This is a genomic window from Pseudomonas sp. AL03 (assembly GCF_029960815.1).
In the GTDB taxonomy this organism is placed as follows: Bacteria; Pseudomonadota; Gammaproteobacteria; order Pseudomonadales; family Pseudomonadaceae; genus Aquipseudomonas.
Genome location: NZ_JASBRE010000034.1, coordinates 1 through 49112, shown reverse-complemented (window position 1 = coordinate 49112; position 49112 = coordinate 1). Strand labels below are relative to the sequence as shown.

The 49112-nt window shown below is 58.9% G+C and carries 46 protein-coding genes and 1 pseudogene; 20 read left to right on the top strand and 27 right to left on the bottom strand.

All coding sequences use genetic code 11. The annotated features are described in order from the left end of the window. Positions 1–261: 261 nt before the first annotated feature. Both QK293_RS24075 and QK293_RS24070 read left to right on the top strand, forming a co-directional pair. Positions 262–951 carry an energy-coupling factor ABC transporter permease gene (locus QK293_RS24075; protein WP_282381869.1) on the top strand — a complete coding sequence of 230 codons (690 nt, stop codon included), beginning with the start codon at positions 262–264 and terminating at the stop codon, positions 949–951. A gap of 63 nt (positions 952–1014) precedes the next feature. Beyond that, the gene (locus QK293_RS24070; protein WP_033054332.1) at positions 1015–1230 is read left to right on the top strand and encodes a hypothetical protein; all 216 of its coding nucleotides are present in this window, start codon (positions 1015–1017) and stop codon (positions 1228–1230) included. Positions 1231–1233: 3 nt separating this feature from the next. Here the strand turns inward: QK293_RS24070 and yacG are convergent, their stop codons facing one another. From yacG to pilB, 5 genes are read right to left on the bottom strand one after another with little or no spacing between them, the layout of a single operon-like run. Next, entirely contained in the window at positions 1234–1434 is a 201-nt protein-coding gene (yacG, locus tag QK293_RS24065) for a DNA gyrase inhibitor YacG (RefSeq protein ID WP_223485972.1), read from the bottom strand. After that, positions 1431–2054 (bottom strand): dephospho-CoA kinase, encoded by a 624-nt coding sequence (coaE, locus tag QK293_RS24060; protein WP_282381856.1) that lies wholly within the window; start codon positions 2052–2054, stop codon positions 1431–1433. Before coaE ends, yacG begins: the two co-directional genes overlap by 4 nt. Then, a complete protein-coding gene (locus tag QK293_RS24055) occupies positions 2051–2923 on the bottom strand; it encodes an A24 family peptidase (protein WP_282381854.1) in 873 nt (290 codons plus the stop codon). The genes coaE and QK293_RS24055 overlap by 4 nt, the downstream gene beginning before the upstream one ends. A 1-nt stretch (position 2924) precedes the next feature. Then, positions 2925–4142 carry a type II secretion system F family protein gene (locus tag QK293_RS24050; protein ID WP_282381852.1) on the bottom strand — a complete coding sequence of 406 codons (1218 nt, stop codon included), beginning with the start codon at positions 4140–4142 and terminating at the stop codon, positions 2925–2927. 2 nt (positions 4143–4144) lie between these two features. Continuing rightward, positions 4145–5845, bottom strand: coding sequence for a type IV-A pilus assembly ATPase PilB (gene pilB, locus QK293_RS24045; protein ID WP_282381850.1), 1701 nt, complete (start codon positions 5843–5845; stop codon positions 4145–4147). 224 nt (positions 5846–6069) lie between these two features. Between pilB and QK293_RS24040 the strand changes: the two genes are divergently transcribed. From QK293_RS24040 to QK293_RS24030, 3 genes and pseudogenes are all read left to right on the top strand, one after another. Next, on the top strand, positions 6070–6486 hold the full coding sequence (locus QK293_RS24040) for a pilin (RefSeq protein WP_282381847.1): 417 nt from the start codon (positions 6070–6072) through the stop codon (positions 6484–6486). Between the two features lie 366 nt (positions 6487–6852). Continuing rightward, positions 6853–7156: pseudogene (locus QK293_RS24035) on the top strand (group II intron maturase-specific domain-containing protein); the annotation flags it as partial. 332 nt (positions 7157–7488) lie between these two features. Next, positions 7489–7842: a BON domain-containing protein gene (locus QK293_RS24030; RefSeq protein WP_282381845.1), complete on the top strand. Its 354-nt coding sequence runs from the start codon at positions 7489–7491 to the stop codon at positions 7840–7842. 219 nt (positions 7843–8061) lie between these two features. On the opposite strand, the gene QK293_RS24025 is transcribed toward QK293_RS24030, so the two are convergent. From QK293_RS24025 to dksA, 16 genes are all read right to left on the bottom strand, one after another. Continuing rightward, on the bottom strand, positions 8062–8358 hold the full coding sequence (locus QK293_RS24025; RefSeq protein WP_282381843.1) for a DUF2845 domain-containing protein: 297 nt from the start codon (positions 8356–8358) through the stop codon (positions 8062–8064). After that, positions 8358–11309, bottom strand: coding sequence for a DUF748 domain-containing protein (locus tag QK293_RS24020; protein ID WP_282381841.1), 2952 nt, complete (start codon positions 11307–11309; stop codon positions 8358–8360). The genes QK293_RS24025 and QK293_RS24020 overlap by 1 nt, the downstream gene beginning before the upstream one ends. Positions 11310–11402: 93 nt before the next feature. After that, positions 11403–12419, bottom strand: a complete 1017-nt coding sequence (locus tag QK293_RS24015; RefSeq protein WP_282381838.1) for a class I SAM-dependent methyltransferase — start codon at positions 12417–12419, stop codon at positions 11403–11405. Between the two features lie 174 nt (positions 12420–12593). Then, a complete protein-coding gene (locus QK293_RS24010; RefSeq protein WP_282381835.1) occupies positions 12594–13463 on the bottom strand; it encodes an oxygenase MpaB family protein in 870 nt (289 codons plus the stop codon). 66 nt (positions 13464–13529) lie between these two features. After that, entirely contained in the window at positions 13530–15467 is a 1938-nt protein-coding gene (gene acs, locus QK293_RS24005; protein WP_282381833.1) for an acetate--CoA ligase, read from the bottom strand. 215 nt (positions 15468–15682) lie between these two features. Next, positions 15683–17347 carry a glucose-6-phosphate isomerase gene (gene pgi / locus QK293_RS24000; RefSeq protein ID WP_282381830.1) on the bottom strand — a complete coding sequence of 555 codons (1665 nt, stop codon included), beginning with the start codon at positions 17345–17347 and terminating at the stop codon, positions 15683–15685. A 229-nt stretch (positions 17348–17576) separates the two neighbouring features. Then, on the bottom strand, positions 17577–17957 hold the full coding sequence (gene panD, locus QK293_RS23995) for an aspartate 1-decarboxylase (RefSeq protein ID WP_003228271.1): 381 nt from the start codon (positions 17955–17957) through the stop codon (positions 17577–17579). A gap of 197 nt (positions 17958–18154) precedes the next feature. Beyond that, positions 18155–19015: a pantoate--beta-alanine ligase gene (gene panC / locus QK293_RS23990; protein WP_282381826.1), complete on the bottom strand. Its 861-nt coding sequence runs from the start codon at positions 19013–19015 to the stop codon at positions 18155–18157. After that, a complete protein-coding gene (gene panB, locus QK293_RS23985) occupies positions 19012–19812 on the bottom strand; it encodes a 3-methyl-2-oxobutanoate hydroxymethyltransferase (RefSeq protein WP_282381823.1) in 801 nt (266 codons plus the stop codon). The genes panC and panB overlap by 4 nt, the downstream gene beginning before the upstream one ends. A gap of 271 nt (positions 19813–20083) precedes the next feature. After that, the gene (gene folK, locus QK293_RS23980) at positions 20084–20569 is read right to left on the bottom strand and encodes a 2-amino-4-hydroxy-6-hydroxymethyldihydropteridine diphosphokinase (protein ID WP_282381821.1); all 486 of its coding nucleotides are present in this window, start codon (positions 20567–20569) and stop codon (positions 20084–20086) included. 3 nt (positions 20570–20572) lie between these two features. Next, positions 20573–21973, bottom strand: a complete 1401-nt coding sequence (locus QK293_RS23975; RefSeq protein WP_282381818.1) for a polynucleotide adenylyltransferase PcnB — start codon at positions 21971–21973, stop codon at positions 20573–20575. An 881-nt stretch (positions 21974–22854) separates the two neighbouring features. After that, positions 22855–24291, bottom strand: a complete 1437-nt coding sequence (locus QK293_RS23970) for a sigma-54 dependent transcriptional regulator (protein WP_282381816.1) — start codon at positions 24289–24291, stop codon at positions 22855–22857. A 22-nt stretch (positions 24292–24313) separates the two neighbouring features. Continuing rightward, complete coding sequence (locus tag QK293_RS23965; protein ID WP_282381814.1) at positions 24314–27268, bottom strand: sensor histidine kinase; 2955 nt, start codon at positions 27266–27268, stop codon at positions 24314–24316. Then, positions 27252–27428 carry a hypothetical protein gene (locus QK293_RS23960; protein ID WP_003176118.1) on the bottom strand — a complete coding sequence of 59 codons (177 nt, stop codon included), beginning with the start codon at positions 27426–27428 and terminating at the stop codon, positions 27252–27254. Before QK293_RS23960 ends, QK293_RS23965 begins: the two co-directional genes overlap by 17 nt. A gap of 77 nt (positions 27429–27505) precedes the next feature. After that, the gene (gene gluQRS, locus QK293_RS23955; protein WP_282381811.1) at positions 27506–28402 is read right to left on the bottom strand and encodes a tRNA glutamyl-Q(34) synthetase GluQRS; all 897 of its coding nucleotides are present in this window, start codon (positions 28400–28402) and stop codon (positions 27506–27508) included. 78 nt (positions 28403–28480) lie between these two features. Beyond that, positions 28481–28921, bottom strand: coding sequence for an RNA polymerase-binding protein DksA (gene dksA, locus QK293_RS23950; RefSeq protein ID WP_045059401.1), 441 nt, complete (start codon positions 28919–28921; stop codon positions 28481–28483). Positions 28922–29253: 332 nt separating this feature from the next. Between dksA and QK293_RS23945 the strand changes: the two genes are divergently transcribed. Together QK293_RS23945 and sfsA are read left to right on the top strand one after the other, a co-directional pair. Then, on the top strand, positions 29254–30426 hold the full coding sequence (locus QK293_RS23945; RefSeq protein ID WP_282381803.1) for a pyridoxal phosphate-dependent aminotransferase: 1173 nt from the start codon (positions 29254–29256) through the stop codon (positions 30424–30426). Next, a complete protein-coding gene (gene sfsA, locus QK293_RS23940) occupies positions 30426–31139 on the top strand; it encodes a DNA/RNA nuclease SfsA (protein ID WP_282381801.1) in 714 nt (237 codons plus the stop codon). Before QK293_RS23945 ends, sfsA begins: the two co-directional genes overlap by 1 nt. Here the strand turns inward: sfsA and QK293_RS23935 are convergent. Next, a complete protein-coding gene (locus tag QK293_RS23935) occupies positions 31136–31453 on the bottom strand; it encodes a Rieske 2Fe-2S domain-containing protein (RefSeq protein ID WP_282381798.1) in 318 nt (105 codons plus the stop codon). The genes sfsA and QK293_RS23935 overlap by 4 nt on opposite strands. Before the next feature lie 166 nt (positions 31454–31619). Between QK293_RS23935 and QK293_RS23930 the strand changes: the two genes are divergently transcribed. From QK293_RS23930 to QK293_RS23915, 4 genes are read left to right on the top strand one after another with little or no spacing between them, the layout of a single operon-like run. Further along, positions 31620–32492 (top strand): ABC transporter substrate-binding protein, encoded by an 873-nt coding sequence (locus tag QK293_RS23930; RefSeq protein WP_282381795.1) that lies wholly within the window; start codon positions 31620–31622, stop codon positions 32490–32492. Between the two features lie 50 nt (positions 32493–32542). Further along, entirely contained in the window at positions 32543–33526 is a 984-nt protein-coding gene (locus tag QK293_RS23925; protein ID WP_282381871.1) for an iron ABC transporter permease, read from the top strand. After that, the gene (locus QK293_RS23920) at positions 33526–34293 is read left to right on the top strand and encodes a heme ABC transporter ATP-binding protein (RefSeq protein WP_282381794.1); all 768 of its coding nucleotides are present in this window, start codon (positions 33526–33528) and stop codon (positions 34291–34293) included. Before QK293_RS23925 ends, QK293_RS23920 begins: the two co-directional genes overlap by 1 nt. 21 nt (positions 34294–34314) lie before the next feature. After that, the gene (locus QK293_RS23915) at positions 34315–35166 is read left to right on the top strand and encodes a ChaN family lipoprotein (RefSeq protein WP_282381792.1); all 852 of its coding nucleotides are present in this window, start codon (positions 34315–34317) and stop codon (positions 35164–35166) included. Positions 35167–35399: 233 nt separating this feature from the next. Here QK293_RS23915 and QK293_RS23910 read toward each other — a convergent pair whose 3' ends face one another. From QK293_RS23910 to QK293_RS23895, 4 genes are all read right to left on the bottom strand, one after another. Further along, positions 35400–36200, bottom strand: coding sequence for a cyclic nucleotide-binding domain-containing protein (locus QK293_RS23910; protein WP_282381790.1), 801 nt, complete (start codon positions 36198–36200; stop codon positions 35400–35402). 15 nt (positions 36201–36215) lie between these two features. Then, on the bottom strand, positions 36216–36488 hold the full coding sequence (locus QK293_RS23905) for a TfoX/Sxy family protein (RefSeq protein WP_007971093.1): 273 nt from the start codon (positions 36486–36488) through the stop codon (positions 36216–36218). A gap of 245 nt (positions 36489–36733) precedes the next feature. After that, a complete protein-coding gene (locus QK293_RS23900; protein ID WP_008015079.1) occupies positions 36734–37078 on the bottom strand; it encodes a pentapeptide repeat-containing protein in 345 nt (114 codons plus the stop codon). Between the two features lie 91 nt (positions 37079–37169). Then, positions 37170–38726 (bottom strand): bifunctional aminoglycoside phosphotransferase/ATP-binding protein, encoded by a 1557-nt coding sequence (locus tag QK293_RS23895; RefSeq protein ID WP_282381777.1) that lies wholly within the window; start codon positions 38724–38726, stop codon positions 37170–37172. Between the two features lie 119 nt (positions 38727–38845). On the opposite strand from QK293_RS23895, the gene mrcB reads away from it, so the two are divergent. Genes mrcB through QK293_RS23880 form a run of 3 tightly spaced genes read left to right on the top strand, consistent with a single transcriptional unit; the run spans position 38846 to position 42256 of the window. Then, positions 38846–41170: a penicillin-binding protein 1B gene (gene mrcB, locus QK293_RS23890; RefSeq protein WP_282381776.1), complete on the top strand. Its 2325-nt coding sequence runs from the start codon at positions 38846–38848 to the stop codon at positions 41168–41170. A gap of 16 nt (positions 41171–41186) precedes the next feature. Then, positions 41187–41921, top strand: coding sequence for a tetratricopeptide repeat protein (locus QK293_RS23885; protein ID WP_282381774.1), 735 nt, complete (start codon positions 41187–41189; stop codon positions 41919–41921). After that, the gene (locus tag QK293_RS23880; protein ID WP_282381772.1) at positions 41921–42256 is read left to right on the top strand and encodes a YqcC family protein; all 336 of its coding nucleotides are present in this window, start codon (positions 41921–41923) and stop codon (positions 42254–42256) included. Before QK293_RS23885 ends, QK293_RS23880 begins: the two co-directional genes overlap by 1 nt. A 13-nt stretch (positions 42257–42269) precedes the next feature. Here the strand turns inward: QK293_RS23880 and QK293_RS23875 are convergent, their stop codons facing one another. After that, complete coding sequence (locus tag QK293_RS23875) at positions 42270–42686, bottom strand: DUF4124 domain-containing protein (RefSeq protein WP_282381771.1); 417 nt, start codon at positions 42684–42686, stop codon at positions 42270–42272. Between the two features lie 400 nt (positions 42687–43086). Between QK293_RS23875 and QK293_RS23870 the strand changes: the two genes are divergently transcribed. From QK293_RS23870 to msrQ, 6 genes are all read left to right on the top strand, one after another. Next, positions 43087–44811 carry an acetolactate synthase 3 large subunit gene (locus tag QK293_RS23870; protein WP_282381770.1) on the top strand — a complete coding sequence of 575 codons (1725 nt, stop codon included), beginning with the start codon at positions 43087–43089 and terminating at the stop codon, positions 44809–44811. 2 nt (positions 44812–44813) lie between these two features. Then, positions 44814–45305, top strand: a complete 492-nt coding sequence (gene ilvN, locus QK293_RS23865) for an acetolactate synthase small subunit (RefSeq protein WP_003176102.1) — start codon at positions 44814–44816, stop codon at positions 45303–45305. Positions 45306–45353: 48 nt separating this feature from the next. Continuing rightward, entirely contained in the window at positions 45354–46370 is a 1017-nt protein-coding gene (gene ilvC, locus QK293_RS23860; RefSeq protein WP_007948647.1) for a ketol-acid reductoisomerase, read from the top strand. Between the two features lie 144 nt (positions 46371–46514). Next, complete coding sequence (gene pssA, locus QK293_RS23855) at positions 46515–47372, top strand: CDP-diacylglycerol--serine O-phosphatidyltransferase (RefSeq protein ID WP_282381766.1); 858 nt, start codon at positions 46515–46517, stop codon at positions 47370–47372. Between the two features lie 63 nt (positions 47373–47435). Then, on the top strand, positions 47436–48449 hold the full coding sequence (gene msrP / locus QK293_RS23850; RefSeq protein ID WP_282381763.1) for a protein-methionine-sulfoxide reductase catalytic subunit MsrP: 1014 nt from the start codon (positions 47436–47438) through the stop codon (positions 48447–48449). Then, a complete protein-coding gene (gene msrQ, locus QK293_RS23845; RefSeq protein WP_282381760.1) occupies positions 48449–49069 on the top strand; it encodes a protein-methionine-sulfoxide reductase heme-binding subunit MsrQ in 621 nt (206 codons plus the stop codon). Before msrP ends, msrQ begins: the two co-directional genes overlap by 1 nt. The last annotated feature ends 43 nt before the right edge of the window (positions 49070–49112 follow it).

The following is a 49112-nucleotide window of genomic DNA, read 5'->3' as shown; positions in this document are numbered from 1 at the left end:
GGCCGATGGCGGCGGGCCCCCGGAGCAATGCCGGAGTGAGGGCATGCCGAGCCTAGGCGAGGCACCGAATGGCGGGGCAAAAGCCCTTGGTTACTTGGGGCTTTTCCAAGTGACTCGCTGTAAAAGCGAAACCGCCAGCCGCCGCTACCGCAGAAACGGATATGCCCCCCATCGTAAACGCCCGAAATCGAAGGCACTCAAAGCCCGGTGTAGACTGAGAACCTGTCCTCTTTCGACCAAGACAAAGGAGTGCGCCTTACCATGATCGGTGCCGAATTACTGTCTCCTGAAACCCTCACGGCGGGGTGGTTGATCTATGTTCCGGTGCTGATCTGGGCCGTTGCGCGAGCACCTTGGGTCGAACTGTTCAGCGACAGCCGCCGCCAACATCTGTTGTTCGGTACGGTGTTCGCGTTGTTCATGCTTTGGCTGGTGCGACAAGACTTCGACACCGGCGTGTCCTACCACTTTATCGGCATGACCGCCGTCACCCTGTTGCTAGACTGGCCGCTGGCAATGGTCGGCGGGTTGGTCGCGCAAGCGGGATTAGTGCTGCTCGGGCGACAAGATCTGGCGGCGATGGGGGTCAACGGCGCGCTGCTGATTCTGCTGCCGGTGCTGGTCACCGAGTGCTGCGCGATCCTGGTGGAGCGAGCGCAGCCGCGTAATCCCTTCGTATATATCTTCGTGTCCGGTTTTTTTGCAGCGGCGCTATCGGCGTTGCTGTGCCTGCTGTTGGCGCTGTGGTTGCTGTGGTTCAACGAACGTTTCGCCATGCCCTATTGGCTGGAAGATTTTGTCGGTTATCTGTGGCTGCTGATTTTCCCGGAAGCATTTATCAACGGCATGGTGGTCAGCGCGCTGGTGGTGTTTTGCCCCGAGTGGCTGGAAACGTTCAATCGCACGCGCTACCTTTCGGCGCCCTGGAAAGACGACGATCCCAAATCTTGATCCACATCAAATGCAAAAAACGCTCACGAATCCATGCTGGTGAAAACCTTCAGGAGCATCGAAATGAGTGTCTACGAATGGGCAAGGCAGGAGTTGCGCCAGAGTCTGGATGGGGCGCAGGAAGTGGGGTTTGATCCGGGGTTGAGCCTGCGCGCCTTGCTCAGTGCAGTGGTGCAACAAAGCAAGGCAGTGCGCAGCGCCGAAGACCTGGCCGATGAGTTGCGTTTTCTTGCGGAAAACCTCGATGACAGCCAGGACTACGGTTTTATGCGGCCTTGAAGATCAGTGGCGCGGGTCAAAGTCTTCGCTGAACAGTTCATCTTCGGCATCCGGGCTGACTGGAATCTTGTGTTCTTCCGACGCCCAGGCGCCCAGGTCGATCAGTTTGCAACGGTCCGAACAGAAAGGCCGGAATTTGCTCTCGGGGCTCCATTCAACAGGGGCGCCGCAGGTTGGGCATTCGACGGTTGGGGTTTGGCTCATGACTGGCCTCCACGCAAAGTAAGGTAAAAGTGATGCAGGCGTTCGACCTCGCTGTGCAGCCAGGCGAGGTCGCGGTCGTTGACCACCACCTCGTCGGCGTGGCTCACGCGGTCCTGTCGGCTGGACTGGGCCTTGAGGATCGCCTGGACCTGTTGCTCGCTGGTCTGGTCACGCTGCAGGGTGCGCTCGATCTGTAGCTGTTCCGGGGCATCGATCACCAGGACCCGTTGGGTCATGGCGTACTGCCCGGACTCGATCAGCAGCGGCGAAACCAGAATCGCGTAAGGTGATTGTGCCTTGGCCAGGTGATCGGCGATTTCCTTGGCGATCAGCGGATGCAGCAGCGCTTCAAGCCAGCGGCGCTCCTCTGGCACTTCGAAGATCAGTTTGCGCAACGCAGCGCGATCCAGTTGCCCGTCGGCTTGCAAGACGCCGGGGCCGAAGTGTTCGGCGATCTTTGCCAGCGCCGGGCGCCCCGGTTCCACCACCCAACGCGCCGCATGATCAGCGTCCACTACGTGCACGCCCAGGTCGATGAAGTGCTGGGCCGCCGCGCTTTTGCCGCTGCCGATGCCGCCGGTCATGCCGAGAATCCAGGGTTTATCCACAGGGGTATTCATTTCAAACCGACAGATTGCCAATAGAAGTCGGTTATTTGACCACCCCAGAGCAAGGCAATCCAGCCGGCAATCGCCAGAAAGGGTCCGAAGGGGATCGGTGTCGACGTTTTCTCGTTGCGCAGGCGCAGTAAAATCACCCCGATGATCGCCCCTACGAGCGATGACAGCAGGATAGTCAGGGGCAAAATCTGCCAGCCACCCCAGGCGCCGAGCATTGCCAATAACTTGAAATCACCGTGGCCGATGCCGTCCTTGCCGGTGATCAGCTTGAACAGCCAGAACACCGACCACAACGCCATATAGCCGGCCACCGCGCCCCACAATGCGTCAGGCAGGGGCACGAAGAGCTCGAAGCTGTTGACGATCAGTCCCAACCACATCAGCGGCAGCACCAGCACATCCGGCAGCAGTTGGTGCTCGGCATCGATCAGGCTCATCGTCAGCAACCCCCAGCTCAGGGCCAGCGCCATGCAGGCCTGCCAGCCGAAACCGAAATGCCACGCGATGAACGCCGAGAGCAGACCGCACGCCAGTTCGGTCAGCGGATAGCGTTTGCTGATCGCTGCCGCGCAGTTCGAGCACCGTCCCCGTAAAAACAGGTAACTGAGCAGCGGAATGTTTTCCCACGCGCGGATTCGATGGCCGCAATGAGGGCACTGGGAATGGGGCAGCAGGAGGTTGAAAGTCGGTAGCGGTGTCTCGCTTGGCAAGCCCAACACGTCATGGGCCTCCAGGCGCCATTCGCGGTCAAGCATTTTTGGCAGGCGCCAAACCACCACGTTGAGAAAGCTGCCAATCAGCAGGCCGACCACCATGGCTGCGATCACGAAAGCCGGCGGGTAGAGGGTCAGAATGTCGTTCAAGGGCATGTCAGATCGCTGAGCCGAGTTGGAAGATGGGCAGGTACATTGCAACCACCAGGCCACCGACGATAACACCCAGCACTACCATGATGAACGGCTCCATCAGGCTGGTGAGGTTATCAACCATGTTGTCCACTTCGTCCTCGTAGAAGCTCGCGACTTTGTCGAGCATGTCGTCCAGTGCGCCGGACTCTTCGCCAATGGCGGTCATCTGAATCGCCATGTTGGGAAAGATGCCGGAGGTGCGCATGGAAAAATTCAGCTGCATGCCGGTGGATACGTCCTGCTTGATACGCAGCACCGCACGCTTGAATACGATGTTGCCCGTCGCGCCGGCCACCGAATCCAGGGCTTCCACCAGCGGCACCCCGGCGGCAAAGGTGGTCGACAGTGTGCGGGCGTAACGGGCCACGGCAGACTTGTACATCAGCGTGCCAATCAACGGCAGTTTCAGTAACCAGGTGTCCATCCGGTCCCGAAAGCCCTGCGACGTTTTAAAGGCGTGGCGCACGCCGAAGATCACCGCGATCAGCACGCCAAGCATCATCCACCACCACGCCTGCATGAACTCCGACAAGCCAATGACCATCACCGTGAAAGCCGGCAATTCGGCGCCAAACCCTTTGAATACCGATTCGAACTGCGGCACCACTTTGACCAGCAATATCCCGGTCACAATGACCGCAACGAACACCACCGCCAGCGGGTAGGTCATGGCTTTCTTGATCTTGGCCTTGAGGCTTTCGCTCTTTTCCTTATAGGTCGCCACTCTCTCCAACAGGGTATCGAGAGCCCCGGCCTGCTCGCCGGCATCGACCAAGTTGCAGTAGAGCTCATCGAAGTATTGGGGCTTTTTGCGCAGGGAAGCGGCGAAGCTGTTACCCGCTGCGACTTCCTGTTTTACCTCGTCTACCAGTGTGCGCATCGCCGGGTTATCAAAGCCTTCACCGATGATGTCGAAGGACTGCAACAGCGGTACACCGGCTTTCATCATGGTCGCCATCTGCCGGGTGAACAGGGCAATGTCCTGGGCCTTGATGCGCTTGCCCATGTTGAAAATCGAAGTGGATTTCTTGCGTACCTTGCCGGGGTTGATGCCCTGCTTGCGCAACTGGGCCTTGATCAACGCCGGGGTCTGACCGCTCAACTCACCGGTCATTTTGGTACCTTTGCGATCTGTACCTTCCCAGGCGTAGACGCTGATTTTTGCTGCTTTGACCGCCATATTCAGTCCTTGGTGACCCGGTTGATTTCTTCAAGGCTGGTGATGCCTTGCATGGCCTTGAGCAGGCCCGACGTACGCAGGTCGTTGAAACCGTCCTTACGCATCTGAATGTCGATTTCCAGTGAATTGCCTTCGGCCATGATCAGCCGTTGCAGGTCCGGTGTGTTCTTCACCACCTCATAAATCCCGACTCGGCCTTTGTAACCGTTGTTGCAGTGATCGCAACCGACTGGCTCATAGATCGTGAATGAGCCGATGCGTTCCTCGGGGAAGCCTTCCTTGAGTAGCGCCTCACGGGGAATCTCGATGGATTTCTTGCAATGGCTGCACAGCTTGCGTGCCAGGCGCTGGGCAATGATCAGGCTGATCGAGGTAGCAATGTTGAACCCCTGAATGCCCATGTTGTGCAAGCGAGTCAGGGTTTCGGCGGCGCTGTTGGTGTGCAGAGTCGACAGCACCAGGTGACCGGTCTGGGCGGCTTTGATGGCGATTTCGGCGGTTTCGAGGTCGCGTATCTCGCCCACCATGATCACGTCCGGGTCCTGTCGCAGAAATGAGCGCAGCGCCTGGGCGAAGTCCATTCCCTGTTTGGGATTGACGTTGACCTGATTGATGCCTTCCATGTTGATCTCCACCGGGTCTTCGGCGGTGGAGATGTTGATGTCCACGGTATTGAGAATGTTCAGCCCGGTGTACAGCGACACGGTTTTGCCCGAGCCGGTGGGCCCGGTCACCAGAATCATCCCCTGTGGCTGCTTGAGGGCGGCCATGTACAGGTCTTTCTGATCGGGCTCATAGCCGAGGGCATCGATGCCCATTTGAGCGCTGGACGGGTCGAGGATCCGGATCACCACTTTCTCGCCCCATAGGGTCGGCAGGGTGTTGACCCGGAAGTCTATGGATTTGCTCCTGGACAGGCGCATCTTGATCCGCCCGTCCTGGGGCCGGCGCCGTTCCGAGATGTCGAGGCTGGCCATGACTTTCAGCCGCGCGGCGATGCGATTGGCCAGTTGAATCGGTGGTTTGGCGACTTCACGCAAAATACCGTCGGTACGCATCCGAACGCGGTAGGTTTTTTCATAGGGTTCGAAATGCAGGTCGGAAGAACCGCTTTTGATCGCGTCCAGCAACATTTTGTGGACGAAGCGCACCACCGGCGCGTCATCGGCATCCTGGCCGGCGATGGCGTCCTGTTTGTTGTCATCGATCGACTCGATGTCCACACCATCAAGGTCGACATCGGCCATGTCTTCCAAGCCGGTGCCTGGGGTATCGAAGAACTTTTCGATGGCGTCGCTGAGTTTATCCTCCTCCACCAGGATGGTTTCAGTGTTCAGCCCGGTGCTGAACTGGATGTCATTGATGGCTTGATGATTGGTCGGGTCGGAAACGCCCACGAACAACCTGTTGCCGCGCCGCCAGAGGGGCAGGGCGCGGTGCTGGCGGATCAGTTTCTCGCTGACCAGACCCTTTGGTTGGGTGTCATTGTCCAGGCAGTTGAGGTCGAGCAAGGTCATGCCGAAGTGTTCCGACGCGATCTCGGCGACCTGGCGGCTTTTCACCAGCTTGTTCTGCACCAGGTAGCTGACCAGGGAGGTGTGATTGCGTTGGGCTTGCTGATACGCCTGTTGCGCGCTTTTGTCAGTGAGCAGCTCGGCCAGGACCAATTGCTTGGCCAGACCGCTAAGGGCGATGTCATTCATTGGGATACCGGACGCAGACAGTTCATGACTTATAGCCTAGTCAAGCGGAGGAACCAAACCAGCGACGTTCAGGTGACAAAAAGTGTCAGATAGTGCGGATTCTGGGGGTAGGAAAGGAGTGTGTGACGCTCGCACGCCCCCCAACACGGGGCGAAGGGCTTGGCATGGGCTGTGCTGCGACTAGTTCAGATCATGAGATTTCGACTCATGCACGGAGCTTGTCTATGAATACTCAAAAAGGTTTTACTCTGATCGAGCTGTTGATCGTGGTGGCGATCATCGGGATTCTGGCGACGTTTGCGCTGCCGCAATATTCCAAGTACCAGGCGCGGGCCAAAGTCACGGCGGGTATTGCCGAAATTTCGGCGCTGAAAGTGCCTTATGAAGATGTCATTAACGCAGGGGCCGCCGATCCGACCATTGCCAACGTCAATGCGACTGTTGCTGCTACTCAGAACTGCAACCTTACGGTGACGGGGACTGTTGCCGCGGGGACCGGAACCATTGTATGTACGCTGATCAATGCCCCGGCACCTGTACTGGGCAAGACCGTTACCCTTTCTCGTAGCGCGACTGCCGGTTGGACTTGCGTAACCAATGCCGCCAAGGATTATTCGACTACTGGCTGCCCAGGCGTTTGATTTAGCGCCGGCTGCCCCCTACCTCGCCTTAATGGCGGGGTATTTTTTTGGTGCGCCAGGCATGGCGCGTTGCGCGCAAGCGCAACCAGCTGGGCTGTGGTGGCCACGCTGGTGACCTGGAGGTGAAAGTCCTCTACACACCCGGCAAGGGGAAGTGTTAGCCAGAGGCAAGGGTGTCGCGGGTGACTGCGAATCTGAAGGAAGCCCGAGGCAAAATGCTGGCCTGACGAACAGGAAGCGGATAGAGGCGGCGCAGCGGGGTAAGACGGCCAAAATCTTCAAAGTCCAGTACTTGCACGGAACGCTACGTCGTAGATCCGACAGGCATAAGCAGGTAGGTCGCGCGAATTACCCTGGGAGATGGGTGGTTGGGCGGGCTACTTCAAGCTGAGCCAAAGCAAACGGCCTTGAGGAACTGGACGGCTGGGTGCGTCACAAGCTTCGTTGTGTCGTCTGGCGTCAATGGAAGCGGCCCTCTACGAGGGCGCGCAACTTGATACGCTTGGGACTTAATGAGGCGCGGGCGTGTAAATCGGCAGTCAATGGCCGAGGCCCATGGTGGAACTCGGGAGCGCCTCATATGAATCAGGCGCTGCCGAAGAAGCTGTGGGACCGACTCGGGCTGGTCTCGATACTGGATACGATAAATCGGCTTAGCTGTGTAACCTGAACCGCCGTATACGGAACCGTACGTACGGTGGTGTGAGAGGACGGCGGATGTAAATCCGCCTCCTACTCGATTCTGGAATTTGATGGTCATCACGCCGGCAAGAAAATCCCGACAATTCATGGCTTTAGGCCTGCGTTAAAACCCGCAACTTGCATGTCGATAACAGCGAGGTCATGCAATTTGCATGATTCCGAAAATTGGTCATTCTACTAAGCTAATGATTTATAAGGATTTATTTCATGTCTCAAAGTTGGCACAGCGTTCGCAATATCTCCAGTAACCCTGCTGACAAGACACGCAGCAGACTTTATAGAAAAACAGGAGTTACTCGTATGAAGAAGTTCGCTATCGCTGCCGCTACTGCTACCGCGCTGACCCTGACCATGGCCAACGCTGCATTTGCTCAGACCCAGGCTACCCAGTCACCCATGGTTCTGGCCGCCGGTGAAGTGACCGAAGCTAAAGAAGCTACTTCCGATACCTGGATCACTACCAAAGTCAAAGCAGACCTTGTGACTGAAAAAGGCATTCCTGGTACTGACATCAAGGTTGAAACCAACAAAGGCGTTGTGTCCCTGTCGTCCACCGTTGCGGTGACAGACGCTCAGAAAGCCACCGCGGTGGCCATCACCAAGAAAATCAAAGGCGTCAAAGCGGTCTCCGCTGACGGCCTGAAAGCCGAGTAAGGCAAGACTTCTCGCCTGGACTGGGAGAAGGCGCGGCAGGCGGGCCGAGCAATACGCCTGCCTCCTCTGGAGAGTTCATGCGAAGGCCATAAGGATGTGGCCATTACAGGCCCCGGCATTCGTGTCGGGGCCTGTTCTATTGTGGATTGGTAAAAATCTGTGTAGCAGCTGGCGAAGCCTGCGGCTACAAAGAGCATGCGGGCAGGTGAAGGTTAATTCTCAGTTGCCACGCTTGCTGGTGATCTGCTTCAAACGATTACCTTCAAAACGCAGATACTGGTACATCCCGCCGCTGGGCCCGTAGGTCCATTCCTCGACTTGAAACTCTTCCCGTCGGTTAGCGCTGCGCTTGTAGCCCAACAGATCACGGCTGACCGGTTCACCGCATTTCTGCAGCACTTCACTGGACCGGTCCCCGACACTGACCAATTGACTGCCACAGCGCAGGGTATCGGCGGCCGAGGCCTGACTGGCGGCCATTGCCAGTGCCAGGCTCATCAGCCATTTCGCGCCCATCACTCGGCATCCAGATGCAGCGGTGTAACCACCCGGCCGTCACTTTCCGCTTCGCCAAGGTTAGCGTCGATGAAGTACACGCGGTCATCGGCCAACTGACCCTTGTCGACCAGATAGTCCTTGATGCTGCTGGCGCGTTCCTGACCCAGCTGGCGTAAGAGAACGTCGCTGGAACTCCAGAACTTGATCACGCCCTCGCGCATTTTTGCGGTGCGTTCTTCCTTGCCCAGGTCCTTCCATTCGGCAGGCGGCTGCGTCTTCAGGCGCGTGCGGTAGATCCCTTCCAGCAGCGAACCTTTCTCGCTGTCCGGCACTTGCAGCAGCGAGGCCTGCGCCGGCACTTTGTCACCGCGGCGCTGGAGCATTTTGTAGTAGTTATACTGGTATTCCCGTTCCAGACGTTGCTCGGCGATCAGCGGGCCATCGCTGCTTGCGGCAGCCGTGCCTTCGATTTCCAGGCGCAAGGCCGGACGTTCCTTGAGGGCCTGCGACAGTTTGACCAACGAACCCTCGGCATCCTTGCTCAGGTCGCTTGAACCTGGCGCAAACGAGACGGTGCCCAAATCCTCCGAACCCCCGCCACTGACCAGCCCGCCAATCATTTTGAACGGCGCGGCGGCGGCTTTGACGATCAGGTTGCGCAGGGTCTGCCAGACAATCGGCATGATGCTGAACTGCGGGTTGTTCAGGTCGCCGGTCACCGGCAGCTCGATGGAGATTTTGCCGTCGATGTCCTTGAGCAATGCGATCGCCAGTTTCAGCGGCAGGCTCACGGCGTCCGGACTGTCGACTTTCTCCCCCAGTTGCAACTGCTCGACCACCACTTTGTTTTCGGCCTTGAGCTGGCCCTTGGTGATCAGGTAATGCAGGTCGAGATTGAGTCGGCCCTTGCGGATGCGGTAGCCGGCGAACTTGCCGGAGTAGGGCGTCAGCGTGGTCAGTTCCACCCGTTTGAAGCTGGTGGTGATGTCGAGGCTGGCCATCGGGTCGAACGGGTTGACCGAGCCCTTGATGGTCACCGGCGCATAGCGGTCGACCTTGCCTTTGATGTCGACACTGGCCGGTTTCGCCTGACGGCTGTCGATGGTGCCGATCTGCCCGTTGAGCTGCTGCACGGCGGTGGCGAAGTTCGGGGTCAGGCTGAAGTCGGCGAAGTTGGCCGAGCCGTCATTGATGGCAATGCCGCCAATGTGGATGCCCAGCGGTTTTTCCTTGCCGGCAGGTTTGGCTGCAGCCGTTTTGGCGCCTGAGTCGGGCGGTTGCGGAATCAGCAGATCGTCGACGTTAGTGGTGCGGTCATCATTGATCATGAAGCGCGCATAAGGCTGGAACAGGGTGACCTTGTTGATCGACAGGCTGTCGCCGTGTTGATAATTCAGGCCTTCGAGCACCAACTGCTGCCACTTGAGGAAGTCGCGGGTTTTGAGGGTGTCGAGGGTATGCAGTTGATCGACCTGGGCTTTGCCTGTGACGCTGAACGCCAGCGGCTCGGTGCTTTTCAGGTCGACCGCCAGATCACTGCCAAGCATGCCGCTGCGCAGTTCCAGGCGAATGAACGGGTTGATGTAGGACTGGGCGACGCGCAGGTCGATGTCCTTGGTCTGCACGTTTAACTTGGCGCTGACGGGGGCGAGATTGACGACGCCGTCTGCCGTGATCTTGCCTTGCTTGCCCAGACCGGTGTCGAGCTTGAGGTTAAAAGGCGAGCCATTGAGGCTGTCGAAATTCTGCAGGTCCAGGTTCAGCGGGCCGACGTCCAGCGCTACGGCGGGTTGCGCCTTGCGGTCGGCCAGATGCACCTGGTAATCACGCAGTTGCACGTCTTTGAGCAGCACCTGCCAAGGTTTGCTCGGCGGCGCCGGCTCAGGCTTTGGTGAGTCGGCGGCTGCCGGGGTGCTGGCCGGCTCGGCGTTGGCTTTGACGGCCGGTTTGGACGGTTGGCTGGCGAACAGTTTCTGCCAATCGAGTTGCCCGTCGGCTTCGAGGGCGGCCCAGGTTTCCAGTTTTTGGCTGCGGATCTTGCCGACGACCACTTGCTGCTTGGCCAGGTCTACGGTCGTTTCACTGATGTCCAGCCGCTTAAGCTTCGCCAGCGGCCGACCATCTGGAGCCTTGATGTTGAAGGGGGCGATGCTGACGGCGACATTGCTCAGCAGCAGTTCGGTTTTTTTGGACAGGTTCAGCTTGTAATCGGTGCTCAGGTTCAGGGTGCCGTTTTCCAGATCCAGCGGCACCGAGTCGCGAACGTAAGGCCACCAGACTTTCATGTTGGCATCGGTGACTTTCAATTTACCTTCGGAGGCGATCGGGATCAGGCTGAAATTACCGGTCCAGTCGATCTGCCCACCGGAAGGGCCGACGGCCACCAAGGTCATGTCGGCGTTATCTTCTGGCAGGGTGCTGAGGTTCTTCAGCTCGAAATCGAGCTTGTCGTAGAGGAACTCGATGGGCTCGCGAGGGCGCGCGTCCTGGAAGTGCACATAGCCGTCGGCCAGTTTGATGCGCTCCACGCGTAGCGGGAACGGTTTGGCGTTCGGGTCGACCGGGGTCGGCTCGCTGGCGGGTATTTTGAACAGGCCGAGCAGATTGAGTTTGCCGTCCTTGCCGAAGAGGATTTCGGTCTTGGGTTTGTCTATTTCGATATCGGACAGGTGCAGTGCCTTGGTCCAGAGGCTGTCGATCTGGAGATTGGCATACAGCCGCTCGAAGCCGACCTGCTCCTTGCCCGGATCGCCGATGATCAAGCCCCACAGGGTTACTTCAAGGCTGAACGGGTTGAGTTCGATCCGCGAAATCGTGGCGGGCGTCGTCGCGTAGCTGGCCAATTGTTGGTTGGCCACCCGCAAAGCGATGCCCGGTAAAATCAGAAACCCCAGCAGGCTGTAGAGGGCTAGAGCGGTCAACAGAGCGCCAATAGCGCGAATCAATCCTTTGGGCATGTGCGGTTTCATCTGTCTGAATCGGAGTGCGTTGGAGTATGACACGCGTTTCCGGTTCCGAAGTGATCATGCTTTATAGGATTTATCTGATTTTCCGGACGTATCTCAGAGCTGCAGAATCAGCGTTTTCAGTGGCGGTTGTTGGTCCAACGACGGGAAATCACCGCCCGGTTTCATTACGGTCCATTCACGCACCGGCCGCCCGGCTTTCTCGGCACAGCGCAAAACGTGTTCGCGCCAGTCGTCCATGCTGACTTTTGCCAGGTTGTTGCAGCAGATCAGCACGCCATTGTCGGCGGTGGTCAGCAGTGCCGGCTTCAACAGGCTCTGATAGTCACGCAGCAAGTCGACGGTGCCGAAAGCGCTCTTGGCCCAGGCTGGCGGATCCAGCAGCACCAGGTCGTACTGACGCTGCTCCAGACGTTGATAGCTTGGCAGTTTCTGCCCGCGGCGCTGGCTGATCGGCAGACCGGCCAATTGGCGGATGGCCGGGAAATAGTCGGACTGGATGAAGTCCATGGTCGGCAACTGGGGATTGAGCAGACCGTTCTCACGCCCGACGGCCAGGTTGCCCTCAGCGAAATCGAGGTTGCAGACCTCGCTCGCGCCACCGGCCGCCGCACTCAAGCCGACGCCACAGGTGTAGGCGAACAGGTTCAGCACACTTTTGTTTTTACTGTGCTGCTTGACCCAGCCGCGCGTATTGCGCAGGTCGAGGAACAGCAGCGGATCCTGGCCGGCATGGCGACCGCGAACCCGGTAATTGAGCCCCCATTCGTGGCCGATCAGGTCTTGCAAGGCGGGCTCGTCGGCGCGGTAGACGGTGTCTTCACGGTCGATGCGCGAGTTGCCTCGGGAGCGATCGTTGTAGACCAGCAGCGTTTCGAGGCCCAGGTGCTGATTGATGGCTTCGTGCAAATGCAGCAACGCATCACGTTCCAGCGACTGGTGAAAGCTTTGCACCAGCAATTGCGGGCCGTAGCGGTCGATCGTCAGACCGCCGGCGCCTTCCTGGCTGCCATGGAACAGGCGATAGCAATCGGTGCCTTGCTGATGCAGTTCGGCCAGCAGGTCCTGACGACGATCGAGGGCGGCGCGCAGCGCCTGATTCAAGGAAGACATGCTGGGCGCCTTGCAGGAGGGAATTTGGCGCGGGAGTTTAACAGCTTGAGCAGAGAACCACTGATCGTTCCCACGCTCTGCGTGGGAATACCTCAACGGACGCTCCGCGTTCGGCTTTTGGGACGCAGAGCGTCCCGGGCTGCATTCCCACGCAGAGCGTGGGAACGATCAAACTTACAATAATCCCATCCGACGCCTGGCCCGGTGCATCGAGCCGTTACGCACCGCCCAACGCAGCATCGGCGTGGTGCGGTTGACGCCGGCGCGGATCAGCTTGCGTTGCAGCGGGCTCTGTTGGACACCCAGCATGTCACTGGCCCAGTCCGGCAGCAGGTCAATCCCGGCCTGCATCATCAAACCGCCGAAAGGTCTGGCTAAACGACTGGGGGAGGGGGCGTTCAGCAACAGCCGCACCACTTCGCGACTGCGTTCGTCGCACAGCAGTTGTGGGCGAATTCGTTCAAGGTAATCGGCCATTTCCTGCCGTGAACGCGGCACGTCACGGGCGCCGAGCCGTTTGGCGACCAGCGCGATTTCCGTGTAATAACGGTCCTGGTCGGCCAGGGACAGGTTCGGATTGCGGTAACGCAGGTGCGCGGCGAGGAAGTTGCTGACCTCGGCCACGTGCACCCAGGTCAGTAGATCAGGGTCACTGGCGGTATAAGGCCGGCCATCCGGTGCAGTGCCGGCCACTTGCAGGTGGATGGTGCGGACTTTCTCGATCAGCCAGTCGGCGTCCTTTCGCGAACCGAACGTGGTACCGGAAATGAACTGCCCGGTGCGGCGCAGTCGGCCAATCATGTCCTCGCGAAAATTCGAATGGTCCCAGACCCCGGCCAGGGCCAGTGGATGCAGAGCTTGCAGCATCAGGGCGCTGATGCCGCCGATCAGCATGCTGCTGAAGTCGCCGTGAACTTGCCAGCTCACTGAATCCGGCCCGAACAGGCCGGGATCGCCCTTGGGGTTTTCCAGGTCGAGCTTGCCCAGAGACAGACCGCTCAGGCTCATGATCTGGGTCTCGATGCGGGTTCGAATGAATTCCATGGCGACTCAGTGGCGAAAAAAAGGCGCGGCCATTACGGGCCGCGCTGGGAAGTTTAAAGCATGAGCTTATTGGTTCAGGCGTTTATCGACCAACTCCTGGACCACGCTCGGGTCGGCCAGGGTCGAGGTGTCGCCCAGGCTGTCCAGTTCATTGCAGGCGATCTTGCGCAGAATCCGTCGCATGATCTTGCCCGAACGGGTTTTCGGCAAGGCCGGCGCCCACTGGATCAGGTCCGGTTTGGCGAAGCTGCCGATTTCCTCGCTGACGTGAGCCAGCAGTTCTTTCTTCAGTTCGTCATTGGGCTCGGTGCCGTTCATGGGGGTGACGAAGGCGTAGATGCCCTGGCCTTTGACATCGTGGGGGTAACCGACCACGGCGGCTTCGGCGATGCTGTCGTGCAGCACCAGGGCGCTTTCCACTTCGGCGGTGCCGATGCGGTGCCCGGAGACGTTGATTACGTCGTCGATGCGTCCGGTGATCCAGTAGTCGCCGTCCTCATCGCGCCGGGCGCCGTCGCCGGTGAAATAGTAGCCGGGGTAGGGCTTGAAGTAGGTGTCGACCATTCGTTGCGGGTCGCCGTAGACGCTGCGGATCTGCGCCGGCCAGCTGGATTTGATCGCCAGCACGCCGCTGCCGGCGCCTTTTATCTCCTTGCCCGTTTCATCCAGCAACACCGGTTGCACGCCGAACATCGGTTGTGTGGCACAGCCGGGTTTGATCCGTTGCGCGCTGACCAGTGGGCTGAGCATGATGCCGCCGGTTTCGGTCTGCCACCAGGTGTCGACAATCGGGCAACGCTGCTCGCCGACGACGTTGAAGTACCAATCCCACGCTTCCGGGTTGATCGGCTCACCGACGCTGCCAAGTAGTCTGAGGCTCTCGCGAGAAGTTTCCTTCAACGGTTCGGGGCCTTCACGCATCAGCGAACGCAAGGCAGTCGGGGCGGTATAGAAAATGTTCACTTGGTGCTTATCGATCACCTGCCAGAAGCGCGAGCTGCTCGGGTAGCTCGGCACGCCTTCGAATATCAGCGTGGTCGCGCCGTTGGCCAGCGGGCCGTAGACGATGTAGCTGTGGCCGGTGACCCAACCGACATCGGCGGTGCACCAAAAGACTTCGTTGTCGCGGTAGTCGAGCACGTACTTGAAGGTCATCGCCGCTTGCAGCAGGTAGCCGCCGGTGGTGTGCAACACACCTTTGGGTTTGCCGGTGCTGCCGGAGGTGTAGAGGATAAACAGCGGGTCTTCGGCGTCCATCGGCTCAGGCGGGCAATCGTCGCTGACGTCGCGCAGCGCCTGGTGATACCAGATGTCCCGGCCCTCGACCCAGTCCACTTCACCCTGAGTGCGCTCGACCACGATGACAGTGCTGACGTTCGGACAACTTTGCAGCGCCTGGTCGACTTTCTGCTTGAGCGGCACGAATTTACCACCGCGCACGCCTTCATCGGCGGTGATCACAGTGCGGCAGTCGGCATCGAGAATCCGGTCACGCACGGAGTCCGGAGAGAAACCACCGAACACCACCGAATGCACCGCACCAATGCGCGTGCAGGCGAGCATGGCGTAGGCGGCTTCGGGGATCATCGGCATGTAGATGCACACGCGATCGCCTTTCTTCACGCCACGGCTTTTGAGCACGTTGGCCAGGCGACAGACGTTGTGATGGAGTTTTTTGTAGGTGATCTGCGCGGATTCGGCAGGGTCGTCGCCTTCCCAGATGATCGCGATTTGATCGCCGCGCTTTTTTAGGTGACGGTCAATGCAGTTGTAACTGACATTTAACGTTCCGCCAGCGAACCAGCTTGCCTCACCGGTTTTCAGGTTATAGCGCTGGACGGTCTCCCACGGCGTACTCCAGTCGAGAAAACGTGTGGCCTGCTCGGCCCAGAAGGTGCTGGGATGATCGATGGATTGGCGGTACAGGCGCTTGTAGTCGTCTTGACTTAATTGTGCGGCCCGGCGGACGGCATCGGCTTGGGGGAACGTGCTGATATCGAACATGACGGTTCCTTATTCTTGTTTTGCGACAAGATCTAAAGATGCGCCGAGTGGGGAGAGGGTTCAAGACTTGAAAACAAACACAACCCTGTAGGAGCGAACGGTGCGGCGATCCGACTTGCTCGCGAAGAACGATAACTCGGTGTACCTGATACACCGAGCCGCCTTCTTCGCGAGCAAGTCGGATCGCCGCACCGTTCGCTCCTACAGGGATGGCGTTAGCCGCGGTGACGACCGCGGAAGTAGTTGATCAGGCCTTGGGTTGAAGCATCGTCAGCCGGGGTTTCTTCGCTGCCGACCAGGCGGTTGTAGACGCCTTTGCCGAGCTCTTTACCCAGCTCCACGCCCCACTGGTCGAAGGCGTTGATGCCCCAGATCACACTTTGCACGAAGACTTTGTGTTCGTACATCGCCACCAATGCGCCGAGACGACGCGGGCTGATGCGTTCGACCACCAACGTATTGCTCGGACGGTTACCCGGGATCACCTTGTGTGACGCGAGTTTCTGCACGTCTTCTTCGCTCATGCCTTTGTCGCGTAACTCGGCTTCGGCCTCGGTAAGGGTCTTGCCCAGCATCAGCGCCTGGCTTTGGGACAGGCAGTTGGCGTACAGCCACTGATGGTGGTCGGACACCGGGTTGAAGCTGACGATCGGCACGATGAAGTCGGCCGGGATCAGTTGAGTGCCCTGATGCAGCAACTGGTGGTACGCATGCTGACCGTTGCAGCCAACGCCACCCCAGATCACAGGACCCGTGTCGGTGGACACCGGAGTGCCGTCCTGGCGCACGCTCTTGCCGTTGGATTCCATGTCCAGCTGTTGCAAGTGCTTGGTGATGTTGCGCAAGTAATGGTCGTACGGCAGGATCGCGTGGCTCTGCGCGCCCCAGAAGTTGCCATACCAGATGCCGAGCAAGGCCAGCAGCACTGGCATGTTCTGATCGAAAGGCGTGCTCTGGAAGTGCTGGTCCATGGTGTAGGCACCGGACAGCAGTTCCTTGAAGTTCGACATGCCGATGGCCAGGGCAATTGGCAAACCGATGGCCGACCACAACGAGTAACGGCCGCCAACCCAGTCCCACATCGGGAAGATATTTTCTTCGCGGATCCCGAATGCCACAGCCGCTGCATTGTTGCTGGAGACGGCGATGAAGTGACGATATAGCTCGGCTTCCGACCCCCCCTGAGCCAGGTACCAGGCGCGTGCGGCCTGGGCATTCTTCAGGGTTTCGAGGGTGTTGAAGGATTTCGACGAAACGATGAACAGCGTGGTTTCGGCACGCAGTTTCAGGGTCAGTTCGTGGAACTCACTGCCGTCGATGTTCGCCAGGTAATGGCAGCGCACGCCCTTCTGGGCGTAGGACAACAGTGCTTCAGAGACCAGCTCCGGGCCGAGGAACGAGCCACCGATGCCGATGTTTACCACGTCAGTGATCGGCTTCTCGGTGTAACCGCGCCACAGACCGTCGTGGATACGGCCCACGAGGTCAGTGATCTGGTTCAGGACCTTGTGCACTTCCGGCATCACGTTGACGCCGTTCACCGACAGCTTGTCGCCAACCGGGCGGCGTAGCGCGGTATGCAAGGCGGGGCGGCCTTCGGAGGCGTTGACGATTTCGCCTTCAAACAGCGCTTTGATCGCGCCCTGGAGATCGACTTCGTTGGCCAGGCCCACCAGCAGATCGCGGGTCTCGGCGTTGATCAGGTTTTTCGAATAATCGAGAAACAGGCCGCAGCTGCTGAGGGTGAATTGGGTGAAGCGCTGCGGATCGGCATTAAAGGCTTCGCGCATGCTGAAATCTTGCATGGCTTGGCGGTGATCATTCAACGCTTGCCAGGCGGGCAGAGCGGTAACGTCGTGAGGGGTGCGGTAATACGCCATCGCTGCGGGTTTCCTTTTTACTTGAACGGCCTTTTGAACACAAAAAATCCCGGAGCGCTGTGGGTGGGCGTCCGGTCAACTGCGTCGACACGATTTCATGACACAGGGCGAATACAGTAAACCTCGCGCTGCGATCTGTCTTGACTTTGTCTGACCCGTTCCCGGTACTTTTTTATACATCAAGCAGGGAACGGTCCGATAAACGGAAGGGGGATGGACTAAGACGGGATCAGGCGACCTGAACCGGAATGGCATTGCTGGTGTGGCTCAGTTCATTACCCGGCGCCATGTAGAGCATGCGTGGCTTGAAGTTGAGCAGTTCGGCTTCGCTGTAGTGGGCGTAGGCGCAGATGATCACGCGGTCGCCAACCTTGGCCTTGTGTGCGGCTGCACCGTTGACCGAGATCATGCGCGAACCTTCTTCACCACGGATCGCGTAGGTGGTGAAGCGTTCGCCGTTGTCGACGTTGTAGATCTGGATCTGCTCGTATTCACGGATGCCGGACAGGTCCAGCCATTCGCCGTCGATGGCGCAAGAACCTTCGTAATCGAGTACAGCGTGGGTGACTTCGGCGCGATGCAGCTTGGCCTTGAGCATGATGGCGTGCATGAGTGTTTTCCCAGGTCGGAATCGAACGGCGGGCATTGTGCCCAAAGCCAATGTGGGCAGCAATACAGGGTGCGAGGCAACGCAACTCCCTGTAGGAGCGGAGCTTGCTCGCGAAGGCGTCATGTCAGTCGATGCAGATGTCGAATGACGCGACGCCTTCGCGAGCAAGCTTCGCTCCTACAGGGGATCTGTGGTGTTTAGGCGGGCGCGTCGAGGTTCAGATGGAGGTTATCGATCAACCGCGTAGTACCCAGAAATGCCGCCACCAGAATCACCAGGTCCCGATCCTCCGGGGTGGCCGGACGCAACGTCGGCGCATGACGAATTTCCAGATAGTCAGGACGCAAACCAGCCGCTTCAAGCTGCTTGATCTGTGCGCCGATCAAGGCCGGGAAATCCCGCTCGCCCTGTTTGATCGCGTCGGCAATCTGGTTCAAACCGCGGTACAGAACCGGCGCAACGGCCCGCAGTTCTTCGCTGAGGAAACCATTGCGCGACGACAGCGCCAGGCCATCGGCTGCACGTACCGTCGGTTCGCCGATGATCTGGATCGGCATGTTCAGGTCATGCACCAGGGCGCGAATCACCGCCAGTTGCTGGAAGTCTTTCTGGCCAAAGATTGCCAGGTCCGGCTGGACCATGTTGAACAGCTTGGTGACCACCGTCGCCACACCTTCGAAATGCCCGGGACGGCTGGCGCCGCAGAGGCCTTCGCAAAGTTGTGGAACGCTGACGCGGGTCTGCCCGGCCATGCCGTCGGGGTACATTTCTTCAGCAGTTGGCGCGAACAGCAAGTGGCAACCGGCCTGGAGCAGTTTCTCCTGATCGGCCGCGAGGGTACGCGGGTACTTGTCGAGGTCTTCGCCGGCGCCGAACTGCAGCGGATTGACGAAAATGCTCGCGACCACGAAATCCACCCGTTGGGTGGCTTTGGTAACCAGTGCAACATGACCGCTGTGCAGGTTGCCCATGGTCGGCACGAAGCCGATTCGCTTGCCTTCGCCACGGGCACGGGCCACGGCGGCCCGCAATTCGCGTACGGTTTTTACGGTGTTCATGCAGAGAATCCGTGTTCGATACCTGGGAAAGTCGCCGCTTTGACTTCAGTGACGTAAGCGCCAATCGCCGCTTGAATGTTTTGTTGCCCGGCCATGAAGTTCTTCACGAATTTCGGCACACGGCCAGTGATCGACAGGCCGAGCATGTCGTGCAGAACCAATACCTGGCCGTCGGTGCCACTGCCGGCGCCGATGCCGATTACCGGAATGCCCACAGCCTGGGTGATTTCCTGAGCCAGTTCGCTCGGTACGCACTCGAGCAGCAACATGGATGCACCGGCCTGCTCTAGTGCGATGGCGTCGGCACGCATTTGCCGCGCCTGGTTCTCGCTGCGACCCTGGACTTTGTAACCGCCCAGAATGTTCACCGATTGCGGTGTCAGCCCCATGTGCGCGCACACCGGGATACCGCGTTCGGCCAGCAGACGGATCGAGTCCGCCAGCCACAGTGCACCTTCAACTTTGACCATGTGCGCACCGGCCTGCATCAACAGGGCGCTGTTGGTCATGGCTTGTTCGGTGGTGGCGTAGGCCATGAAGGGCAGGTCGGCGAGGATCAAAGCGTCGGTGTTGCCGCGTTTGACGGCCGCCACGTGGTAAGCCATTTCCGCGGTGGTGACCGGCAGGGTGCTGTCGTGACCTTGCAAAACCATGCCAAGGGAGTCGCCCACCAGCAACACCTCGACGCCCGCTTCATTGCAGGCGTGGGCGAAGGTCGCGTCATAGCAGGTCAGCATGGTGATTTTTTCACCTTTTAGCTTGAGACCTTGCAGAGTGGTCAGGGTGATGGCTGGCATGAAAAGTTCCTCATTCAGGCGCTGTGGAAACTACTGCGAGTAACGCGCGTGATTCTTCGTTAAATACAGGCGCACGGTCTGTTGTCGTGCTTTTAAGGCCTGGATTGCGCCCTTCAATGCCGTGTTGGCGGCAGCGGGACGCCTATAGTCGTGAGGAGAACTCGGGAAGTCAATTGCGTGTGTTACCGCGTTGTTACGCCAGGGGTGTTACCGGGGTAACTGATGCGTTTCAGCAGATTCTGCGAGAGCAACATAAACCAATGTGGGAGTGTCAAGCGGGGGGCAGGCGTTCCAGCCCGAAGAACGGGCAGGCGGCAAGCAAATCACTCAGGCTGCGACCATCGGCCAAACGTAAATCCGCAGGCGCCAGCTCGGCCAGTGGATAGAGAACGAAAGCTCGTTCTTGCATGTGGTAGTGAGGCACCTTGAGGCGAGGTTCATCGATCAGCCGATTACCGAACAGCACGATGTCGAGATCAAGGGTGCGTGGGCCCCAACGTTCAATACGCTCGCGGCCCTGTTCGTTCTCGATGGCTTGCAGCGCATCCAGCAGGTCCAGCGGCGCAAGGGTGCTGTCGAGGGCGGCGACCGCGTTGGTGTAACGCGGTTGGCCGGGCAGCAGCGAGTCGCTCTGATAAAACGCGGACACCCCGATCAGTTCGGTCTGCGGCAACTGCGCCAGCGCCTCGACAGCGCTGCGCAATTGGTCGGCGGGGTCAGCCAGATTGCTGCCCATGCCGATGTAGATGCGTTCCATGGATTACTCGCCCGTGGTGCTCGGTGCGCCTGCGGTGCGTTTGCGCTTGGCGCCACCGCTGCGGCGACGTTTGCGTGGAGCGCCGGTGCCGTCATCCTTGCCGCTGAGGTCGCGGATCATGTCGCGACGTTCGCTGTCGTTGGCGTCCTGATAGTCCGTCCACCATTCGCCCAGGCCATCGGTCTGTTCACCAGCGCTTTCGCGCAGCAGCAGGAAGTCGTAACCGGCACGGAACCGCGGGTTGTCCAGCAACAGGTCGGCGCGCTTGCCGCTGCGGCGTGGCAGACGTTCCTGCATGTCCCAGATCTCGCGGATCGGCAGGGTGAAGCGTTTCGGAATCGCGATGCGCTGGCACTGTTCGGCGATCAGCTCATGAGCGGCTTCCTGCATGGCCGGAATCGGCGGCATGCCACGTTCTTGCAGGCGCAGTACGCGGGCCGGCAGGGCAGGCCAGAGCAGGGCAGCAAACAGGAACGCCGGGGTCACCGGTTTGTTCTGCTTGATCCGCAGGTCGGTGTTGATCAACGCTTCGCTGATCAGCGTGTGGGTGTACGTCGGGTTGTATTCCAGCGCCTCGGCACTGGCCGGGAACAGCGGATCGAACAGCTGCAGGTCGACCAGCATCTCAAAGGTGTCCGCGGCATGGCCGGAGAGGAACAGCTTGAGCACTTCTTCGAACAGGCGGGCCGACGGAATCTCGCGCAGCATCGGCGCCAGCTCGCGGATTGGCGCGGCGCTGTGCTTTTCGATGCCGAAATTCAGCTTGGCGGCGAAGCGCACGGCCCGCAGCATCCGTACCGGATCTTCCTGGTAGCGTTGCTTTGGATCGCCAATCAGGCGGATCAGGTGATTGCGGATGTCGTGTACGCCGTTGGCGTAGTCGAGGATGCGCTCGCTGACCGGATCGTAATACAAGGCGTTGATGGTGAAGTCGCGGCGTTGCGCGTCTTCTTCCAGCGTGCCGTAGACGTTATCGCGCAGGATGCGCCCGCTCTCGTTGCGCGAGGACTGGTTGCTGTCTTCCTCTTCATCGTTTTGCGGGTGATTGGCGCGGAAGGTCGCGACTTCAATGATTTCGCGGCCAAAGTGGATGTGCACCAGCTTGAAGCGTCGACCGATGATCCGCGCGTTGCGGAATTCGGCCCGAACCTGCTCAGGCGTGGCACTGGTGGCGACGTCGAAATCTTTTGGCGTGATGCCGAGCAGCATGTCACGCACGCAGCCGCCGACCAGGTAAGCCTGGTAACCGGCGTTCTGCAGGCGTTCGACAATGTTCACCGCGTAGCGACTGAATTGGGCCTTTTGCAGCGAATGTTGGCCGCTGTTGAGCACTTCAGGCGTACTGCGAATGTGTTGCGTATGACGCTTGGGAGAACGGAATGACTGGAACAACTTCTTCAGCATGGGATGCACTGTTTGAAGGAATGTTCGGCCAAAACGAAGAATGACCGCATGATGGGCGGGGATTCTAGCATTTAGTCGGGGGATGGTGTAGGAAGCTGCGCAAGCGCTTGAAGGAGCGGCTTGTTAGTGCGGATTGGCTCTGTGTAGCAGCTGCCGAGCCTGCGAGGCTGCGTTCGGCTGCGAAGCAGTCGTCAAACCAGAGATTGCGGTGTGTCAGAAGAAACTGGGTGCCTGTATTGCGACTGCTCCGCAGTCGAACGCAGCCTCGCAGGCTCGGCAGCTGCTACAGGGGCAGCGTGAATGCCGAATCACAGAAACTACAAGGGGAGCCGAAGCTCCCCAAGAAAGTAGTTGCGTGCTCTATTTTTATTTTTTATTCGGGCTTCTTGTTTTTGTTGAGTGCCCTCGCCATGAAGTTTTTCCTTCATGACCCTCCCAATCGGGAGCCAAGAGCAAACGGATTGCTTTGGTCGCTGTGTTGCAGTGATCTTACGATCCAACCAGTGCAGGCTCTGTCTTATGACAGTTTTTATTGTTCTCGGCCTGGTCGTGGGGCAAGCCCCCAATACAACGCCTCTCCAAAAGAATCAGTTAGCTGCGCCTCTCGCCGTCTTGTTTTTATTGTGCGTGAGTCGATTCGTCTTATTTTTATTGTCTTGTGCATTGCTTGTTATTGTTCTTGTACCAAACATATAGCAGGGTGCGTGCCAACTTTTGTGAGGCCCAGTAAAACAAGGGATCAGGCCGGCTGATGAGGTTTTCAGAGGCCAAAAAAAACCGGGGCTTCGTTACCGTAAGCCCCGGCTTCTGTTACGTGAAAAAGCTGAGGTAACAGTTTTTTCACACTGTCACGTGTTACCCGCGCATCAGACAGGCGAGGTTCAGCTCTCGCTGGCCACCCCGGTCTTGCGTCGTGGAATGCCCAGGCGCTGACGGCGTTCCCACAGGCATTTGCGACTGACACCGAGTTTGCGCGCCAACTCGGTTTCGGTCATGTGGTCCTGATGCTCGAGAACGAAGTGCTGGAAGTAGTCTTCCAGTGACAGGTCCTCGGTCGGCTCGTGGCTGGAGTTGCTGGTGTTGTTGCCCTGTTGGGGCGCCAGGCCGATGAAGTCATCGTCTTCCAGATCGCTCAGTTCGATGTCGATACCCAGCAGCTCGGCAGAAATTTCCGGGCTCTCGCACAGGATGACCGCACGTTCTACTGCGTTTTCCAGCTCTCGCACGTTACCCGGCCAGGCGTAATGACGAATCGCCTGCTCGGCATCCGGGGCGAACTTCAGGTCGGTGCGGTTGACCCGCGCGCTCTGCCGCGCCAGGAACGCGGTGGCAATTTCGTTGACGTCCGCGCCGCGCTCGCGCAGGGCCGGCAGTTTCAGGGCAATCACGTGAAGGCGGTAATACAAGTCTTCACGGAACTGGCCGATCTTCGCCAGGCTTTTGAGGTCCCGGTGAGTCGCGGCGATCAGGCGCACATCGACTTTCTGTGACTGCACCGAACCTACACGACGAATTTCACCTTCCTGCAGCACGCGCAGCAGGCGGGCCTGGGCTTCCAGTGGCAATTCGCCGATTTCGTCGAGGAACAAGGTGCCGCCGTCTGCCGCTTCCACCAGGCCGGCACGCCCGGCGCTGGCGCCCGTGAATGCGCCTTTTTCGTGGCCGAAGAGTTCGGACTCGATCAGGCTTTCCGGAATGGCCGCGCAGTTCACCGAAATCATCGGCGCCTTGGCGCGTTTGGATAAGTTGTGCAGGGCACGCGCGACCAGTTCTTTACCCGTGCCGGATTCGCCCTGGATCAGCACATTGGAGTCGGTTGGCGCGACTTTGCGGATCTTGCTGTACAGATCCTGCATAGGCGGGCAGGAGCCGATGATGCCGATTTCGCCGTTGCTGTTATTGGCACCCGGTTTGGCTGCGCCATTGCTGGCTTTGCCGACGACCGGTTCACCGCTGGCTTGCACGGATTGCCGGTCACGCAGAATTCGCGCGACGGCCTGGAGCATCTCGTCGTGATCAAAAGGCTTGGCGATGTAATCGACCGCGCCCATCTTCATCGAGTCGACGGCCGAACGCAGGCTGGCGTAGCTGGTCATGATCAGCACCGGAGTGCCCTGGCCGAGTTTGATCAACTCGGTGCCAGGCGCGCCGGGCAGGCGCAGGTCACTGACGATCAGGTCGAACGTGGGAATGGTGAAGCGTTCTTGTGCTTCCTGCACTGAACCGGCTTCGCTGACCTGGTACTGGTTACGTTCCAGCAGGCGGCGCAAGGCGGAGCGGATAATTGTTTCGTCTTCGACGATCAAAATGTGCGGCATTGATTCGATACTCTCGACGGTCTCAGTTCACAGCGGACGTCGCTTCGACATGACGCGGCAAGGTCACCCGGATACGGGTGCCGCGCTGGCTTTGAACATCAGCCGGGCTGTCGATGGTGATTTGTCCATAATGCTCTTCAACGATGGAATAGACCAGTGCAAGGCCCAGACCGGTGCCTTCGCCAGGATCCTTGGTGGTGAAGAAAGGTTCGAACAATCTATCCATGATGTTCTTCGGAATACCGCTGCCTTCGTCTTCCACGATCAAGTCGACCGTGTGTTCGCCGGCTTCGCTTTTGACGCGCACCGCACTGCCGGGAGGCGAGGCATCGCGGGCGTTTGAGAGCAGATTGATCAGCACTTGTGCGAGTCGCTGCGGGTCGCCTTCGACCCAGTGATCGGGATCGCACAGGTTGTAGAACTGCACTTCGAAATTACGTCGGTTCAGAGCCAGCAGGCCTATCGCATCCTGGGCCACTTCCGCCAGACAGACGGGCTCGTCGCTGTGCTGATGACTCCCCGCGTGGGCGAAGCTCATCAGCGACTGAACGATACGCGACACGCGTTTGGTCTGCTCCAGGATCTGCCCGCTGATTTCCTTCAGTTCGCTGTCTTCTTCGCGCTCTTCGCGCAGGTTTTGCGCCAGGCAGGCGATGCCGGTAATCGGGTTGCCGATTTCATGGGCCACGCCGGCGGCCAGTCGGCCGATACTGGCCAAACGCTCGGAATGCACCAGTTTATCTTCGAGCAGCTGGGTTTCGGTCAGGTCTTCTACCAGCAACACCAAGCCGCTGTTACCCGGAGCGAGCGGTTCATCGATCGCCGCTTTGTGCAGGTTCAACCAGCGGGTCTGGCCGTCGAGGGCCAGGTGCTGTTTGTGCAAATGCTCGTCCGGCAGATTGATGAAGCCTTGCAGCAGCTCTTTCCATGGATCGGCGATGGTGCTCAGGCGCGAACCGACCACACGCTGCGCGGCAATCCCGGTCAGCTCCTCCATGGCTTTGTTCCACATGAGGATTTCCTGGTCCTTGGCCAGCGAGCAAACGCCCATTGGCAATTCCTGCAAGGTCTGGCGGTGATAGCGGCGCAGGGCATCGAGTTCGGCGGCAAGCCCGGTCAGGCGCGAGTGGTAATCCTCGAGGCGACTTTCGATGAAGTGGATGTCTTCGGTGACGTAGTTTTCGCCCCCGGCCTTATAAGGCAGGAAGGTCTCGACCATGTCCTGAGCCACGCTCGGCCCCATCAGGCCGGAGAGGTTGGCTTCGATGCGGTCGCGCAATCGGCGCAAGGCGTAAGGCCGGCGCTCATCGAACGGCAGATAGAGGTCGCGCAGGGCTTGTTCGACTTCTTTCTGTGCTGCTTTCGCGCCCAATGGTTTTGCAAGCTGCGTAGCGAACTCCTGGGGTGAGGCGGCGTGCAGTTCGCGGCGTTGCGGCCGGCGCACGTTGTCCACGGCGCAGGCTTCCGCCGCGCTGGCCTCTTCGCTGCTGGCGTTGGTGAACAGCGAGATCAGGGTGAACATCAGCACGTTGGCGGCCAGCGACGCGATCGCCGCCATGTGCCAACTGGTGTCGTCCAGCACATAGATCATGTTCAGCAGCGGAATGTAGAAACCCTGCAGGTTGCCCACCAGCGGCAGCAGCATGGTCACCAGCCATACCAGAATCCCCGCCAGCAAACCGGCGATAAAGCCACGACGGTTGGCGGTCGGCCAATACAGAACGGAGAGTACGCCCGGCAGGAATTGCAGGGTGGCGACGAAGGCGACAATGCCCAGATTCGCCAGATCCTGTTCCGCACCCAGCAACAGATAGAAACCGTAACCGGCCATGATGATCGCAACGATCAGCGCCCGACGGGTCCACTTCAACCAACGATAGATGTTGCCTTCGGCCGGCGGCTGATAGAGCGGCAGCACCAGGTGGTTCAGCGCCATCCCGGACAGCGCCAGGGTGGTGACGATAATCAGCCCGCTGGCCGCCGACAACCCGCCGATATAGGCCAGTAGCGCCAGGGCCTTGCTGTTGGCCGCGATGCCGATGCCCAGCGTGAAGTATTCCGGGTTGGTGGTGGCGCCAAGTTTCAGTCCGGCCCAGAGAATCAGCGGTACCGCCAGGCTCATCAGCAGCAGGAACAGCGGCAAGCCCCAGCTCGCACTGACCAGCGAGCGCGGGTTGAGGTTTTCGGTAAACGTCATGTGGTACATGTGCGGCATCACGATCGCCGAGGCGAAGAACACCAGCAGCAACGTACGCCATGGACCTTCCTGCAGCGGTGTGTGCAGGGCGGCGAGGGCGGTCTGGTTTTGCAGCAGCCACAGTTCCAGCTGTTGCGGGCCGTCGAACACACCATAAAGGGCATACAGGCCGACGCCGCCAATGGCGATCAATTTGATCACCGACTCGAAAGCAATCGCGAACACCAGGCCTTCGTGTTTTTCGCGGGTGGCAATGTGGCGCGAGCCGAAGAAAATCGTGAACAGCGTAATCAGTGCGCAGAAGCTCAGCGCCACGCGATGCTGCACCGGCTCACGGGTGAGGATGCCGATGGAGTCGGCGACCGCCTGAATTTGCAAGGCCAGCAGCGGCAGCACGCCGATCAGCATGAAGATCGTGGTCAGCGCGCCGGCCCAGGTGCTGCGAAAGCGGAAGGCGAACAGATCGGCCAGCGACGACAGCTGATACGTGCGGGTGATTTTCAGGATTGGATACAACAGCACCGGCGCCAGCAGGAACGCACCGGACACCCCAAGGTAACTGGACAAAAAACCGTAGCCGTATTGATAGGCCAGGCCCACCGTGCCGTAAAACGCCCAGGCACTGGCGTAAACGCCCAGCGACAGGGTGTAAGTCAGCGGGTGGCGAATGATCGCCCGGGGGATCATGCCCCGTTCGCTGACCCAGGCTACGCCGAACAGCACCGCCAGGTACGCGGCGCTGATCAGGATCATCTGGGTCAGGCTAAAGCTCATCGGCATCTTTTTGGCTCTGCAGGATGAAGGTCACGACGATCAGAATCAGCCAGAGCAGATAAGGGCGATACCAGGCGCCAGTGGCGTCGATCCACCAATCCATGATGGCCGGGGAGAACAGATAAATCCCCACTACCAGGAGCAGGACCAAGCGATAGATGTACATCCCGGCCTCTCTTTTTTATGCGCGTGCCCGAAAACGTGCGGCGATGGTAACGGATGGGCGCGCCACTGCAAGGGTGATCACTGTAATTGCGCTTCGGGCAGGTTAAGTGTGCGCGGGATCAATAATGCATCCCAGTGGGCAATGCCCCAGTCCAGCACTTCCCGTGGTGTGGCGTAAGCCAGCTCGGCACCGGGGTTCTGCCCCAGCGCGCGCAACGCACGCAGCAACAAGGGGGTCGCCTGATCTTCGGTCAACGGCGGCGAACGGTAGGACTTGCCGAGTTTGTTGCCATCGGGCTGGGTAATCAGCGGGATATGCAGGTAGCGCGGTTGCGGCAGGCCGAGTAGTTCCTGCAGGTAGAGCTGGCGCGGTGTGGAGTCGAGCAGGTCGGCGCCACGAACAATGTCGGTGATACCTTGCCAGGCATCGTCCAGCACCACGGCCAGCTGATAGGCGTAGAGCCCGTCGCGGCGGCGGATCACGAAATCGCCGACGTCCCGGCCCAGGTGTTGGCGGTATTCGCCTTGCACCCGGTCGATGAAGTGGTATTCCAGTTCGGGGGCGCGCAGGCGAATCGCGGCATCTTCAGTGCCGTGGCCGGCATTGCGGCACAGTCCCGGATAAATCCCGTGATAGGGCGCAAGTGTTTTGCGCGAACAGGTGCACGCGTAGGCCAGACCGTGATTGAACAGGCGGTTGAGGACTTCGGCGTAGGCAGCGTGCCGGTCACTCTGTCGGACCATTTCGCCATCCCACTCGAAGCCGTAGCTTTCCAGGGCTTTAAGGATCGCCGCTTGAGCACCGGGTTCTTCCCGGGGTGGATCGAGGTCTTCCATGCGCATCAGCCAGCGGCCCCCCACCGAACGCGCATCGAGGTACGAGGCCAGCGCTGCGACCAGCGAACCGAAATGCAGATGTCCACTGGGCGTGGGGGCGAAGCGCCCGATGTAGGTGGGGGAAGTGATGGCGGTCATGGCGGCTATTTAAAGTCAAAAAACATCAGAAACAAAAACGGAGCGTTCGCACGCTCCGTTTTTTCGTTCAAGTCGAGATTACTTGCCGACTTGCTTTTCCTTGATTTCCGCCAGGGTCTTGCAGTCAACGCACATGTCGGCGGTAGGGCGGGCTTCCAGTCGCTTGACGCCAATTTCGACGCCGCAGGACTCGCACCAGCCATATTCTTCGTCTTCGATCAATTGCAGCGTCTTGTCGATTTTCTTGATCAACTTGCGCTCGCGGTCACGGGCACGCAGCTCGAGGCTGAATTCTTCTTCCTGGCTGGCACGGTCTGCCGGGTCCGGGAAATTGGCCGCTTCGTCTTTCATGTGATCAACCGTGCGGTCGACTTCCTGCATCAAGTCCTGTTTCCACTTATTCAGGATCTTGGTGAAGTGAGCGCGCATGGGTTTGCCCATGTACTCCTCGCCCTTTACTGCCTGGTAGGGTTCGAAGCCGCTGATCGACTGGTTTTGCTGCTTTGCTTGGGTGGGCATGAAATGGACCGCCTCTACTCTTGTAATCCATTGCGCAGGATTGCTCCATCACCGACACCTGCCGGCCCTGCGGCTGCAAGCGGGCGAACTTACCAGATCAAATCGGACCGCGCTACTCCCGGATGTCGAGGTAGTGGCCCGCAGTGCTTGCAAATGATTGCAAAGCCTTGTCTGGCGGTGCTGGAGACCTGATCAAATATTGATTTTAGTCAAACCTGGGGCACACGCTCGAGTCGTTTGTGGCCAGGATTATAAGGCGTCTGACCGCTTTAGGTTCTCGCTCGTTCCTGCGCTTGGGTAGAATCAATTTTTTTCCCGTTGAAGGAAGGCTAATGGCTCAGCCCTACAGTGCCCGCAGTCGTGCGATCGAACCTTTCCATGTCATGGCGCTGCTGGCGCGTGCCAATGAATTGCAAGCGGCTGGCCACGACGTGATCCACCTGGAAATCGGCGAACCGGACTTCACCACCGCCGAGCCGATCATTCAGGCCGGCCAGGCCGCATTGACGGCGGGGAAGACCCGTTACACCGCCGCGCGGGGTATTCCCGAGTTGCGTGAGGCCATTTCGGGCTTTTATCAGCAGCGATATGGTCTGAACATCGATCCGCAGCGAATTCTCATTACGCCCGGCGGTTCTGGCGCGTTGCTGCTGGCCAGCGCTTTGCTGGTGGATCCGGGCAAGCACTGGCTGCTGGCGGACCCGGGTTATCCCTGCAATCGGCATTTCCTGCGGTTGGTGGAAGGCGCAGCGCAGCTTGTCCCTGTAGGTCCGGACGTGCGTTATCAGCTGACGCCGGACCTGATTGCACGCCATTGGGATCACGACAGCGTCGGGGCGTTGGTGGCATCGCCGGCGAACCCGACCGGGACGATCCTGACCCACGATGAATTGGCAGGCCTGTCTGCCGCGATCAAGGTACGCCACGGTCATCTGGTGGTGGACGAGATTTATCACGGTCTGACTTATGGCACTGATGCCGCCAGTGTTCTGGAAGTCGATGACAGCGCCTTTGTGCTGAATAGTTTTTCAAAGTATTTCGGCATGACCGGCTGGCGCCTGGGTTGGCTGGTGGCGCCGGAAGCGGCGGTCGGTGAGCTGGAAAAACTCGCCCAGAACCTCTATATCAGCGCCCCGAGCATGGCCCAGCACGCCGCGTTGGCGTGCTTCGAACCTGCGACCATTGCCATTCTCGAAGAGCGTCGCGCCGAATTTGGTCGTCGTCGTGATTTCCTCCTGCCAGCTCTACGGGAGCTGGGCTTCGGTATTGCTGTGGAACCCGAAGGCGCGTTCTACTTGTACGCCGATATCAGCAAGTTTGGCGGCGATGCCTTCGCGTTCTGTCGGCATTTCCTCGAAACCGAGCATGTGGCGATTACCCCCGGTCTGGACTTTGGCCGTTATCAGGCTGGGCATCACGTGCGGTTTGCCTACACCCAAAGCCTGCCGCGCTTGCAGGAAGCGGTCGAGAGGATTGCTCGCGGCTTGAAGAGCTGGCAAGGCTGATGCGTTTTCATCCTCCCCTCGAAGAAGGCCGTTTGATTCGTCGCTACAAGCGTTTTCTCGCCGATATCGAAACCGTTAGCGGCGAATTGCTGACCATTCACTGCCCGAACACCGGCTCGATGCTCAATTGCCAGGTGGAGGGCGGGCAGGTCTGGTTCAGTCGTTCCAACGACCCCAAGCGCAAGTTGCCTGGCACTTGGGAAATCGGCGAAACGCCGCAGGGACGCTTGTTTTGCGTAAACACCGGACGGGCCAACGGCTTAATCGAAGAGGCGCTGCGGGCAGGTGTCATCACCGAACTGAACGGTTTTACCAAGCTGAAACGTGAAGTGGCCTACGGTCAGGAAAGCAGCCGCATCGATTTTCGTCTCGATTACCCGAGCGGGCCGGCTTTTGTGGAAGTCAAAAGCGTCACCCTGGGCTTCGAGGGTTCTTCAGTGGCGGCGTTTCCCGATGCTGTGACCCAGCGCGGGGCCAAGCATTTGCGCGAACTGGCGCATTTGGCTCGGGACGGAATTCGTGCGGTGCAGTTGTATTGCGTCAATCTCACTGGCATCGACGCCGTGCGTCCTGCAGGAGAAATCGATTCGGCCTACGCCGCAGCGTTGAGTGAGGCGGTGTCGTGTGGGGTCGAGGTGCTGGCCTATGGCGTGCACTTGACCCACGAAGAGATGGTGGTCGATCGGCGTCTGGAGGTGTTGCTGAACGGCTAAAGACTGACCCAGATCCCTTGCTCGTCTTCGTGGCAAGCGACGGTGGTCAGGGACTGCCCGGCGCAAGGGCCGGCGACGCATTCCCCGTCTTCGATCAGAAACAGTGCACCGTGTGTCGCGCACTGGATCAGGCTGTTACTGGGGTCGAGAAACTGGTCGGGTTTCCATTCCAGTCCGACGCCACGGTGCGGGCAGCGATTGATGTAGACGTAAACCTGGCCGCCACGGCGCACGGCAAAGAGCTTCTGGCCGTCGATGTCGAAACCGCGACTGCTGGCATCGGCCAGTTCAACGCCTGCACAAAGAAACTTCATGTCTATCCTCAAGTCCGGCGGCTCGTGACTGGAGATGTCCGAGCTTGACGTTCAAATGCAAACAATTATCAAATGGCCGCCTTGTCTGTCGGGTTCAGGTGCCAAAGGCCGAGGATACTTGGCCTGTCATCTCGATGCCCGGGAAAACCCTTAAAGGAAGCTGTTTATGCGCCTGAGTACCCGCGTTGCTGCGCTCTGTGTCGGACTCCTCGTCAGCCACTACGCCGTAGCGGCCGAGTTGCCACAACGTTGGGTCAGTGCCGGTGGTGCTTTGTCGGAGTGGATCAGCGCACTGGGCGGTGAATCGAAACTGATCGGTGTCGATACCACCAGTCAGCACCCGGAATCGCTCAAGGCATTGCCGAGCATCGGGTATCAGCGGCAGTTGTCGGCGGAGGGCATCTTGAGCTTACGTCCGCAGATTCTGGTCGGCACCGAGGAAATGGGGCCGCCACCGGTGCTTTCGCAGATTCGCAGCGCGGGTGTGCAAATCGAACTGTTCTCGGCGCAGCCGGATCTGCCGACCTTGCAGGGCAATTTGCAGCACCTGGGCACGTTGCTCGGCGCTGAAGATCAGGCCTCACAATTGTTTCAGAGGTATCAACAGCAACTTGATCAGCAACAGGTCCGGGTCACGCGGGCACAGTTGAAGCAAAAGTCGCCGGGTGTGCTGTTGTTGCTTGGCAACGCGGGCGGCAAACCGCTCATCGCCGGCAAGGACACCGCCGCCGATTGGTTGCTGCAACAGGCTGGTGGGCACAATCTGGCCACGCATACCGGCTATAAACCCTTTTCTGTCGAATCCCTGATCAGTCTGGATCCCGAGGTGCTGGTGTTTGCCGATCGTGCATTGACCGGCGATGCGGCCCGTGCGGCGTTGTTCAAGGAGAACCCGATGCTGTCCTCGACCCGCGCAGCCAAGGACGGGCGAGTCATGGAGCTTGATCCGACGTTGTTGGTCGGGGGCTTGGGGCCGCGGCTACCCGATGCGCTGAAAAAACTGTCTGACGCTTTTTACCCCGGTACTGCCGGCCAATGACCATTCTGGTTAAACCCCGCGCTTTGTTCATTGGTCTGATCCTGCTGTGTGTGTTGGCCATCTGGCTGTCGTTGGCGCTTGGGCCAGTGAGCTTGCCGTTGCTCGACACCTTGCGTGCAGCCCTGCGGCTGGTGGGTGTACCGATCGCGCCCGACGGACTGGAGCAGGCTGAACTGATCCTCGGGCAGATTCGCTTGCCGCGAACCTTGTTGGGCTTGGCCGTGGGGGGGGTGTTGGCACTGTCCGGCGTGGCGATGCAGGGGTTGTTTCGTAATCCTCTGGCCGATCCGGGGCTGGTCGGTGTCTCCAGCGGGGCGGCCTTGGGCGCGGCCATTGCGATCGTCGGTGGTTCTGTGTTCGGCGGTCTGCCTGAAGCCTTCGGGCCTTACCTGTTATCGCTGTGCGCGTTTCTCGGCGGGCTCGGCGTGACGGCGCTGGTGTATCGACTGGGCCGGCGCAACGGGCAGACCAACGTCGCGACCATGTTGCTGGCCGGTATTGCGTTGACTGCGCTGGCCGGCTCCGCCGTGGGGCTGTTCACCTATCTGGCGGATGACGCGACGTTGCGCACCCTGACGTTCTGGAACCTGGGCAGCCTCAATGGCGCCAGTTATTCGCGGCTCTGGCCGTTGCTGTTGATCAGTGCCGGCGTGGCATTGTGGCTGCCGCGTCGGGCCAAGGCCTTGAATGCGTTATTGCTGGGTGAGTCAGAGGCCGGTCATTTGGGCATCGACGTCGAAAGGCTCAAGCGTGAATTGGTGTTCTGCACGGCGCTGGGTGTCGGTGCAGCGGTGGCAGCGGCGGGGATGATCGGGTTTGTCGGTCTGGTGGTGCCGCATCTGGTGCGACTATTGGCCGGTCCCGATCATCGGGTGTTGTTGCCAGCGTCAGTCTTGGCGGGTGCCAGTCTGTTGTTGTTTGCCGATCTGGTGGCGCGACTGGCCCTGGCGCCGGCTGAATTGCCGATAGGGATCGTCACGGCTTTTATCGGTGCGCCGTTCTTTCTGTATTTATTGCTCAGGGGGCGTGCCTGATGTTGCGAACGCAAAATCTGCAAATCCGTCGGGGTCGAAAGAGTGTCCTGACGGACATCACGCTTGAGCTCAAACCGGGCGAAGTCCTCGGTGTGCTGGGACCTAACGGTGCCGGTAAAAGCACCTTGCTCGGCGCCTTGTGCGGTGAATTGAAGGCTGATCACGGCAGCGTCTGGCTCGACGAGCGCGCGTTGAGCGATTGGACCGGAACGGCGCGAGCGCAGCGTTTGGCGGTATTGCCGCAGGTGTCGACCCTGGATTTCGCCTTTCGTGTCGAAGAAGTGGTCGGCATGGGCCGCTTGCCCCATCAAAGCGGCCGGGTTCGCGATGACGAGATCGTCGCCGCCGCGTTGCACGCTGCCGATGCCGGGCATTTGAGTGGGCGCAGCTATCTGGCCTTGTCCGGTGGCGAACGTCAGCGGGTGCATCTGGCTCGGGTTCTGGCGCAGCTCTGGCCGGGCGAAGCAGGGCAAACGTTGTTACTCGATGAGCCTACATCGATGCTCGACCCACTTCATCAGCACACGACGTTGCAAGCCGTGCGCGAGTTCGCCCATCGCGGCGCGGCGGTGCTGGTGATCCTGCATGATCTGAACCTGGCGGCGCGCTATTGTGATCGCCTGTTACTGCTCGAAAGTGGGCGGCCGGTGGCGCTCGATATACCGGAGCAGGTGTTGCGCCCGGAACCACTCAAGGCCGTGTTCGGGCTGGAAGTGCTGGTGCAGCAGCACCCGGAGCGTGGGCATCCGCTGATCATCGCCCGCTGAGCTTTTTATGGGGGTGAACACATGCGTAAGTTTTTGCTGCTGGCTTTGCTGATGCTGAGTGCCTGCCAGCATGTTTCGAATCCGCCGTCGGTGGTCGGCGAGATTCGGGACTTGCGCAGCGGCCAGACCCTCACGGCTCAGGAGCTGGTTGCGCGGTTGGAGAAGCCTTTGCGGCTGATCGTGGGTGAACAGCATGACAATCGCGATCACCATCAACTGCAATTGTGGTTATTGCAGTCGCTGAGTGAGCGGCGAACTCAAGGCAGTCTGTTGCTGGAAATGCTCACGCCTGATCAACAGCGGCGCGTCGACGACGTTCGCCGCACCTCGCCGCCACCGGCGGATTTGCCCGGTGCATTGGCCTGGCAATCTGGCTGGGACTGGAATGTGTACGGGCCGGTCGTTCGTTTCGCGCTGGCCCAGCCATACCCGCTGCTGGCAGCCAATCTGGACACGCTTGAAGTCCGTACCGTTTACGCCAATCCCCCGACATTGAGCGGGTCGCGCTCCAGCGCTGCTTCAGTCAAGGACGAATTGCTGGAGCAAATCAGCGACTCCCACTGTGGTCTGCTGCCTGAATCGCAGATGCCGGCGATGCTGGCGGTCCAACAGCAACGTGACAGACGGATGGCCGAGCGCTTGCTCGTGGCGCCTACGCCTTCACTGTTGTTTGCCGGCGCTTACCATGCGCGCAAGGATGTCGGCGTGCCGATCCATGTGCTTGATCTGGGAGAGCCTCAGGCGCCTGTGGTGGTGGTGCTGGCGGAGCAGGGCAGCGAGGTCACACCGGCCATGGCTGATTACGTCTGGTACACGCCTGCCACACCCCCCCAGGATTACTGCGCGCAAATGCGTAAGCAATTTGGCAAGTGACCGAACGACTTTTCTCCAGGCAAAAAAAGACCCGGCAAGAGCCGGGTCAAATAACCGTGATTAGCCTGATGAGGAGATATCTGAGAGTCCGAACCAAGGGCTTTTCAAATATCGACCAGTCTCGCGACCAGTTGTGATAATCATAGCGATTCGCATTACCAAGTCAACCGCTGATTTCTCAATTATTTGAACTACGCTGTTCAATGGCGGGAAACGCCCGTAATCATTGCTCTTCAGCCTGTACGATTGAGCGAACTCAGCTCAGTGACCTGCTTGTTCAACAGGTCGATGCGTCGGGCCATGCTCTCGATCAGGCTGTGGGCGATCTTCGGGTTGCTTTGGGTCAGACTGAGAAACTGGTCCTTGGGAATCAGCATGATGGTGCTGGGTTCGCTGGTGATCACGCTGGCGTTACGCTTCTCGCCGGTGAACACCGCCATGGCGCCGAAAATCTCGTCCTTGGGTACATCACCGACTTTATGCCCGTCGACAAAGGCTTCGGCATGACCATCAATGATGACGAATACGTGATCCGCCTCATCGCCCTGACGGATTAACACTTCGCCACTGGCCACGCGCTGAAAGCCATTGGTGCTTCGAAACTCGGGTTGTTTCAGGCGGGCGACGGCGTCGGACAGCAGGGCGGACTGACCGGCGATGTATTGAAGGAACAGCTCCGAACGCTCCGGGACAGCATAGATATGCTGAAAAACCTCGGATCGCAGGTAAGGCGTCAATGCCAGTGGGCTATCGCTGCGAAAGCGGCAGCGCGGCAGTTCCGTGCCCTGACGCAGGCCGATCAGATCGCCCTCGTGCAGATAGAACAGTGCCCGCTCGTCAATGCATCCATGCAGCAGGCCATTGTCCAATACAAACAGTTGATTGCCGGGTAATAGGGCCGCCAGATCATCGACGGCTGAAAACGCCAGGGGCGGTCCACAAGGTGTCAAACCTTCCAGCAGGCGGACGGGAATATGTTGCAGTCGATTGATCAACGCATCGGCGTAAGCCGGTTGTTCCCCAAGTAGGTACATGGTTGCTGCGTCCGTTCAGTTCTTGTGACGTGACGAAATAGCCTCCAGCTGTTTGTTCAAGGCTTCCTTGCGCTCGGCGGGAATGTCGTTCCAGTGCACATCCATCAGGGCACCTTCGATGGCATACAACAACACCTTGGATGCTCGAAACCCGCGCGTGCGCACGGCCCGATAAGCATCCACCGCCCCCAGTCGACGCAAATCCGAAGCGCTGTGGATGCCCACGGCGTGCAGCCACTGTGCCGACGTCTTGCCAAGATTCTTCAGGTGCTGCAGTTCATCATTCATCAAGCCTCCTTGCGACGGCCGAACGGTGCGTGGGCGAGCTTCTCAGGAGTGTAGCCATCAGTAGGAAAAGCGTGATTGTTTGGTCGGTTTCGACGCAAAAGCTTCTAAGCGGCGAACTCCCCAAGCGGCGTGAACGTCCGCGAGCGCGGTAGGAAGAGAGGGGGGTGGAATCAGGTCTCCAGGCAAAATATGCCCAGCGTTCAGCGCAAAGCGGGGGCGCTGAACGTGGCAGTCAAAGGTCGCTTTTAGCGAGTGCGATAACGCAGGCGTGTACCGAAATTCATTGACATCAGGATCTCGTCAGCACTCAGCTCTGGCGGGAAGTAGGCGCCGGAGATCTGCGCATGAGCGAGGCTCGCGCCTTCCAGGGAGGCGTTGCGAAAGTCGATGCCGCGCAAGTCGGCGGAGCGGAAATAGGCATCGGTAAAGTCGACACCGTCGGCGTTCAGCTCACGCAGGTCCAAACCCCGGAAATCGCCACCGACCATGTCGATAGGTCCGTCTTTGGGACGCTCGTTGTTGAAACCTGTGATGTCGTCTTTGTGCAGCAACGCATAAAGCGGGGTGTCGAGTAGTTTCGGCTGGCTCATGTCACATCACCTGTTGGTTTTATGACGCCAGTATAGTGCCACTATTTGGCAGCCGTGAAGCCGGCGAAGGCTTCACGGCTGAAATAGTTTCTTACAGACCCGGCAGGCGCTGGCGAATCTGTGCAACGACTGTGTCGAGGGTTCCGCTTTCATTGGTCTGAACGCGTTTGCTGCAGAGAATCTCTGCTGGCGTCAGGGCCTCACGCGTGGCTTGTTGGGCTTCGATAACGGTCAGGTTGGCGTCGGACGGGTCCTTTTTGTCTGCCTGGCGCAGGGCCAGCCAGCTCTCGATCACCGCTTGCGGCGCATTGCAATCGAGGATCAGGAATGGCGCGCCGGTGGCTTCGGCGATTTTCGCTGCGCCGTCACGCTGGTCGCGCTTGAGGTAAGTCGCATCGATCACCACCGGGAAACCAGCACGCAGGATTACCCCGGCAATTTCATGCAGGCGGGTGTAAGTGGCGGCGCTGGCGTCTGCACTATAGATGCCGGCCTGGGGGTCGTTGGGTACGGTTTGCTCGCCGAACAGACGTTTGCGCTCTACATCGGAACGCAGGCGAATGGCGCCCAACGCTTCCACCAGACGCATGGCCACGTGGCTTTTACCGACGGCAGAAACACCGTGGGTGATGGCCATGAAGCGCGAAGGAATGGTGCTGTAGCTTTCCGCCAGGTTGGCGTAATTGCGGTACTGACGCAGGGTGGTGGCTCGCTGCACCGGGTCGGCCTCGGCCGGCATGCTGAACAGGCTGACCTTGGCGCGGACCAGTGCGCGGTAGGCTTTATAGAAGTTCAGCAACTCAAGGCCCTGGTAATCGCCGGTCAGTTCCAGGTACTGGCTGATGAAGCGACGCGCCAGACTCTTCAGACCACGGTCTTCCAGGTCCATCGCCAGGAAACCGGTGTCGGCGTAAACGTCGGTGAAGCGGAACGGTTCGTTGAACTCGATGCAGTCGAAGATCACGACTTTGCCGTCGATCACGGTGGCGTTGCCCAGGTGGATGTCACCGTGGCATTCGCGGATGAAACCTTCGGCCTTGCGCTGGGCGAACAGTGGCTTGAGGCGTTCGAAGCTGCTTTCGGCCCAGGCTTGCAGGGCGTCGAGTTGCAGCAGATCGGCCTTGTCGCTTAGAAACGGACGGATCTGTTCGAAGTTCTGGCGTACCGGCGCCATCACGCTGTCCGGGGTGCCGGCTTCGTGTTCGGCAGGGACCTTCGGTGCGGTGAGGTGGAACTGGGCGATCTGCGCGGCCATCTCGTCGATGTGCGCAGTGGTCAATTCGCCGTTGGCTTGCAGCGTGCTGAGCAGCTGGCTCTGCGGGAATTGACGCATTTTTAGTGCGTAATCGACGACTGGACCCTCGCCGGCCAGTTGGGGTGCTTCGGCGCTGCCGGTGATCGGCAACACTTCTAGATACAAATCGTTGGTCAGGCGCTGGTTAAGACGCAGCTCTTCACCGCAGAAATGCTCGCGAGCGTCGAGGCTGGTGAAATCCAGGAAGCCGAAATTCACTGGTTTCTTCAATTTATAAGCAAAGGGGCCGGTGAGGATTACCCAGGAAATATGGGTTTCGATGACCTGGAATCCGTCTACGGGATGCGGGTAGAGGGCCGGGTTTTGCAGGGCAGCGATCAGGGACTGGCTCACAGGCGATCCTTCAGAGTCTGGGGAAAAATTCACGGCCGCCATTATGGCCGTAAGTCCGCCTGACGCAAACCTCGGAGGGCTCCTGTTGAGTATGAATAAAGTGCGTATAATCCGCCGCCATGACTCGTACTCGATCCCCCCGTACCCCCAAAAAACCACCTTCCAAGGGCCTGCGCCCCTGGCTGGGCTGGGCCATTAAACTCAGTCTGGTCGGCCTTGTGGTGCTCGCTGGGTTCGCGGTTTACCTCGACGCCATCGTCCAGGAGAAGTTCTCCGGCAAGCGCTGGACCATCCCGGCGAAGGTGTATGCGCGCCCGCTCGAGCTGTTCGTCGGACAAAAGCTCAGCAAGGACGACTTTCTAACCGAGCTCGATGCCTTGGGTTATCGACGCGAAAGCGCGGCCAACGGCCCCGGTGCCGCCTCGGTCAACGGCAATACCGTCGATCTGAATACCCGTGGCTTTCAGTTCTATGAAGGCATGGAGCAAGCGCAGCCGGTACGGGTGCGTTTCTCTGGCGACTACGTGGCCGAACTTTCGGCGACCAACGGTTCGAAGCTTTCGGTCGTTCGCCTTGAGCCACTGCTGATCGGTGGCCTGTACCCGAAAAACCTTGAAGACCGGATCCTGATCAAGATCGATCAGGTGCCGCCGTACTTGCTCGAGACTCTGGTGGCTGTTGAAGACCGCGACTTCTATCACCACTTTGGCGTTTCACCGAAGTCGATCGCTCGGGCGATCTGGGTCAACGGTTCGTCCGGTCGGATGCGCCAGGGCGGTAGTACCCTGACTCAACAGTTGGTCAAAAACTTCTACCTGACCAATGAACGCAGCCTGAGCCGCAAGCTCACCGAAGCGATGATGGCGCTGTTGCTTGAGCTGCACTACGACAAACCCGAAATCCTTGAGGCTTATCTCAACGAAGTGTTTATCGGTCAGGACGGTCAACGTGCGGTGCACGGTTTCGGTCTGGCCAGCCAGTTCTTCTTCAGCCAGCCGTTGGCCGAACTGAAGCTGCATCAAGTGGCGTTGCTGGTGGGCATGGTCAAAGGGCCGTCTTCCTACAACCCACGTCGTTATCCGGAACGTGCCCTTGAGCGGCGCAATCTGGTACTCGACGTATTGCTGGAGCAGGGCGTCGCCACTGCCGAGCAAGTCGAAGCCGCGAAGAAGATGCCGTTGGGCGTGACCAAGCGCGGCAGTCTGGCGGACAGCTCGTTCCCGGGATTCCTCGATCTGGTTAAACGTCAGTTGCGCGAAGACTATCGCGACGAAGACTTGACCGAAGAAGGTCTGCGGATCTTTACCAGTTTCGACCCGATCCTGCAGATGAAAGCCGAAGCGTCGGTCAACGACACCTTCAAACGTCTGTCCGGGCGCAAGGGCTCCGATGAGGTTGAAGCGGCCATGGTCGTGACCAACCCGGAAACCGGTGAAGTGCAGGCCATGATTGGCAGTCGTCAGGCCGGTTTTGCCGGCTTCAACCGTGCACTGGATGCTGTACGACCGATCGGCTCCTTGATCAAACCGGCGGTTTATCTGACAGCCCTTGAGAAACCGAGCCAGTACACCTTGACCAGTTGGCTGTCGGACGATTCCTTCTCTATCAAAGGCGCGGACGGTCAAGTCTGGAAACCGCAGAACTACGATCGCCGTTCCCACGGCACCGTATTTCTCTATCAGGGCCTGGCGCATTCCTACAACCTGTCGACCGCGCGTCTCGGGTTAGCGGTGGGCGTACCGAATGTCCTCAAGACCTTGGCGCGTCTCGGTGTGAGTCGCGAATTCCCGGCGTTCCCGTCGATGTTGCTAGGCGCTGGCGGTCTGACCCCGATCGAAGTGGCGACCATGTACCAGACGTTGGCCAACGGTGGTTTCAATACACCGATGCGCGGGATCCGTAGCGTACTGACCGCCGAAGGCGAACCGCTCAAGCGTTATCCGTTCCAGATTCAGCAGCGCTTCGATCCGGCCTCCATTTACCTGATCCAGAGCGCCATGCAGCGGGTCATGCGTGAAGGCACCGGCAGTTCGGTTTACAACGTGTTACCGAAAACCCTGACGCTGGCCGGCAAGACCGGCACCAGTAACGATTCGCGGGACAGCTGGTTCGCCGGTTTCAGTCAGGACCTGCTGGCAGTGGTCTGGCTGGGTCGCGATGACAACGGCAAGACACCGTTCACCGGTGCCACCGGTGCATTGCAAGTCTGGACCAGTTTTATGCGCAAGGCCGATCCGTTGCCGCTGGACATGCCGCAGCCAGATAACATTGTTCAGGCCTGGGTTGATTCGCGCACAGGACAAGGCTCTGATGCCAACTGCCCAGGTGCCGTGCAGATGCCGTATATTCGCGGCAGCGAACCGCCTCCCGGTGCCGCTTGCGGTGGCGAAAGCCCTGTTTCCGGCGAAACGGTGATGGATTGGGTCAAAGGCTGGATGAATTAAGCAAAGAGGGTTTCAAGTGAACAAGTGGTTGATTCCAGCGGTTACCGCCGTGGCTTTGCTCAGCGGTTGCTCCTCCGTACAACGCGGTTCGATTCCAGTTGTGGATTCCGGCAGTGCTGTCTCCAACAGTGAGCGAGTGTCCGCGAAAGGCGGTTTCCGTCAGACGACGACAAAACGTCCTGCGCAAGCCCAGACTCAGGCAATTCCACAAGGTGATACCGGCGTCGTCGTGATGGTGCCAGGTGGCGGTGCAGTGGCGTCCGCACCGATCAGCTCTTCGCCGATCACGCCAGGCCCGATTACCCCGGGGCCGATCGATACCGCGCCGGTCCAGTCGGCACCGGTCAATCAGGGCAGCTACAGCATGCCGTCGACGCCGAGCGGGATTCCTTCGGCGAACTCCGGTGGCTTGTCTGCCGACGAGCAATTGGACGGTCCGGTTCTGGCCTTGCTGACTACCGCTCAGCAGCAACAGGCAAGCGGTGATCTCAACGGTGCGTCCTCGAGTCTTGAGCGCGCCCAGCGTGTCGCACCGCGTGAGCCACAAGTGCTTTATCGTCTGGCTCAGGTGCGCATGGCTCAAGGCGATGCGCCACAAGCCGAACAGTTTGCTCGTCGTGGCCTGACTTTCGCCAATGGTCGTCCGGCGCTTCAGGCCAGCCTGTGGCAATTGATCGCTCAGGCGCGTGAGAAACAGGGTGATTCCGCTGGCGCAGCATTGGCCCGTCAGAAGGCCAAGGTTTCGCTGTGATGGATGCACGCTTTCCGAAAATTGCCGAACAGTTGCTGTTGATCGAGCGTGAGCTGCGGGTTCAGGGTTGGTGGGACGAAGTCTCGCCATCCGCTGAAGCGCTTTCCAGCGTCGAGCCATTCTCGGTCGACACGCTGGATTTCGAGCAGTGGTTGCAATGGATCTTCCTTCCGCGGATGAAGGCGATCCTCGAGCAGGATCTGCCCTTGCCAAACGCGTCGGGAATTCAGGAGATGGCCGAAATGGTCTTCGCCGCCCGTAATCTCCAGGGCAAGGATCGGCAGCTGCAGGTGCTGCTCAAAGAGTTTGATCTACTGATTACCGCCTCCCGTTGACTCCTACAGGTGTCTACCGGCAGTTACCCGCAATCTGTTTCTGTGCTTCGGTGATGCGCTCCTGACGTTGCTGATCGGTCAGACGGCGCATCTCACCGTCGACATCCTCCCGTATTCGCGGATTGTTCTGCAGTTGAGCCAGGTTCGTTCGCGCCTGTTCGCAGAATACCTTCAGCTGGGCTTGCTGCTCGTTGACCTGCTTTTTCACTTTTTTGTCGATGGCCTGTTGATCGCCAATGGCACCGCTGCGTGGCGGTGGGGCCTGGTTGCTGGCAGGCGCGGAGGGCGTGACCACAGTGGTGGCTTCCCGGCCTTGGGGCGGCTGGGCGTCGAAGTGGGTAATGCCCTGAGCGTCGACCCATTTGTAGATCTGGCCTGCCATGCATAAAGGGCTGATCAGCAGAGTGACCATGAAGAAGATCGTTCGCATGCCTTTTCCTTGTCATGGGTTGCGCAATTGAAGCTAACACAGTTGCTGTTTAGCGGTTTTTTCTTGCTTTCTCATGTGCTTAGTTCAATAAAGCACATAGACGACTTGACTTGGAGAGGACGAAACAGAAGAATCCAAAGTCCGCTGCAGAGGGACTGCCAGAAGCAGGCCCGCTCAGCAGATCATGAGGCGCACATCCGCGCCGACCTGTTACACCCGCAACGCGTTACCTCGCGCTGGGTGGGAAAGGCCCGCAACACTTGGGACGATCCCAATACTTGCTCAGTCAGTGCTGACGTAGTCGGCGACCACCGTCGCTCATGCTCTGCTGAGAAGTAAACCTATTAAGACCCGTCCTCTTTTATGTGGGCGGTATTCTGGCGTTTTAGAGGTGAACAACGTGGAGCTTTTATCTGGCGGTGAGATGCTCGTCCGCTTTTTGCGTGACGAAGGCGTCAAATATATCTACGGGTACCCGGGTGGTGCTCTTCTTCATGTCTACGATGCCCTGTTCAAAGAACCGGAAGTGACCCACATCCTGGTTCGTCACGAACAGGCTGCGACCCATATGGCTGACGGTTATGCTCGTGCCACCGGTAAAGCCGGTGTGGTACTGGTCACTTCCGGCCCGGGCGCAACCAACGCCATCACCGGTATTGCCACGGCCTACATGGACTCCATTCCGATGGTGATCATTTCCGGCCAGGTGCCTAGCAACATGGTAGGCACTGACGCGTTTCAGGAAACCGACATGATCGGTATCTCCCGGCCGATCGTGAAGCACAGCTTCATGATCAAGCACGCGTCGGAAATCCCGGAAGTCATGAAGAAAGCGTTCTACCTTGCGCAATCCGGTCGTCCGGGTCCGGTCGTGGTCGATATCCCGAAAGACATGACCAACCCGGCCGAGAAGTTCGAATACATCTTCCCGAAAAAAGCCAAGCTGCGTTCCTACAGCCCAGCCGTTCGCGGTCACTCGGGGCAAATCCGCAAGGCAGCAGAAATGCTCCTGGCGGCCAAGCGTCCGGTGATGTACGCAGGCGGCGGTGTGATCCTCGGTGGTGGCTCCGCGCCGCTGACCGAATTGGCGAAGATGCTCAACCTGCCAGTGACCAACACCCTGATGGGCCTGGGTGCCTACCCTGGCACCGACCGTCAGTTCATCGGCATGCTCGGCATGCACGGCAGCTACACCGCTAACCTGGCGATGCACCATGCCGACGTGATCCTTGCAGTCGGTGCGCGTTTCGATGACCGAGTGATCAACGGCCCGGCGAAGTTCTGCCCGAACGCCAAGATCATTCACATCGACATCGACCCGGCTTCGATCTCCAAGACCATCAAGGCCGACGTACCTATCGTTGGTCCGGTGGAAAGTGTCCTGACCGAAATGGTCGCGATCTTGAAGGAAATCGGCGAGACCCCGAACAAGGAGTCCGTGGCCAGTTGGTGGAAGCAAGTGGATGAGTGGCGCGGTGACCGCGGCCTGTTCCCTTACGACAAGGGCGACGGCAGCGTCATCAAGCCGCAGACCGTGATCGAAACCCTGTGCGAAGTGACCAAGGGCGATGCTTTTGTGGCCTCCGATGTGGGTCAGCACCAAATGTTCGCGGCGCAGTACTACACGTTCAACAAGCCGAACCGCTGGATCAACTCCGGTGGCTTGGGCACCATGGGCTTCGGTTTTCCGGCGGCCATGGGCATAAAGTTGAGCTTCCCGGATGCCGACGTCGCCTGCGTAACGGGCGAGGGCAGCATCCAGATGAACATTCAGGAACTGTCCACCTGTCTGCAATATGGCTTGCCGGTGAAAATCGTGATCCTGAACAACGGTGTTCTGGGTATGGTTCGCCAGTGGCAAGACATGAGCTATGGTAGCCGTCACTCGCATTCCTACATGGAGTCGCTGCCTGACTTCGTCAAGTTGGCGGAGGCCTATGGTCACGTCGGCATGCGCATCACCGACTCGAAAGATTTGAAGTCGAAGATGGAGGAAGCGTTCGCCATGAAAGATCGTCTGGTGATCATCGATGTTTCGGTCGACACCAGCGAGCACGTCTACCCGATGCAGATCAAAGACGGCTCCATGCGCGATATGTGGCTGAGCAAGACGGAGCGTACTTAATCATGCGGCACATTATTTCCTTGCTTCTGGAAAACGAACCGGGCGCTCTGTCTCGTGTAGTCGGCCTGTTCTCGCAGCGCAACTACAACATCGAAAGCCTGACCGTGGCGCCAACCGAAGACCCGACCCTGTCGCGTCTGACGTTGACCACGGTCGGTCATGATGAAGTGATTGAGCAGATCACCAAGAACCTTAACAAGCTGATCGAAGTGGTCAAACTGGTCGACCTGTCGGAGAGTGCTCACATCGAGCGCGAACTGATGCTGGTCAAGGTCAAGGCCACCGGTGCCCAGCGCGCCGAGATCAAGCGCACCACCGATATTTACCGTGGGCAGATCGTCGATGTCAGCGCTAGCGTGTATACCGTTCAATTGACCGGTACCAGCGACAAGCTCGACAGCTTCATTCAGTCCATCGGCACCGCCTCGATTCTGGAAACCGTCCGCAGCGGCGTAACCGGTATCGCCCGCGGCGACAAAGTACTCAGCATCTAAACCAAATTAGCGAATGGCCTGAACGGCCTGGATATATAGGGGAATTTCATGAAAGTTTATTACGAAAAAGACTGCGACCTGTCGATCATCCAGGGCAAGAAAGTTGCCATCATCGGTTACGGTTCCCAAGGTCACGCTCAAGCGTGCAACCTGAAAGACTCTGGCGTTGACGTTACCGTTGGCCTGCGTAAAGGCTCGGCGACTGTTGCCAAAGCCGAAGCTCACGGCCTGAAAGTGACCGACGTTGCCTCCGCTGTTGCGGCTGCCGACCTGGTCATGATCCTGACCCCGGACGAGTTCCAGTCCGCTCTGTACAAAAACGAAATCGAGCCGAACATCAAGAAAGGCGCCACCCTGGCCTTCTCCCACGGTTTCGCGATCCACTACAACCAGGTTGTGCCGCGCGCTGACCTCGACGTGATCATGATCGCGCCGAAAGCTCCGGGCCACACCGTGCGGTCCGAGTTTGTGAAGGGCGGCGGTATTCCTGATCTGATCGCTATCTATCAGGACGCCTCGGGCAACGCCAAGAACGTTGCACTGTCCTACGCCGCTGGCGTTGGTGGCGGTCGTACCGGCATCATCGAAACCACCTTCAAGGACGAGACCGAAACCGACCTGTTCGGCGAACAAGCCGTTCTGTGCGGCGGTACCGTTGAACTGGTCAAAGCCGGTTTCGAAACCCTGGTCGAAGCGGGCTACGCGCCAGAAATGGCTTACTTCGAGTGCCTGCACGAACTGAAGCTGATCGTTGACCTCATGTACGAAGGCGGTATCGCCAACATGAACTACTCGATCTCCAACAACGCTGAATACGGCGAGTACGTGACCGGTCCGGAAGTGATCAACGCCGAATCCCGTCAGGCCATGCGCAATGCCCTGAAACGTATTCAGGACGGCGAATACGCGAAGATGTTCATCAGCGAAGGCGCTACCGGCTATCCTTCGATGACCGCCAAGCGTCGTAACAACGCCGCTCACGGTATCGAAATCATCGGTGAGCAACTGCGCTCTATGATGCCGTGGATCGGTGCCAACAAGATCGTCGACAAAGCTAAAAACTAAGTCGCGCACTTGTACGGAAAACGCGGCCTAGGCCGCGTTTTTTCGTTTGGGTGACCGGTTCTGGTATAAAGCTGCATCGTTTGCGGCCGAACCGTCGTCCCAGACACCTGTCCAAACTTTCCACCCCGTTGCAAGGTAATGTCCATGAGCGAACGTCCCGAAGAGCCAAACCAGGCTTCTGACGCCGAAAGTCTGCTGCCCATCGATGAACACATCGAGGAAGGGCATGACGCTGAAGGTCGTAAAGTCCGGCATCGTGGTATCTATCTTCTGCCGAATCTGTTCACCACTGCGAATCTGTTCGCAGGGTTTTATTCCATCATCAACTCCATGAGCGCCCAGAGCGCCTTGAGTGCCGGTGATTCAGTGGGTGCGAGCAAGTATTTTGCTTTTGCAGCAATTGCAATTTTTGTTGCGATGGTGCTCGACGGCCTCGATGGTCGCGTTGCCCGTATGACCAATACCCAGAGCGCCTTCGGTGCCGAGTACGACTCGCTGTCGGACATGGTCGCCTTTGGTGTTGCGCCGGCATTGTTGGCGTTCGGTTGGGCGTTGGGCGACATGGGTAAGGTCGGCTGGATGGTCGCCTTTATTTATGTCGCTGGCGCGGCGTTGCGCCTGGCGCGTTTCAATACCCAGGTCGGCACCGCGGACAAACGCTACTTCATCGGCCTGGCCAGTCCGGCTGCTGCTGGTGTGGTCGCAGGCATAGTCTGGGCATTCAGTGATTACGGTATCCAGGGCTCCAAGATGTCCTTCCTGGTTGCGCTGATGGTCGCGGCTGCGGGCATGCTGATGGTCAGCAACATCAAGTACAACAGCTTCAAAGAGCTGGACTTGAAAGGGCGCGTACCTTTCGTGGCGATTCTCGCCGTGGTGTTGGTGTTTGCCGTGGTTTTCAGTGATCCGCCGCGCATCCTGCTGCTGGTTTTCCTTGCCTATGCGGCTTCTGGTCCGGTGCAGTACCTGTTGCGTCTTCGTCGGCACAAAAGCGCCGAGTGATGTAATTTCCCTCATACTCCGCAGTCTATTGGTACATCTGTCCTCCAATGCTGCGGAGTTGCCATGCTGATCAAAGTCTCCAAAGCGTCTGACTGCCATGAGTCGGACGTCACGCCTGAATCCTTCTATCTATCTCGTCGCGATGTTCTTGGCGCCGCCGTTGCCGGTGTGGCCGTGAGCAGCCTGCCACGTTGGGCCTCTGCCGACGATGCTGCGCGTTATGCTGATGTCGAGCCTGGCAAGGCGCCTTCCTGGTTTGCCGAAAAACTTCCTTCTACGAAGTGGGGTGCGGTCAACGTCAAGGATGAGGCGATCACGCCATTCAAGGACGCCACCCATTACAACAACTTCTATGATTTCGGCACCGATAAAGGTGATCCCGCTGCCAACGCTGGCGCGCTGAAAACCGAGCCTTGGAGCGTGGTGGTGGACGGGGAGGTAGGCAAGCCGGGACGGTACGCACTGGAAGACTTCATGAAGCCTTATCAATTGGAGGAACGCATCTACCGTCTTCGCTGTGTAGAGGCTTGGTCGATGGTCATTCCATGGATCGGTTTTCCCATCTCGGCGTTACTCAAGGAGGTCGAGCCGACTTCCAAAGCCAAATTCATTCGCTTCGAAACCCTGGAGGACCCCAAGAGCATGCCCGGGCAGCGTTCCGGTTTTGCCTTGATCGACTGGCCTTATGTGGAAGGGCTGCGTCTGGATGAGGCGATGAATCCGTTGGCGATTCTTGCTGTGGGTATGTATGGGCGGGAGTTGCCTAATCAGAACGGCGCGCCTCTGCGTTTGGTGGTGCCTTGGAAGTATGGTTTCAAGAGCGTTAAATCTATCGTGCGGATCAGTCTGGTGAGCGAGCAGCCGAAAACCACTTGGCAGAGCATTGCCTCGGATGAGTATGGTTTTTACGCGAACGTGAATCCTGCGGTCGACCATCCTCGTTGGACTCAGGCGCGTGAACGGCGCTTGCCGAGCGGGCTGTTCAAGCCCAATGTGCGGGACACGCAGATGTTCAATGGCTACTCGGATGAAGTCGCCTCTCTCTACACAGGGCTCGATTTGCGGAAGAACTATTGATGCGATTTCCGTTTTGGCGAATGGGCGTCTTTATCTCGGCAGGGGTGTGGCCACTGCTTTGGCTGTACCAGGCCTGGAAGGATGTACTTGGGCCTGACCCGGGCAAGGTACTGGTTGACCGGCTGGGGCTGGGGACGCTTGTCCTGCTGCTCATTACTTTAACCATTACACCTTTGCAGAAGCTTACCGGTTGGGCGGGGTGGATTGCTGTCCGGCGGCAACTGGGGTTGTGGTGCTTCGCTTATGTGGTTTTGCATTTGAGTGGGTATACGGCATTCATCCTTGGCTTTGATTGGTCGCAGTTGGGCGTCGAGTTACGTAAGCGGCCGTACATTATTGTCGGGACGCTGGGGTTTCTCTGTTTATTGGCATTGGCGGTGACCTCAAATCGTTATAGTCAGCGGCGGTTGGGTTCTCGCTGGAAGAAATTACATCGTCTTTTCTACGTGGTTCTCGGGCTTGGTTTGCTGCACATGTTGTGGATTGTTCGCGCCGATCTAAAGGAGTGGGCGGTCTACGCCTCTATAGGTGCATTGCTATTGGTGTTGCGGATACCGTCTGTAACCCGCCGAATCCCCCGTTTAATTGCTAAAAAGGCGCCTTCTGCGAGAAAAGCGTAATTAGGTGTTGACGGCAGATTCTGGACGTCTATAATTCGCCCCA

What these genes read in the sequence shown, in the direction of transcription:
- QK293_RS24075 (WP_282381869.1), top strand. Translation starts at nt 262, where the DNA reads ATGATCGGTGCCGAATTACTGTCTCCTGAAACCCTCACGGCGGGGTGG.
- QK293_RS24070 (WP_033054332.1), top strand. Translation starts at nt 1,015, where the DNA reads ATGAGTGTCTACGAATGGGCAAGGCAGGAGTTGCGCCAGAGTCTGGAT.
- yacG (WP_223485972.1), bottom strand. Translation starts at nt 1,434, where the DNA reads ATGAGCCAAACCCCAACCGTCGAATGCCCAACCTGCGGCGCCCCTGTT.
- coaE (WP_282381856.1), bottom strand. Translation starts at nt 2,054, where the DNA reads ATGAATACCCCTGTGGATAAACCCTGGATTCTCGGCATGACCGGCGGC.
- QK293_RS24055 (WP_282381854.1), bottom strand. Translation starts at nt 2,923, where the DNA reads ATGCCCTTGAACGACATTCTGACCCTCTACCCGCCGGCTTTCGTGATC.
- QK293_RS24050 (WP_282381852.1), bottom strand. Translation starts at nt 4,142, where the DNA reads ATGGCGGTCAAAGCAGCAAAAATCAGCGTCTACGCCTGGGAAGGTACA.
- pilB (WP_282381850.1), bottom strand. Translation starts at nt 5,845, where the DNA reads ATGAATGACATCGCCCTTAGCGGTCTGGCCAAGCAATTGGTCCTGGCC.
- QK293_RS24040 (WP_282381847.1), top strand. Translation starts at nt 6,070, where the DNA reads ATGAATACTCAAAAAGGTTTTACTCTGATCGAGCTGTTGATCGTGGTG.
- QK293_RS24030 (WP_282381845.1), top strand. Translation starts at nt 7,489, where the DNA reads ATGAAGAAGTTCGCTATCGCTGCCGCTACTGCTACCGCGCTGACCCTG.
- QK293_RS24025 (WP_282381843.1), bottom strand. Translation starts at nt 8,358, where the DNA reads ATGGGCGCGAAATGGCTGATGAGCCTGGCACTGGCAATGGCCGCCAGT.
- QK293_RS24020 (WP_282381841.1), bottom strand. Translation starts at nt 11,309, where the DNA reads ATGAAACCGCACATGCCCAAAGGATTGATTCGCGCTATTGGCGCTCTG.
- QK293_RS24015 (WP_282381838.1), bottom strand. Translation starts at nt 12,419, where the DNA reads ATGTCTTCCTTGAATCAGGCGCTGCGCGCCGCCCTCGATCGTCGTCAG.
- QK293_RS24010 (WP_282381835.1), bottom strand. Translation starts at nt 13,463, where the DNA reads ATGGAATTCATTCGAACCCGCATCGAGACCCAGATCATGAGCCTGAGC.
- acs (WP_282381833.1), bottom strand. Translation starts at nt 15,467, where the DNA reads ATGTTCGATATCAGCACGTTCCCCCAAGCCGATGCCGTCCGCCGGGCC.
- pgi (WP_282381830.1), bottom strand. Translation starts at nt 17,347, where the DNA reads ATGGCGTATTACCGCACCCCTCACGACGTTACCGCTCTGCCCGCCTGG.
- panD (WP_003228271.1), bottom strand. Translation starts at nt 17,957, where the DNA reads ATGCACGCCATCATGCTCAAGGCCAAGCTGCATCGCGCCGAAGTCACC.
- panC (WP_282381826.1), bottom strand. Translation starts at nt 19,015, where the DNA reads ATGAACACCGTAAAAACCGTACGCGAATTGCGGGCCGCCGTGGCCCGT.
- panB (WP_282381823.1), bottom strand. Translation starts at nt 19,812, where the DNA reads ATGCCAGCCATCACCCTGACCACTCTGCAAGGTCTCAAGCTAAAAGGT.
- folK (WP_282381821.1), bottom strand. Translation starts at nt 20,569, where the DNA reads ATGGAACGCATCTACATCGGCATGGGCAGCAATCTGGCTGACCCCGCC.
- QK293_RS23975 (WP_282381818.1), bottom strand. Translation starts at nt 21,973, where the DNA reads ATGCTGAAGAAGTTGTTCCAGTCATTCCGTTCTCCCAAGCGTCATACG.
- QK293_RS23970 (WP_282381816.1), bottom strand. Translation starts at nt 24,291, where the DNA reads ATGCCGCACATTTTGATCGTCGAAGACGAAACAATTATCCGCTCCGCC.
- QK293_RS23965 (WP_282381814.1), bottom strand. Translation starts at nt 27,268, where the DNA reads ATGCCGATGAGCTTTAGCCTGACCCAGATGATCCTGATCAGCGCCGCG.
- QK293_RS23960 (WP_003176118.1), bottom strand. Translation starts at nt 27,428, where the DNA reads ATGTACATCTATCGCTTGGTCCTGCTCCTGGTAGTGGGGATTTATCTG.
- gluQRS (WP_282381811.1), bottom strand. Translation starts at nt 28,402, where the DNA reads ATGACCGCCATCACTTCCCCCACCTACATCGGGCGCTTCGCCCCCACG.
- dksA (WP_045059401.1), bottom strand. Translation starts at nt 28,921, where the DNA reads ATGCCCACCCAAGCAAAGCAGCAAAACCAGTCGATCAGCGGCTTCGAA.
- QK293_RS23945 (WP_282381803.1), top strand. Translation starts at nt 29,254, where the DNA reads ATGGCTCAGCCCTACAGTGCCCGCAGTCGTGCGATCGAACCTTTCCAT.
- sfsA (WP_282381801.1), top strand. Translation starts at nt 30,426, where the DNA reads ATGCGTTTTCATCCTCCCCTCGAAGAAGGCCGTTTGATTCGTCGCTAC.
- QK293_RS23935 (WP_282381798.1), bottom strand. Translation starts at nt 31,453, where the DNA reads ATGAAGTTTCTTTGTGCAGGCGTTGAACTGGCCGATGCCAGCAGTCGC.
- QK293_RS23930 (WP_282381795.1), top strand. Translation starts at nt 31,620, where the DNA reads ATGCGCCTGAGTACCCGCGTTGCTGCGCTCTGTGTCGGACTCCTCGTC.
- QK293_RS23920 (WP_282381794.1), top strand. Translation starts at nt 33,526, where the DNA reads ATGTTGCGAACGCAAAATCTGCAAATCCGTCGGGGTCGAAAGAGTGTC.
- QK293_RS23915 (WP_282381792.1), top strand. Translation starts at nt 34,315, where the DNA reads ATGCGTAAGTTTTTGCTGCTGGCTTTGCTGATGCTGAGTGCCTGCCAG.
- QK293_RS23910 (WP_282381790.1), bottom strand. Translation starts at nt 36,200, where the DNA reads ATGTACCTACTTGGGGAACAACCGGCTTACGCCGATGCGTTGATCAAT.
- QK293_RS23905 (WP_007971093.1), bottom strand. Translation starts at nt 36,488, where the DNA reads ATGAATGATGAACTGCAGCACCTGAAGAATCTTGGCAAGACGTCGGCA.
- QK293_RS23900 (WP_008015079.1), bottom strand. Translation starts at nt 37,078, where the DNA reads ATGAGCCAGCCGAAACTACTCGACACCCCGCTTTATGCGTTGCTGCAC.
- mrcB (WP_282381776.1), top strand. Translation starts at nt 38,846, where the DNA reads ATGACTCGTACTCGATCCCCCCGTACCCCCAAAAAACCACCTTCCAAG.
- QK293_RS23880 (WP_282381772.1), top strand. Translation starts at nt 41,921, where the DNA reads ATGGATGCACGCTTTCCGAAAATTGCCGAACAGTTGCTGTTGATCGAG.
- QK293_RS23875 (WP_282381771.1), bottom strand. Translation starts at nt 42,686, where the DNA reads ATGCGAACGATCTTCTTCATGGTCACTCTGCTGATCAGCCCTTTATGC.
- ilvN (WP_003176102.1), top strand. Translation starts at nt 44,814, where the DNA reads ATGCGGCACATTATTTCCTTGCTTCTGGAAAACGAACCGGGCGCTCTG.
- ilvC (WP_007948647.1), top strand. Translation starts at nt 45,354, where the DNA reads ATGAAAGTTTATTACGAAAAAGACTGCGACCTGTCGATCATCCAGGGC.
- pssA (WP_282381766.1), top strand. Translation starts at nt 46,515, where the DNA reads ATGAGCGAACGTCCCGAAGAGCCAAACCAGGCTTCTGACGCCGAAAGT.
- msrP (WP_282381763.1), top strand. Translation starts at nt 47,436, where the DNA reads ATGCTGATCAAAGTCTCCAAAGCGTCTGACTGCCATGAGTCGGACGTC.
- msrQ (WP_282381760.1), top strand. Translation starts at nt 48,449, where the DNA reads ATGCGATTTCCGTTTTGGCGAATGGGCGTCTTTATCTCGGCAGGGGTG.